The 57,045-nt window shown below is 70.1% G+C and carries 53 protein-coding genes and 1 tRNA gene (1 of these 54 cut by a window edge); 17 read left to right on the top strand and 37 right to left on the bottom strand.

The window, feature by feature from the left end; translation table 11 throughout:
* Positions 1–153 precede the first annotated feature (153 nt).
* The 5 genes from EDD27_RS09630 (at position 154) to EDD27_RS09610 (ending at position 4,611) form a co-directional block, all read left to right on the top strand.
* The gene (locus EDD27_RS09630; protein WP_241563942.1) at positions 154–1,440 is read left to right on the top strand and encodes a branched-chain amino acid ABC transporter permease; all 1,287 of its coding nucleotides are present in this window, start codon (positions 154–156) and stop codon (positions 1,438–1,440) included.
* 12 nt (positions 1,441–1,452) lie between these two features.
* On the top strand, positions 1,453–2,439 hold the full coding sequence (locus EDD27_RS09625; protein ID WP_127932084.1) for a branched-chain amino acid ABC transporter permease: 987 nt from the start codon (positions 1,453–1,455) through the stop codon (positions 2,437–2,439).
* A complete protein-coding gene (locus tag EDD27_RS09620; protein WP_127932083.1) occupies positions 2,429–3,367 on the top strand; it encodes an ABC transporter ATP-binding protein in 939 nt (312 codons plus the stop codon). The genes EDD27_RS09625 and EDD27_RS09620 overlap by 11 nt, the downstream gene beginning before the upstream one ends.
* Positions 3,364–4,146: an ABC transporter ATP-binding protein gene (locus EDD27_RS09615; RefSeq protein WP_127932082.1), complete on the top strand. Its 783-nt coding sequence runs from the start codon at positions 3,364–3,366 to the stop codon at positions 4,144–4,146. Before EDD27_RS09620 ends, EDD27_RS09615 begins: the two co-directional genes overlap by 4 nt.
* A 63-nt stretch (positions 4,147–4,209) precedes the next feature.
* A complete protein-coding gene (locus EDD27_RS09610; protein ID WP_127932081.1) occupies positions 4,210–4,611 on the top strand; it encodes a hypothetical protein in 402 nt (133 codons plus the stop codon).
* 48 nt (positions 4,612–4,659) lie between these two features.
* Here the strand turns inward: EDD27_RS09610 and EDD27_RS09605 are convergent, their stop codons facing one another.
* Positions 4,660–5,955 carry an ABC transporter substrate-binding protein gene (locus tag EDD27_RS09605; protein WP_127932080.1) on the bottom strand — a complete coding sequence of 432 codons (1,296 nt, stop codon included), beginning with the start codon at positions 5,953–5,955 and terminating at the stop codon, positions 4,660–4,662.
* Between the two features lie 188 nt (positions 5,956–6,143).
* Between EDD27_RS09605 and EDD27_RS09600 the strand changes: the two genes are divergently transcribed.
* Positions 6,144–6,989 (top strand): hypothetical protein, encoded by an 846-nt coding sequence (locus EDD27_RS09600; RefSeq protein WP_127932079.1) that lies wholly within the window; start codon positions 6,144–6,146, stop codon positions 6,987–6,989.
* Here EDD27_RS09600 and EDD27_RS09595 read toward each other — a convergent pair whose 3' ends face one another.
* From EDD27_RS09595 to EDD27_RS09585, 3 genes are all read right to left on the bottom strand, one after another.
* Positions 6,990–8,282, bottom strand: a complete 1,293-nt coding sequence (locus tag EDD27_RS09595) for an ABC transporter substrate-binding protein (RefSeq protein WP_127932078.1) — start codon at positions 8,280–8,282, stop codon at positions 6,990–6,992.
* A 203-nt stretch (positions 8,283–8,485) separates the two neighbouring features.
* Complete coding sequence (locus EDD27_RS09590) at positions 8,486–9,772, bottom strand: ABC transporter substrate-binding protein (protein ID WP_127932077.1); 1,287 nt, start codon at positions 9,770–9,772, stop codon at positions 8,486–8,488.
* A 153-nt stretch (positions 9,773–9,925) separates the two neighbouring features.
* Positions 9,926–10,510 carry an ANTAR domain-containing response regulator gene (locus tag EDD27_RS09585; protein ID WP_241563941.1) on the bottom strand — a complete coding sequence of 195 codons (585 nt, stop codon included), beginning with the start codon at positions 10,508–10,510 and terminating at the stop codon, positions 9,926–9,928.
* Positions 10,511–10,619: 109 nt separating this feature from the next.
* Between EDD27_RS09585 and EDD27_RS09580 the strand changes: the two genes are divergently transcribed.
* Positions 10,620–10,702, top strand: a tRNA-Leu gene (locus tag EDD27_RS09580).
* A gap of 68 nt (positions 10,703–10,770) precedes the next feature.
* Here EDD27_RS09580 and EDD27_RS09575 read toward each other — a convergent pair.
* On the bottom strand, positions 10,771–11,244 hold the full coding sequence (locus EDD27_RS09575) for an SDR family NAD(P)-dependent oxidoreductase (protein ID WP_127932076.1): 474 nt from the start codon (positions 11,242–11,244) through the stop codon (positions 10,771–10,773).
* Between the two features lie 107 nt (positions 11,245–11,351).
* On the opposite strand from EDD27_RS09575, the gene EDD27_RS09570 reads away from it, so the two are divergent.
* A complete protein-coding gene (locus EDD27_RS09570) occupies positions 11,352–11,774 on the top strand; it encodes a pyridoxamine 5'-phosphate oxidase family protein (RefSeq protein ID WP_127932075.1) in 423 nt (140 codons plus the stop codon).
* 53 nt (positions 11,775–11,827) lie between these two features.
* Complete coding sequence (gene dapD, locus EDD27_RS09565) at positions 11,828–12,793, top strand: 2,3,4,5-tetrahydropyridine-2,6-dicarboxylate N-succinyltransferase (RefSeq protein WP_127932074.1); 966 nt, start codon at positions 11,828–11,830, stop codon at positions 12,791–12,793.
* A 376-nt stretch (positions 12,794–13,169) separates the two neighbouring features.
* On the opposite strand, the gene pyk is transcribed toward dapD, so the two are convergent.
* The 5 genes from pyk to gltB form a co-directional block, all read right to left on the bottom strand.
* Positions 13,170–14,600 (bottom strand): pyruvate kinase, encoded by a 1,431-nt coding sequence (gene pyk, locus EDD27_RS09560; protein WP_127932073.1) that lies wholly within the window; start codon positions 14,598–14,600, stop codon positions 13,170–13,172.
* A gap of 35 nt (positions 14,601–14,635) precedes the next feature.
* Positions 14,636–14,986 carry a DUF2784 domain-containing protein gene (locus tag EDD27_RS09555; protein ID WP_127932072.1) on the bottom strand — a complete coding sequence of 117 codons (351 nt, stop codon included), beginning with the start codon at positions 14,984–14,986 and terminating at the stop codon, positions 14,636–14,638.
* The gene (locus EDD27_RS09550) at positions 14,983–16,644 is read right to left on the bottom strand and encodes a S8 family peptidase (protein ID WP_127932071.1); all 1,662 of its coding nucleotides are present in this window, start codon (positions 16,642–16,644) and stop codon (positions 14,983–14,985) included. The genes EDD27_RS09555 and EDD27_RS09550 overlap by 4 nt, the downstream gene beginning before the upstream one ends.
* 282 nt (positions 16,645–16,926) lie before the next feature.
* Positions 16,927–18,405 (bottom strand): glutamate synthase subunit beta, encoded by a 1,479-nt coding sequence (locus EDD27_RS09545; protein ID WP_127932070.1) that lies wholly within the window; start codon positions 18,403–18,405, stop codon positions 16,927–16,929.
* A 15-nt stretch (positions 18,406–18,420) separates the two neighbouring features.
* Positions 18,421–22,926 (bottom strand): glutamate synthase large subunit, encoded by a 4,506-nt coding sequence (gene gltB, locus EDD27_RS09540; protein WP_206641325.1) that lies wholly within the window; start codon positions 22,924–22,926, stop codon positions 18,421–18,423.
* 585 nt (positions 22,927–23,511) lie between these two features.
* Between gltB and EDD27_RS09535 the strand changes: the two genes are divergently transcribed.
* Positions 23,512–25,137 carry a bis-aminopropyl spermidine synthase family protein gene (locus tag EDD27_RS09535; protein ID WP_241563940.1) on the top strand — a complete coding sequence of 542 codons (1,626 nt, stop codon included), beginning with the start codon at positions 23,512–23,514 and terminating at the stop codon, positions 25,135–25,137.
* A 37-nt stretch (positions 25,138–25,174) separates the two neighbouring features.
* On the opposite strand, the gene EDD27_RS09530 is transcribed toward EDD27_RS09535, so the two are convergent.
* The 16 genes from EDD27_RS09530 to EDD27_RS09450 form a co-directional block, all read right to left on the bottom strand.
* A complete protein-coding gene (locus EDD27_RS09530) occupies positions 25,175–25,762 on the bottom strand; it encodes a hypothetical protein (protein ID WP_127932069.1) in 588 nt (195 codons plus the stop codon).
* Between the two features lie 103 nt (positions 25,763–25,865).
* Entirely contained in the window at positions 25,866–26,672 is an 807-nt protein-coding gene (locus tag EDD27_RS09525) for a hypothetical protein (RefSeq protein WP_127932068.1), read from the bottom strand.
* A gap of 1,280 nt (positions 26,673–27,952) precedes the next feature.
* Positions 27,953–28,657: a VIT1/CCC1 transporter family protein gene (locus EDD27_RS09515; RefSeq protein WP_127932067.1), complete on the bottom strand. Its 705-nt coding sequence runs from the start codon at positions 28,655–28,657 to the stop codon at positions 27,953–27,955.
* Positions 28,654–29,865 (bottom strand): prolipoprotein diacylglyceryl transferase, encoded by a 1,212-nt coding sequence (gene lgt / locus EDD27_RS09510; protein WP_241563939.1) that lies wholly within the window; start codon positions 29,863–29,865, stop codon positions 28,654–28,656. The genes EDD27_RS09515 and lgt overlap by 4 nt, the downstream gene beginning before the upstream one ends.
* 110 nt (positions 29,866–29,975) lie before the next feature.
* Positions 29,976–30,734 carry a DsbA family protein gene (locus EDD27_RS09505; protein WP_127932065.1) on the bottom strand — a complete coding sequence of 253 codons (759 nt, stop codon included), beginning with the start codon at positions 30,732–30,734 and terminating at the stop codon, positions 29,976–29,978.
* Entirely contained in the window at positions 30,731–31,207 is a 477-nt protein-coding gene (locus EDD27_RS09500) for a MauE/DoxX family redox-associated membrane protein (RefSeq protein ID WP_127932064.1), read from the bottom strand. The genes EDD27_RS09505 and EDD27_RS09500 overlap by 4 nt, the downstream gene beginning before the upstream one ends.
* A gap of 178 nt (positions 31,208–31,385) precedes the next feature.
* Positions 31,386–35,267, bottom strand: a complete 3,882-nt coding sequence (locus EDD27_RS09495; protein ID WP_206641324.1) for an endo-alpha-N-acetylgalactosaminidase family protein — start codon at positions 35,265–35,267, stop codon at positions 31,386–31,388.
* Positions 35,268–35,428: 161 nt separating this feature from the next.
* Positions 35,429–36,223 (bottom strand): tryptophan synthase subunit alpha, encoded by a 795-nt coding sequence (gene trpA / locus EDD27_RS09490; RefSeq protein WP_127932063.1) that lies wholly within the window; start codon positions 36,221–36,223, stop codon positions 35,429–35,431.
* A 180-nt stretch (positions 36,224–36,403) separates the two neighbouring features.
* The gene (gene trpB / locus EDD27_RS09485; protein WP_127940582.1) at positions 36,404–37,609 is read right to left on the bottom strand and encodes a tryptophan synthase subunit beta; all 1,206 of its coding nucleotides are present in this window, start codon (positions 37,607–37,609) and stop codon (positions 36,404–36,406) included.
* A gap of 38 nt (positions 37,610–37,647) precedes the next feature.
* Positions 37,648–38,487, bottom strand: coding sequence for an indole-3-glycerol phosphate synthase TrpC (gene trpC, locus EDD27_RS09480; RefSeq protein ID WP_127932062.1), 840 nt, complete (start codon positions 38,485–38,487; stop codon positions 37,648–37,650).
* A 117-nt stretch (positions 38,488–38,604) separates the two neighbouring features.
* A complete protein-coding gene (locus tag EDD27_RS09475; protein WP_127932061.1) occupies positions 38,605–39,036 on the bottom strand; it encodes a DUF2752 domain-containing protein in 432 nt (143 codons plus the stop codon).
* A gap of 48 nt (positions 39,037–39,084) precedes the next feature.
* Positions 39,085–39,633 (bottom strand): CD225/dispanin family protein, encoded by a 549-nt coding sequence (locus EDD27_RS09470; RefSeq protein ID WP_127932060.1) that lies wholly within the window; start codon positions 39,631–39,633, stop codon positions 39,085–39,087.
* 154 nt (positions 39,634–39,787) lie between these two features.
* On the bottom strand, positions 39,788–40,402 hold the full coding sequence (locus EDD27_RS54055) for a DUF4190 domain-containing protein (RefSeq protein WP_164903549.1): 615 nt from the start codon (positions 40,400–40,402) through the stop codon (positions 39,788–39,790).
* Positions 40,403–40,517: 115 nt separating this feature from the next.
* Positions 40,518–41,120 (bottom strand): Trp biosynthesis-associated membrane protein, encoded by a 603-nt coding sequence (locus EDD27_RS09460; protein ID WP_241564788.1) that lies wholly within the window; start codon positions 41,118–41,120, stop codon positions 40,518–40,520.
* A complete protein-coding gene (gene hisI, locus EDD27_RS09455) occupies positions 41,120–41,482 on the bottom strand; it encodes a phosphoribosyl-AMP cyclohydrolase (RefSeq protein WP_127932058.1) in 363 nt (120 codons plus the stop codon). The genes EDD27_RS09460 and hisI overlap by 1 nt, the downstream gene beginning before the upstream one ends.
* A 22-nt stretch (positions 41,483–41,504) precedes the next feature.
* Entirely contained in the window at positions 41,505–41,840 is a 336-nt protein-coding gene (locus tag EDD27_RS09450; RefSeq protein WP_164903548.1) for an STAS domain-containing protein, read from the bottom strand.
* Between the two features lie 276 nt (positions 41,841–42,116).
* Here EDD27_RS09450 and EDD27_RS09445 point away from each other — a divergent pair, with 276 nt between their 5' ends.
* The gene (locus EDD27_RS09445) at positions 42,117–42,506 is read left to right on the top strand and encodes an ATP-binding protein (RefSeq protein WP_127932056.1); all 390 of its coding nucleotides are present in this window, start codon (positions 42,117–42,119) and stop codon (positions 42,504–42,506) included.
* Between the two features lie 3 nt (positions 42,507–42,509).
* Here the strand turns inward: EDD27_RS09445 and EDD27_RS09440 are convergent, their stop codons facing one another.
* Entirely contained in the window at positions 42,510–44,291 is a 1,782-nt protein-coding gene (locus EDD27_RS09440; protein WP_127932055.1) for an ABC transporter ATP-binding protein, read from the bottom strand.
* Positions 44,288–46,096, bottom strand: coding sequence for an ABC transporter ATP-binding protein (locus EDD27_RS09435; RefSeq protein ID WP_164904192.1), 1,809 nt, complete (start codon positions 46,094–46,096; stop codon positions 44,288–44,290). The genes EDD27_RS09440 and EDD27_RS09435 overlap by 4 nt, the downstream gene beginning before the upstream one ends.
* A 119-nt stretch (positions 46,097–46,215) precedes the next feature.
* Here EDD27_RS09435 and EDD27_RS09430 point away from each other — a divergent pair, with 119 nt between their 5' ends.
* The 3 genes from EDD27_RS09430 to EDD27_RS09425 all read left to right on the top strand — a co-directional run bounded on the left by EDD27_RS09430 (position 46,216) and on the right by EDD27_RS09425 (position 48,658).
* Positions 46,216–46,845, top strand: a complete 630-nt coding sequence (locus EDD27_RS09430) for a TIGR03085 family metal-binding protein (protein WP_127932053.1) — start codon at positions 46,216–46,218, stop codon at positions 46,843–46,845.
* A gap of 229 nt (positions 46,846–47,074) precedes the next feature.
* Positions 47,075–47,236, top strand: coding sequence for a cytochrome c family protein (locus tag EDD27_RS54050; RefSeq protein WP_164903547.1), 162 nt, complete (start codon positions 47,075–47,077; stop codon positions 47,234–47,236).
* A gap of 60 nt (positions 47,237–47,296) precedes the next feature.
* Positions 47,297–48,658 (top strand): glutamine synthetase family protein, encoded by a 1,362-nt coding sequence (locus tag EDD27_RS09425; protein WP_127932052.1) that lies wholly within the window; start codon positions 47,297–47,299, stop codon positions 48,656–48,658.
* Between the two features lie 34 nt (positions 48,659–48,692).
* Here EDD27_RS09425 and hisF read toward each other — a convergent pair whose 3' ends face one another.
* From hisF to hisD, 9 genes are all read right to left on the bottom strand, one after another.
* The gene (hisF, locus tag EDD27_RS09420; RefSeq protein ID WP_127932051.1) at positions 48,693–49,457 is read right to left on the bottom strand and encodes an imidazole glycerol phosphate synthase subunit HisF; all 765 of its coding nucleotides are present in this window, start codon (positions 49,455–49,457) and stop codon (positions 48,693–48,695) included.
* Positions 49,454–49,864 (bottom strand): Rid family hydrolase, encoded by a 411-nt coding sequence (locus EDD27_RS09415; protein ID WP_127932050.1) that lies wholly within the window; start codon positions 49,862–49,864, stop codon positions 49,454–49,456. The genes hisF and EDD27_RS09415 overlap by 4 nt, the downstream gene beginning before the upstream one ends.
* A 20-nt stretch (positions 49,865–49,884) precedes the next feature.
* Positions 49,885–50,607 carry a bifunctional 1-(5-phosphoribosyl)-5-((5-phosphoribosylamino)methylideneamino)imidazole-4-carboxamide isomerase/phosphoribosylanthranilate isomerase PriA gene (priA, locus tag EDD27_RS09410; protein WP_127932049.1) on the bottom strand — a complete coding sequence of 241 codons (723 nt, stop codon included), beginning with the start codon at positions 50,605–50,607 and terminating at the stop codon, positions 49,885–49,887.
* Complete coding sequence (locus tag EDD27_RS09405; protein WP_127932048.1) at positions 50,608–50,937, bottom strand: hypothetical protein; 330 nt, start codon at positions 50,935–50,937, stop codon at positions 50,608–50,610.
* A gap of 89 nt (positions 50,938–51,026) precedes the next feature.
* The gene (gene hisH, locus EDD27_RS09400; protein ID WP_206641323.1) at positions 51,027–51,668 is read right to left on the bottom strand and encodes an imidazole glycerol phosphate synthase subunit HisH; all 642 of its coding nucleotides are present in this window, start codon (positions 51,666–51,668) and stop codon (positions 51,027–51,029) included.
* The gene (locus EDD27_RS54045; protein ID WP_164903546.1) at positions 51,662–51,817 is read right to left on the bottom strand and encodes a hypothetical protein; all 156 of its coding nucleotides are present in this window, start codon (positions 51,815–51,817) and stop codon (positions 51,662–51,664) included. Before EDD27_RS54045 ends, hisH begins: the two co-directional genes overlap by 7 nt.
* Positions 51,814–52,407: an imidazoleglycerol-phosphate dehydratase HisB gene (gene hisB / locus EDD27_RS09395; protein ID WP_127932046.1), complete on the bottom strand. Its 594-nt coding sequence runs from the start codon at positions 52,405–52,407 to the stop codon at positions 51,814–51,816. Before hisB ends, EDD27_RS54045 begins: the two co-directional genes overlap by 4 nt.
* Positions 52,404–53,501, bottom strand: a complete 1,098-nt coding sequence (locus EDD27_RS09390) for a histidinol-phosphate transaminase (RefSeq protein WP_421917263.1) — start codon at positions 53,499–53,501, stop codon at positions 52,404–52,406. The genes hisB and EDD27_RS09390 overlap by 4 nt, the downstream gene beginning before the upstream one ends.
* On the bottom strand, positions 53,471–54,790 hold the full coding sequence (gene hisD, locus EDD27_RS09385) for a histidinol dehydrogenase (protein ID WP_127932044.1): 1,320 nt from the start codon (positions 54,788–54,790) through the stop codon (positions 53,471–53,473). The genes EDD27_RS09390 and hisD overlap by 31 nt, the downstream gene beginning before the upstream one ends.
* Positions 54,791–55,118: 328 nt before the next feature.
* On the opposite strand from hisD, the gene EDD27_RS09380 reads away from it, so the two are divergent.
* The 3 genes from EDD27_RS09380 to EDD27_RS09370 form a co-directional block, all read left to right on the top strand.
* Positions 55,119–55,313 carry a hypothetical protein gene (locus EDD27_RS09380; protein WP_127932043.1) on the top strand — a complete coding sequence of 65 codons (195 nt, stop codon included), beginning with the start codon at positions 55,119–55,121 and terminating at the stop codon, positions 55,311–55,313.
* Positions 55,314–55,361: 48 nt separating this feature from the next.
* Positions 55,362–56,372, top strand: a complete 1,011-nt coding sequence (gene ligD / locus EDD27_RS09375) for a non-homologous end-joining DNA ligase (RefSeq protein ID WP_127932042.1) — start codon at positions 55,362–55,364, stop codon at positions 56,370–56,372.
* Between the two features lie 107 nt (positions 56,373–56,479).
* Positions 56,480–57,045, top strand: the 5' portion of a protein-coding gene (locus EDD27_RS09370; RefSeq protein WP_127932041.1) for a trypsin-like serine peptidase. Its footprint extends 862 nt past the window's final position; the window shows 566 of its 1,428 coding nt (coding positions 1–566); the start codon lies at positions 56,480–56,482; the stop codon falls past the right edge of the window.

Here is a 57,045-nt window from a genome sequence, read left to right as displayed (position 1 = left end):
CACGCAGTTGTCACTAATTGGTGACGAACGATACTGAACCGGGCGTCGTCGGCATAAGCTCCCGCCATTGCATCCCAGTTGTGCCTGCGATGCGCGCGTGTCGAGTTGGAGGGGCACAACCCCGCCTTGACCTAACTTTTTGAGGGAGCACCATTGCGCAGAGCCGTGATCGCGTTCACGGCCTTCCTGGGTGGACTCGTCTTCCTGCTGGCCGGACCCGCCCACGCGGGTCCCGCCGATTGCCAGGGACTGAGGGGAACACTCAAACTCCAAGGCCAGCCAGTGAACGGCGCCAAAATTGCGGTGACCACCGAAAGCGGACAACCCGTCAAGGAAGTCACCACCAACGCTCAAGGCACCTGGGACGTTCAGGTTGAGGATCCGGGCAAGTACAAGGTCACCTTGGATGTCGCCAGCCTGCCGCAGAACGCCGAGGTGCGCGGCGGCAACAACGTCCGTACGCCGACGGTCTACGAGGACAACTGCTCCACCGTCCTGTTCGCGCTGCAGCCGAAGGCGGCCCCGGGGCAGCAGCAGGAGAGCACCGGCGGCAGCACGTTCTGGCAGCAGGCCGCGCAGCTGACGTTCGAGGGCCTCAACCTCGGCCTGATCATCGCCCTGGGCGCGCTCGGTCTGTCGCTCATCTACGGCACGACCGGCCTGACCAACTTCGCTCACGGCGAGCTGATCACGCTCGGCGCGGTCCTCGCCTATGCCTTCAACATCGGCTTCAGCATTCAGCTGATCCCCGCCGCGGTGATCGCCGTCATTGCCGCCGGCGCCCTGGGTTACGGCCAGGACCGCCTGTTCTGGGGCCAGCTGCGCAAGCGCGGCACCGGCACCATCGCCATGATGATCATCTCGATCGGTGTGGCGATCCTGCTGCGGAACCTCATCCAGTTCTTCTTCGGCCCCCAGACCGAGAACTTCAACGACTACGTCTCGCAGGCCGGCATCTCGGTCGGCCCGATCACCGCCGCCCCGAAGAACTTCTGGGCCATGGGCATCGAGCTCGCGGTCCTCGTCGTCGTGGGCATCGCCCTGATGAAGACCCGCACCGGCAAGGCGGCGCGCGCCGTGGCCGACAACCCGGCCCTGGCCGCCTCCTCCGGCATCAACGTCGACCGGGTCATCCGCATCATCTGGACCGCGGGCGCCGCCATCGCCGCGCTGGCCGGCATCATGCTCGGCCTGTCGCAGTCGCTGAAGTTCACGATGGGCCAGGACATCCTGCTGCTCATCTTCGCCGGCGTCACGCTCGGCGGGCTCGGCACGGCCTTCGGCGCCCTGGTCGGCTCGCTCGTGGTCGGCGTGTTCATCCAGGTGTCCACGCTGTGGGTGCCGCCGGAGCTGAAGTCCGTCGGAGCGCTCGCCGTGCTCATCATCGTGCTTCTCTTCCGGCCGCAGGGCATCCTGGGCCGCCGCGAGCGGATCGGCTGACGGGGGTAACACATGGACTGGCTCACAATTCTCACCACCACCGTCCACGCCGCCATCGGCTGGGAGACCGTGGTGTACGGCCTGGCCGCCATCGGCGTCAACATCCACTTCGGTTACACCGGCCTGCTCAACTTCGGACAGGCGGCGTTCATGGCCGTGGCCGGATACGGCCTGGCCGTCACGGTCGTCGTACTCGGCCTGCCCTTCTGGATCGGCATCTTCGTCGGTCTGGGGGCCGCGGCGCTCCTGGCGCTCCTGATGGGTATCCCGACGCTGCAGTTGCGCGCCGACTACCTGGCGATCGTGACCATCGCCGCGGCCGAGATCATCCGGCTCGTCTTCCGCTCGGTGTACTTCAAGGGCATCTTCGGTGGCTCCGACGGCCGGCGCGGCTTCAACGACGGCTTCTACGCGATGAACATCTACCCGGAAGGCCGCTACGGCATCGGCCCGATCGTCTTCGACGAGCGCTCGATGTGGCTGCTCACGGTCGGCTGGATCGTCGTGCTGCTCAGCTGCCTGATGGTCTACCTGCTCATGAAGAGCCCGTGGGGCCGCGTGCTCAAGGCGATCCGGGAGGACGAGGACGCCGTGCGCGCCCTCGGCAAGAACGTCTTCTCCTACAAGATGCAGTCGCTGCTCCTGGGCGGCCTCATCGGCTGCTTCGGCGGCTTCTTCTACGGCCTGTACCACGGGTCGGTGCAGCCCGACGTGTTCGGCACCGAGATGACGTTCTTCGCCTACACCATCGTCATCCTCGGCGGCGCCGCCCGCGTCTTCGGCCCGGTCGTCGGCGCGATGATCTTCTGGGTCCTGTTCGTCTTCGTGGGCAACACGCTGGCGGAGCTGGTGGCCAACGGGTACATCCCGTTCATGACCAACATCCAGGTCGGCCCCATCCGTTACGCCCTGGTTGGTCTAGGCTTCATCCTGTTGCTGGTACTCCGGCCGCAGGGCATCTTCGGTGACAAGAGGGAGATCGCCATCGATGCGCGATGACACGATGACCACCAGCCCGAAGGCCTCGGCGTTGGCGGCGTTCAAGGACATGCAGCGCGAGCCCGGGGTGCCCAAGCCGGACCCGATCCTCGTGGTCGACAAGGTCGTGCGCCGCTTCGGCGGTCTGACCGCCGTCGACGTGGACCACGTCGAGATCCAGCGCGGCTCCATCACGGCGCTGATCGGCCCCAACGGAGCCGGCAAGACCACGTTCTTCAACCAGCTCACCGGCTTCGACACGGCCGACGCGGGCGCATGGACGTTCAACGGCCGCGCCATGAACGGCGTCCCTGCGCACAAGGTCGCCAGGAACGGCATGGTGCGCACCTTCCAGCTCACCAAGGCCCTGTCCAGGCTCACGGTCATGGAGAACATGCGCCTGGGCGCCCAGCAACAGGTGGGCGAGAACTTCTGGCGGGCCCTCCTGCCGCCCCTCTGGCGCAAGCAGGAGGACGAGATCACCGAGCGGGCCGAGGAGCTGCTGGTCCGCTTCAAGCTCGACGCCAAGCGCGACGACTTCGCCGGGTCGCTGTCCGGCGGCCAGCGCAAGCTGCTGGAGATGGCGCGCGCGCTGATGGTCCGGCCCGAGCTGGTCATGCTCGACGAGCCGATGGCGGGCGTGAACCCGGCGCTGACCCAGTCGCTGCTCGGCCACGTCAAGGACCTGCGCGAGCAGGGCATGACGGTGCTGTTCGTCGAGCACGACATGGACATGGTCCGCGACATCAGCGACTGGGTGATCGTCATGGCGCAGGGCACGGTGATCGCCGAGGGCCCGCCGTCGACGATCATGTCCGACCAGCGCGTGATCGACGCCTACCTGGGCGCCCACCACGACGCGCCGCTCTCGGAGAGCGAGCTGGAGGCGCAGCTGCACGAGGCTGAGGCGGCGCTTGAGGCCGAGATCGAAGAGGAGACGCAGAAGTGACCGTCCCCGAGTCCCAGGCGGCCATCACCGACCGCAGCGCTCACCTGGAGGGCGCTGAGGACGCCGTCCTGCGGTGCGACGAGCTGATCGCCGGCTACCTGCCGGGCGTCAACATCCTCAACGGCTCCGACCTCTACGTCAAAGAGGGCGAGCTGATCGGCATCATCGGCCCCAACGGCGCCGGGAAGTCGACCCTGCTCAAGGCCATCTTCGGACTGGTCAACATCCGCAGCGGCTCGGTGCTGCTCAAGGGTGAGAACATCACGAACATGAAGGCGCACTCGCTGGTCTCCCGCGGCGTCGGCTACGTGCCGCAGACCAACAACGTCTTCCCCAGCCTCACCATCGAGGAGAACCTCGAGATGGGCGCCTTCCAGGCGCCGGGGAAGTTCAAGGAGCGCTTCGAGTTCGTGGCCGAGCTGTTCCCCGCGCTCAAGGAGCGGCGCAAGCAGCGCGCCGGCTCCCTGTCCGGCGGTGAGCGGCAGATGGTGGCGATGGCCAGGGCCCTGATGACCGAGCCGTCGGTGCTGCTGCTGGACGAGCCCTCCGCGGGCCTGTCGCCCAAGCTGCAGGACCTGGTGTTCATCCAGGCCCAGCAGATCAACAAGGCCGGCGTCACCATCATCATGGTGGAGCAGAACGCCCGCCGCTGCCTGCAGATCTGCCACCGCGGCTACGTCCTCGACCAGGGTCGCAACGCCTACACCGGCACCGGTCGGGAGCTGGCCAACGACCCGAAGGTCATCGAGCTCTACCTGGGCACGCTGGCCAAGGCGTAAATCACGACGAAGAACGGCGAAGGGGCTCCCTCGGGACCCCTTCGCCGTTCTTTAATGTGCGCTGTGAAACGTTTTGCGACAGCAGCGCTCATCCTGCCGGTCCTGCTCGCCGGCTGCCAGAAGGACGCCTCGCCGGCGCAGAAGTACAGCACCGGCGGCGACCCCGCCGACAGCCCCTGCGCCCGCGTGGTCTCCGCCATCGGGTACGCCGACCTCATGCTGGAGCCCAAAGGCAGCGAGGAGCGACAGCATTTCGAGGACGCCGTGATCGGCCGCCTGGCAGAAGCCCGGGGGATCACGCTGCAGTTCGGCGACCGGCTGCCCGCCTCGCTGAAGGGCGCCGTGGAGACCGTCAAGACGACGACCGCGGGACTGTCCAGGAACGACGTGCCGCGCGAGCGGCAGGTGGCGCTGCTGAAGCAGTACCGGGCCGCGGCCGACCAGATCGTGGCGGGCTGCACATAGAGAAAGGCCCGGCCGTGGGGGCCGGGCCTTTCTTATGGCGTGTTATCGTCAGCCGGCGATGTTGCCGGTGCGGTACTCGAGCGCCTTGGTGCCGTACTTGTTGTCGTCGCCGTACTGGTAGATACCGATGGTGGCGACGGCCGGGTCACCGGCCTCGTTGAACTCGACCGGGCCGCTGACGCCCTCGTAGTCGATGTCCTTGCCGGCCTTCAGCAGGTCGACGCACTCCTTGAAGCTCTTGCACTTCTCGCCGCCCTTGCTGACCTCGGCCAGCTTGGCCGCGATGTCCACGCCCGCGTCGCTCTTGGCGGCCTCGGCGGCCAGCGCGATGAGGTTCGCCGCGTCGTACGACTCGGGGGCGTAGCTGAAGTCCTCCAGGTCCTTGTTGACCTCGAGCAGCTTCTTCTGGAAGTCCTCCGGAGCGGCCGCGCCGGGGATGGTGCCCTTGACGCCCTTGAGCGTGCCCTTGGGCATCTTCACGTAGTTCGTGTTGGACGTGTTGCCGTCCACCATGTACCACTTGTGCTTGGTCGCCGGCAGGCCCTGCTTGACGAGCTCCTGGATGACCTTGGAGGTCTCCTCGAAGCCGATGAGGACGATGCCCTTCGGGTTCTTCGCCTTGATCTTGGACACGTCGGCCGAGAAGTCGGCGGCCTTCGGGTCGTAGTCGACGCGCTCGACCACTTCGCCGCCGCCGTCGGTGACGGTCTTCTGCACCTGGTCGGCCAGGCCCGTGCCGTAGGAGTCCTGCATCGCCATGATGGCGACCGTGTCGTTGCCGTCGGCCACGATCAGGTCACCGAGCACGCGGCCCTGCAGCTTGTCCGGCGGGGACGTACGGAAGTAGAGGCCCCTGTCGTTGATCGTGGTGAACACGTCAGAGGTGTTCGCCGGCGAGAAGTGCACCACGCCCGCACCGGTGATCTTGTCGATCACCGACTCCGACACCGACGACGACGCGGCGCCGATGATGGCGTCGGCCTTCTGCGCCAGCAGCTTGTCCACCGACTGCGAGGCGATGTTGGTCGTCGTGTCACCCGAGTCGGTGTCCATCTTGGCGACCGGCTTGCCGAGCACGCCGCCGGCCTCGTTGATCTCCTTGAGAGCCAGGTCGACACCGGCGAACTCGGGCGGGCCGAGGAAGGCGAGCGAACCGGTCTGAGGGAGCAACGTGCCGAGAGTAAGAGTGCCGTCGCCCTTCGTGGCGGGTGCCGCCGAGGATGCCGGCGCCGATGGCGAGGTCTGCGTGGCGGTGTTGCTACCGCCACCGCCGCAGGCTGTCAGGGCCAGGCTGGTGGCAGCCACGACAGCCAGCGCCCGCCCCACGGGAGCAATGCGGATCATGAAGTGTCTCCTTCATTCCAGGCCGGGATCCGTCAGCACCGCCGAGCGTTCCCGATCGAATGACCGAAAGGTATAAAACCGCAGCGTGCTGGCACTAGTGGCAGGCAGGAACTGTCGGCACTTGGATGCGGAGTCGTAATCAGTCCTCAACTTACGGGACGTGCGCAAGCAGCCCTAATGTGCAGCAGGTGAAGCGCATAACGCTCCCCCTCGTGGTCGCGATCCTCGTCGCCGGGTGCAGCACCTCCGCACCGGCTGCGCCGCCTCCGGCAGATCCTCCCGCCGGTGTGTCGGTCACTCTCGCGCAGTGGCGTTCGGACGAGCCCATGCACACGCTGCAGGTGGCGGTCCGCAACACCACCGACACGCCCGTGTACTTCGCCGACGTGCAGCTCGTCACGCCGTCCTTCACCACGCTCCCCCCGCACAGGACTGACGCCACCATCAAGCGGACCGAGCGCACAGACCTGCGCATCCCGTACGGCGCCGCCAACTGCTCCCCGCAGGGCCTGCCCGACGTGCAGCGCGCGACGGTCGTGGCGCACGTCGGCACCGGCTCCGGGCAGCAGCCGCGCAAGGTGGTCTTCCCGGTGCCGCACCCCGACCCGCTGCTGGCCAGGCTGCTGCGGGACGAGTGCTCGGCGTTCCTGATCAAGCAGGCGGTGACCATCGAGTTCGGCCCGGAGTGGAAGGAGTCGGGCAAGGCCATGCGCGGCGAGCTCATCGTCACGCGCCGCGGCCCCGGCGCGGTCACGCTCAACGACATGGGCGGCACCACCCACTACATCGTCACGCCGGAGCGCAGGCCCCTGGGCACGCTCGACGCGGCCGCGCAGCGGCTGGAGGCGCCGATCGCGCTCACTCCAGGCCGCTGCGACGGGCACGCGTTCGCCGAGGCCAAGAAGGCGTTCCTGTTCCCCGTTCGGGCCGTCATCGACGGGGGCGAGGAACGCGTGGTCATCGTGGTGCCGCCCAAGCCGCTGCAGGACCGCCTCATCGCGTACGCGCTGAAGGCGTGCGGCTTCGGGCGGTGATCAGCCGGCGATGTTGCCGGTGCGGTACTCCAGGGCCTTGCCGGAGTACTTGTTGTCGTCCCCGTACTGGTAGACGCCGATCGTGGCCACGGACGGGTCACCGGCGGCGTCGAACTCGACCGGTCCGCTCACGCCGTCGTAGTCGATGTCCTTGCCGCTCTTGAGCAGGTCCGCGCAGTCCTTGAAGGTCTTGCACTTCTCGCCGCCCTTGCTGACCTCGGGCAGCTTGGCCGCGATGGACTTGCCGCTGTCGTCCTTGGCCGCCTCCGCGGCCAGGGCGATGAGGACGGCGGCGTCGTACGACTCCGCGGCGTAGGTGAAGTCCTCCAGGTCCTTGTTGTCCTCGAGCAGCTTGTTCCTGAACTCCTCGGGGGCTTCGGCGCCGGGGATGGTGCCCTTGACGCCCTTGAGCGTGCCCTTGGGCATCTTCAGGTAGTTGGTGTTCGACATGTTGCCGTCCACCATGTACCACTTCACCTTGTCGGCGGTCAGGCCCTGCTTGACCAGCTCCTGGATGACCTTGGCGCCCTCCTCGAAGCCGATCAGCACGACCGCCTTCGGGTTCTTCGCCTTGATCTTGGACACGTCGGCCGAGAACTCGGCGGCCTTCGGGTCGTAGTCCACCCGCTCCACGATGCTGGCGCCGGCCTCCTCGGCCGTCTTGGTGATCTGGTCGGCCAGGCCGGAGCCGTAGGAGTCCTGCATGGCCAGGATGCCCACCGTGTCGTTGCCGTCGGCCACGATCAGGTCACCCAGCACGCGTCCCTGCAGCTTGTCGGGCGGGGCGGTGCGGAAGTACAGCCCGCGGTCGTTGATCGTGGTGAACTTGTCGGAGGTGTTGGCGGGCGAGAACTGCACCACGCCCGCGCCGGTGACCTTGTCGATGATCGACTCCGACACCGACGACGAAGCCGCGCCGATGATGGCGTCCACGTTCTGGCCCAGCAGCTTGTCCACCGACTGCGAGGCGATGTTCGTGGTCGTGTCGCCCGAGTCCGTGTGGATCGTCGCGACCTGCTTGCCGAGCACGCCCCCGGCCTCGTTGATCTCCTTGACGGCCTGGTCGACCCCGGCGAACTCGGGCGGGCCCAGGAAGGCCAGCGAGCCGGTCTGCGGCAGCACCGTGCCGAGCGTCAGCGTGCCGTCGCCCTTCGCGGCGGCGGCAGGGGCCGACGAGGCCGGCGAGGACTGCTGGGCGGCCGTGTCGCCGCCGCCCCCGCCACAGGCCGTCAGTGCCAGGCTCGTCGCGGCCGCGACGGCCAGCACACGTCCCGCTGGAGCAATGCGGATCATAAAAGAGACTCCCCCTATCTCAACGAAGGAACGATCTCCTCCGCCGTGTTTTCCGAGCTCAGCATGCCTGGCCCGGGAGAGTGCCCAGGTTTTTTGACCCGCATTTATGCAGATTTGTAATATTTCACCAGAGTTACGGTCACCCCTAAAACAGGCCCGTGACCCCGACCCGAAGCCCGCGGATCGGGGTCACGAGCGGCACGTCAGCCGGCGATGTTGCCCTTGCGGTACTCCAGCGCCTTCGCCGCGTTGAACGTGTTGTTCTTCCCGTACTGGTAGACGCCGATCGTCGCGACCGAGGGATCCCCCACCTCGTTGAAGTCGACCGGCCCGCTGACGCCCTCGTAGTCGATGTCCTTGCCGGCCCGCAGCAGATCGGCGCACTCCTTGAAGCCCGCGCACTTCTCGCCGCCCTTGCTCACGTCGATCAGGCTCCCGGCGATGGCCGCCCCCGAGTCGTCCTTGGCCGTCTCCGCGGCCAGAGCGATCAAGGTCACCGCGTCGTACGACTCGGCCGCGTACGTGAACTCGCTCAGCTTCGCGTCGACCCCCAGCAGCCTCTTCTGGAACGCCTCCGGCGCCGCCGCTCCAGGAAGCGTGCCCTTGACGCCGTCCAGCATGCCCCGCGGCGCCTTCACGAAGTTGGTGTTCGACATGTTGCCGTCCACCATGTACCACTTGTGCCTGTCGGCCGTCAGACCCTGCTTGACAAGCTCGTTCACGACCTTGGACGTCTCCTCGAACCCGATCAGCACGATGCCTTTCGGGTTCTTCGCCTTGATCTTGGCCACATCGGCGGAGAAGTCGGCCGCCTTCGGGTCGTAGTCCACCCGCTCCACCACCGTGGCGCCCGCGGCCTGCGCCGTCTCGACCACCTGGTCGGCCAGGCCGGAGCCGTAGGAGTCCTGCATGGCCAGGATGCCGACGGTGTCGTTGCCGTCCTGCGCGACCAGGTCGCCCAGGACCCGGCCCTGCAGCTTGTCCGGTGGAGCCGTGCGGAAGTACAACCCCTTGTCATTGATCGTCGTGAACGTGTCGGAGGTGTTGGCCGGCGAGAACTGCACCACACCAGCACCCGTGATCTTGTCGATGATCGACTCCGACACCGACGACGAAGCCGCGCCGACGATGGCGTCCACGTTCTGGGCCAGCAGCTTGTCCACCGACTGCGAGGCGATGTTCGTGGTGGTGTCGCCTGAGTCCGTGTCCACCTTGCCGACCGGCTTGCCGAGCACCCCGCCGGCCTCGTTGATCTCCTTGAGCGCCAGGTCGACGCCCGTGAACATGGGAGGCCCCAAGTACGCGAGGTTGCCCGTCTGCGGCAGCACCGTGCCGATCTTCAGCGTGCCGTCGCCCCTGGCGGCCGGCGAGGACGGGGCGGGAGCGGTGCCTGAGGCCTCCGGCACGGCGGTCGTGCCACCGCCCGAGCACGCCGCCAGTGCCAGGCAGGCCGCGGTGGCGACGAGCGACATGCGGGAAATGCGGATCATCGAAAGCGTCTCCGTTCGAAGATGAGCGGACCTTCCGTCCGCCCATCAGTTACGCGCCGGGACGCCTCGGGTGAAAGCACTCGAAGCCGGTTGGATGCCCAGTCGTGACCGCGTCACAACCCATCAGGCGAAATCACCTGATAAAGGGCAGCCTCACGACTGCTTGGCCGCGTCGTCTATAACGATCTGGGCAACCTCACGCATGCTCAGCCGCCGGTCCATGGACGCCTTCTGGATCCACCGGAACGCCTGCGGCTCCGTCCAGCCGTGCTGCGTCATCAGCTGACCCTTGGCCCGCTCGACCAGCTTCCTGGTCTCGAGCCGCTCCGACAGGCTCGACACCTCGGCCGCCAGCGCGACCATCTCCTCGTGCCTGCTGACCGCCATCTCGATGGCCGGCACCAGATCCGCCTTCGTGAACGGCTTCACCAAATAGGCCATCGCCCCCGCGTCCCGTGCCCGTTCCACCAGGTCACGCTGGGAAAATGCGGTCAGGATCAGGCACGGGGCGATCCGCTCCGCCACGATCCGCTCCGCCGCGGAGATGCCGTCGAGCACGGGCATCTTGACGTCCAGGATGACGAGGTCGGGCCTCAGCTCGGCGGCCAGCCGGATCGCCTGCTCACCGTCCCCGGCCTCGCCCACGACGACGTAGCCGTCCTCCTGGAGCATCTCCTTGAGGTCGAGGCGGATCAGGGCCTCGTCTTCCGCGATCACTACTCGCCGCTGCGTACTCACGAGCAGAAGAGTACCGACGTCCGGTACATTGGAGCCACGCTGGCGCCCTGCAGCTGATCAACATTGGCGGTAGGGTGTGTCATCGATCCGGACATGTCCGGATTTTTCAGCCGGAATGATGGAATGGCAGACATGGACGCCTCAAAAGCGTCTGCTCGAAAGGGCGTGCGGGTTCGAATCCCGCTTCCGGCACCGTAACGACACGGGCAGCCCGGCGCGAGGCCGTCGAGCTCGACCTCTGCGTCGGCCCAAAGCATCGACTACCAGGGCACCATCCCCGCATCGTCGAAGAAGCCGCCCGTCGGCCCGTCCGGCGGCAGGGTGGCGAGCGCGACGATGATGGCGGCGCCCTCGGCGGCCGTGCGGCTGATCGGGAACGGCAGGTCCTTGGTGAAGTCGGTGGCGCAGGCCCCGGGTGCGGCGGCGTCGACCAGGATGCCGTCCTTGCGGAGCTCCTTGGCGTACTGCACCGTCAGCTGGTTGAGCGCGGTCTTGGACACCGGATACGTCGCCGAGGCCGGCAGCCCGGACATGTAGTGGCCGGGATCGGTGTGGTGGGCGAGGGAGCCGACGCCGCTGGAGACGTTGACGATGCGGGCCGCGGGTGAACGTCTGAGCAGGGGTAACAGGGCGTTGGTGACCATGAGGACGCCGATGACGTTCGTCTCGAGCACCTCCCGCACGGCGTGGCCGGAGCAGACGCGGTCACGGGCGCTGGCGGCCTTCGTACGCACGGCTGCGGCGCTCGCCGAACGCGCTGACGACGAGCGGGCGGCTTTTCGGGACCGCTCCCACCGGGAATAGCCGTCTCGAGATCGACGCGTACGGGGGGTGGGGTGGGATGCCGTTGAGCGTGGCGGAGCGGGAGGCGTTCCTGGCGGAGCCGCACATCGGGGGTCTGGCGGTGGAGGCGGGCGACGGCCGGGCGCCGCTGGCGGTGCCCGTCTGGTACGACTACAGCCCCGGCGGGGACATCCGGTTCCTGACGGACGGCGACTCGGTCAAGGCGAGGCTGATCGCGAAGGCGGGCCGGTTCTCGCTGTTGGTGCAGCGGGTCAGCCCGACTTATCGGTACGTGTCCGTGGAAGGTCCCGTCGTACGCACCGATCCCACGACGCTGGACGACCTGACCCGCATCTCCGCCCGCTACCTGCCGCCCGACGCGGTGTCCGGCTATGTGCAGGGCTCGGACCTGCACGTGCTCGTGACGTTCCGGATGCGCCCGGAACGCTGGCTCTCGGCGGACCTGGGCGCCCTCGGCTGACACGCCCGCGACCTGATGCTCTGGGCTGAGCCGCGGACCGGTATTTTGGGCCCGTGACGACTGCTATCGATCCCACCTCGACCGGCGCTTTCGGCGTCGGCCTCGCGACCATCGCCGCCGACGGCACCGTGCTCGACACCTGGTTCCCCGCTCCCGAGCTGGGCGAGGCGCCCCTCTCGGGCACCGAGCGGCTGTCCGCCGCCGAGGCCGGTGAGCTGGACTCGCTGACGGGCCCCGACACGGCGCGGGGCGTGGAGGTGGTGGCGGTGCGCACCGGCATCGCCAAGCTGTCGGAGGCGCCCGTGGACGCGCACGACGTCTACCTGCGCCTGCACCTGCTGTCCGCGCGCCTGATCCAGCCGCACGGGGCCAACCTGGACGGCGTCTTCGGCCTGCTGGCCAACGTGGCGTGGACCAACTTCGGGCCGTGCCCGGTGCCGGACTTCGAGCAGACCCGCCTGCGGCTGCGGGCGAGGGGCGCCGTGACCGTGTACGGGGTGGACAAGTTCCCGCGGATGGTGGACTACGTGCTGCCGTCGGGCGTGCGGATCGCCGACGCCGACCGGGTACGCCTGGGCGCGCACCTGGCCAGCGGCACGACCGTCATGCACGAGGGTTTCGTGAACTTCAACGCCGGCACGCTGGGCTCGTCGATGGTCGAGGGCCGGATCTCGGCGGGCGTCGTGGTCGGCGACGGCTCCGACGTGGGCGGCGGCGCCTCGATCATGGGGACGCTCTCGGGCGGCGGCAAGCAGGTCATCTCGATCGGCCGGCGCTGCCTGCTGGGGGCGAACGCCGGCATCGGCATCTCCCTGGGCGACGACTGCGTGGTGGAGGCCGGCCTGTACGTGACGGCGGGCACGAAGGTCGCACTCCCCGACGGCAAGGTGGTCAAGGCGGCCGAACTGTCGGGCGCCAACGGCATCCTCCTGCGACGGAACTCCCAGTCCGGCGCCGTCGAGGCAGTCCCCCGCACAGGCACCGGCATCGAACTCAACGCCGCCCTCCACGCCAACTGAGCCAGCTCATCATCATGTCGTGACGGGGCCGGGGCCCATGCCTCCGGCCCGTCGGCATTTCCAGTCCGGCCTGCGTCAAGGGCGGTTCGGTCCTGCGCTCAGGGCTCAGCTGTGGGGCGCCACCTCGCCGGTCCGGCGCATGAGGCCGCGAGACAGCACACGAGCGTGCAGCCCGCGCCGGGGCCAGCGCACAGGTATGCGCGGCCCGTCGTACATCACCGTCCGCACGCCACACGCCTCAGCGGCAGGCCACGGCTTCGGTCAAAGATGCGCCGTTACGGCGGCGCGCCCGTGAAGCTGGTAACCGTCCCCCTGGAGGGCCGGTCACCAGCGTCGGCGGGTGGAGCCAAGGTGGCTTGCCGTAAAGGATGAGAATTTAACTAGCATGTGAGACGGCGGAGCCGATGGTGTGGACGCGGAGGGCGTTGGTGGAGCCCGGGGTGCCGGGAGGCGAGCCGGCCACGATGACGACCTTGTCGCCCTTCTCCAGCCGCCCCAGCGACAACAACGACGCCTCCACCTGCCGCACCATGTCATCGGTGTGATGCACGAACGGCACGTGGAACGTCTCCACCCCCCACGTCAGCGACAGCTGCCCCCGCACGTGCGGCGCCGACGTGAAGGCCAGCAGCGGGATCGGCGAGCGGTAGCGGGCCAGCCGCCGCGCCGTCTCGCCCGACATCGTGAAGGCCACCAGCGCCTTCGCGCCGACGATGGCGCCCACCTCGGCCGCGGCCCGTGCGATGGCGCCGCCCGTGGTCTCGGGCATGCGCTCCAGCGTGTGGGTGGCCCGCAGGGAGGAGGCCTCCGCGGCGCAGGCGATGCGGTCCATCGTGGAGACGGATTCGATCGGGTAGTTGCCGACCGACGTCTCGCCCGACAGCATGACCGCGTCGGCGCCGTCCATGACGGCGTAGGCGACGTCGGAGGCCTCGGCGCGGGTCGGGCGCGGGGCGTTCATCATCGAGTCGAGCATCTGCGTCGCGACGATGACCGGGCGGGCCTTCTCCCGGCACAGCTCGATGATGCGCCGCTGCACGATCGGCACCTGCTCCAGGGGCAGCTCGACGCCGAGGTCGCCGCGGGCGACCATGATGCCGTCGAAGGCCTCGATGATGTCGGGGAGGCGGTCGACGGCCTGCGGCTTCTCGATCTTGGCGAGCAGCGGCAGGCGCACGGCCTCCTGCTCCATGATGTTGCGCACCACGTCGGCGTCGGACGGGCGGCGGACGAAGGACAGGGCGATCATGTCGAAGCCGGTGCGCAGCGCCCAGCGCAGGTCGGCCTCGTCCTTGTCGGTCAGCGCGGGCGCGCTGACGTTGACGCCGGGGAGGTTGAGCCCCTTGTTGTCGGAGATCATGCCGCCGATGACCACGCGGGTGATGATGCGCTCGCCGTCGACCCGGGTCACCTCGAGCACGAGGCGGCCGTCGTCGACGAGGATCGTGTCACCGGACCGCACGTCGTTGGGCAGGCCCTTGTAGGTGGTGGAGACCTGCTCGCGGTCGCCCGGCACGTCTTCGGTGGTGATGGCGAAGACGTCGCCGAAGCCGAGCCTGACGGGGCCCTCTTCGAAGGTGCCCACCCGGATCTTGGGGCCCTGCAGGTCGGCGAGCACGCCTACGCCGCGGCCGAGGTCGGCCGCCACTCTCCTCACCCGGTCGAGGACCTCTCGGTGCATGTCATGGTTGCCATGGCTGAGGTTGAAGCGCGCCACGTCCATGCCTGCGGCGATCAGCTCGCGGAGGCGTTCTTCGGACGATGTGGCGGGGCCTAGGGTGCAGACGATTTTCGCGCGACGAGTCACGAGTCCTACCTTAATTGGTACAGACCACTTGGCAGTCACTGACGCCGGAGAACGTACCCGACGTAAGAGAACAGCACGAGAACGGCTACCCCCAGGCGTGCCAAGTTCGTGTACGCCTCAGGGTAGACCACACCCTCGATGTAGTGGTCGATGAAGCCGGACGCCGGCAGCCCTTCCATCCCGGCCTGCCGCCGCCCCCAGTCCTCGGCCAGGGTCAGCGGGCACTCTACCCCAGTGACGATCGACAACACGCCCCAGGCGGCCACGGCGAGGTGGACCCAGATCGTGCGCCGCCACCGCCAGGCTAAGAACCCGCCCACCGCCATGTAGACGAGGAATAAGAAGTGCACCACCATCGCGGCGTCCGCGACGAGGCGATACATCATGGATTGAAAGTAGCCGCCTTCCAGGCGTCCACGATGCCGTGGCCGTAGAAACCGTTACGGGATTGGTCCCCTTCGCACAGGTGCGTGTCGGTCTGGCCGTACGACTTGTACACGTACTCGCGGGGCGTCGGGCACGCCTTCTGCATGGCGCTCTTGTAGAGCAGGTCCTCGACGGTGGCGGGGGCGAGGGTAAGACCGCCGGGGCCTGGCTTGCCGAAGCGGCTGATGAGGATGGCCGCGACGCCGGTGGCATGCGGGGCGGCCATGGAGGTCCCGTCCAGGTACTGGTAGTAGGAGCACGGGCGGTGCGTGCAGTCGCGTACGACGTCCGCGCCCTTCGGATTGCCCGAGGCGTCGATCCGGCCGGCGGCACGCAGCACCCGTTCGGGCGCGGCGCCCAGGATCGACCGGGTGGCCTTGGCGTCCTTGCCGTCGAGCACGTCGCCGCCCGGGGCCGCCACGTCGGTCTGCTCGAGGCCGTAGTCGCTGTAGATGGCCTTGCGCCCGGACGGTCCGACCGCGGAGACGGAGATGACGCCCTTGGACTCGGCGGGCACGTTGAGGCAGGAATTGTCGACCCTGCGGACCTTCTGGTCGCCTTCCGGGTAGCCGGGGCTCTTGTCGTCGACCTCGGGGTGGCCGAGGTCGGTAGAACCGTTGCCGAGCGCGGAGACGAGCGTGACGCCCTTGCCGCGGGCGTAGTCGATGGCCCGCTGCATGCCGGTGATGATGGCCTGCTGCTCCAGCTGCTGCTTCTTGGTGTCGGACCTGTTGTTCGTGCAGTTGAACAGCCAGGGGTCGACGAAGTAGCTCATGTTGGCGACGTCCACGCCGATGTCGGCGGCGTAGGTGAGCGCGTCGAGGCTGGCCTTGAGGAAGAAGAACCCGGAGTCCTGCCCGGCTCGGATGTTCACCAGCCGCACGCCGGGGGCGACGCCGGCGACACCGATGTCGTTGATCGGGGAGGCGATGGTGCTGGCCACGTGGGTGCCGTGGCCGTCGTCGTCCTCGTCGACCGGGTCCTTGCAGTCCTTGGCCTCGCACGGGCCGTCGAGCGTCTCGCCCTTCTCGTCCTTGGGCTTGTCGGTGACGAAGTTGCGGCTGAGCTCGCGGTCGAAGTTGGGGGCGATGTCGGGGTGCTTGCCGTCGATGCCGGTGTCGATGACCCCGACCAGCACCTGCTTGCTGCCGGGCACTTTGGCGTGCGCCCGGTCGGCGCCGATCATCCGCATGTCCCATTGGCGGCCGGCGAGCGGCTCACCCGCGCTGCTTGCGGTCAACGACGAAGCGCCGGGGAAGGCCCTGGATCCGGTACGGCGGGCGGTGGCGAATCCGATGGCCCGGTCCGGGGAGACGCCGACGATGGCCGGGTCGTCTCCCAGGCCCTCCACGAACCTGTCGCCGCGGCCCTTGGCCAGGACGTAGCCGAGCCTGGCATCCCCGCCCACGGTGGCGCCGCCTGCGTGCGCCACGGCGTCCACCGCCTGGCTCTGCCGCCCGGCGGCGTAGAAGACAATGTAGTCGGCCTGCTTGGCGGCCGGCGTGGCCGACTTGCTCTGCGCTCCACCATCCCCACGGTCCATGGAGGACGGGGGCGAGCAGGAAGCGAGCGCGACGACGGCGGCCAGCGCCGTGAAGCCCGAGGCGACTCGCCGCATTCTTCCCCCATCCGCCGACTTGCCGCAGAAACTGCATCTTCCCGACAGTGACCTGCTGATGCAACTTAGTAGAGAAATTTCGGTCGATGCCTGGCGAAACCGCACCGGCTCGCCCTGCCTGCGGGCGTGATGCTCCCAGCCCTGCGCCGTGAGGAGGTCGCCGAGCCGGCCGGCATGCGCATCGACTACGTCATCCGCCTGCAGCAGAACGGCTCGTGAGCGCCGAAGCCCCGGCGGCCGGACGCGCCTGATGGCGGCACGCCCGGCGGCCGGGGCGGGACGTCAGACCAGCGGCCGCGCCGTCGGCAGGATCGGGTACGGCAGCGCCGTCTCCCCGGTCAGGTAGCGGTCCACGCCGGAGGCGGCGGCGCGCCCCTCGGCGATGGCCCACACGATGAGCGACTGCCCGCGCCCCATGTCACCGGCCACGAACACGCCGTCCACCTTGGACATGTACGTCTTGTCGCGCGAGACGTTGCCCCGCTTGTCGTAGAAGCCCTCGCCGCCGTCCTCGGCCAGGTCCTGAAGCAGCGCGCCCTTCTCGGGACCGACGAACCCCATGGACAGGGTCACCAGCTCCGCCGGGATCTCCCGCTCGGAGCCCGGGATGGGCTTGAAGCCGCTCTGCGGCCCCTCGACCTCGACCAGGCGCAACGCCCGCACGTTGCCGTCGGCGTCGCCGGCGAACTCGGTGGTGGACACCGCGTACACCCGCTGCCCGCCGCCGTCGGCCAGCTCCTCGTGAGCGCTCTCCATCTTGAACAGCATGGGGAACGTCGGCCACGGCTGGTTGGCCGGCCGCGAGGCGGGCGGCTGCGGCATGATCTCCAGCTGGGTGACGGACTTGGCGCCCTGCCTGATCGCCGTGCCGATGCAGTCGGCGCCGGTGTCGCCGCCGCCGATCACCACGACGTGCTTGCCCTCGGCCGAGATGGGCGCGACCGCGTAGTCGCCCTCCTGGACCTTGTTGGACAGCGGCAGGTACTCCATGGCCTGGTAGATGCCCTTGAGCTCGCGCCCGGCCACCGGCAGGTCACGCCACTGGGTGGCGCCGCCGGCCAGCACGACCGCGTCGAACTCGGCACGCAGCTCGGCCGCGGTGACGTCCACACCGACGTTGACGCTGGTGCGGAACTCGGTGCCCTCGGCCCGCATCTGCTCCAGGCGGCGCTCGATGTGCCGCTTCTCCATCTTGAACTCGGGGATGCCGTAGCGCAGCAGGCCACCGATGCGGTCGGCCCGTTCGAACACCACAACGTCGTGCCCGGCCCTGGTGAGCTGCTGGGCAGCGGCCAGGCCCGCCGGGCCCGAGCCGACGACCGCGACCTTCTTGCCGGTCTTGACGGCCGGGGGCTGCGGGGTCACCCAGCCCTCGGCGAACGCCCGGTCGATGATCTCGACCTCGACCCGCTTGATCGCCACCGGGTCGGAGTTGATGCCCAGCACGCACGCCGCCTCGCACGGAGCCGGGCAGAGCCTGCCGGTGAACTCCGGGAAGTTGTTCGTGGCGTGCAGCCGCTCGATCGCCTCGCGCCAGTCGGTGCGGTAGACGAGGTCGTTCCACTCGGGGATGAGGTTCCCGAGCGGGCAGCCGTTGTGGCAGAACGGGATGCCGCAGTCCATGCAGCGGGCCGCCTGCTTGGTCAGCTTCTCCTGCGAGAAGTCCTGGTAGACCTCACGCCAGTCGCTGATCCGCACATCGACGGGGCGGCGCGCCGGCAGCTCCCGGTCGTGCGTGAGAAAACCCTTGGGGTCAGCCATTCGGTTACGCCTCCCTTAACCCTGAACCGCGGCGGCCATGACCGCCTCGTCGATGTCCCGGCCTTCGATGCGGGCGGCCTCGGCGGCGGCCAGCACCCTCTTGTAGTCCGTCGGCATGATCTTGCTGAACCTGCCGACCGCCTCGTCCCACTCCGCCAGCAGCTGCTTGGCCACCGGCGAGGCGGTCTCCGCGAAGTGCTTCTCGACGGTCTCCTTGAGGAACTCGGCGTCCTCTTCGGTGAGCGCCTCGATGGCGACCATCTCGCGGTTGACCCGCTCGGACTTGAGGTCCAGCAGATAAGCGATGCCACCGGACATGCCCGCCGCGAAGTTGCGCCCGGTCGCGCCGAGCACGATGGCCCGGCCGCCGGTCATGTACTCGCAGCCGTGGTCGCCCACGCCCTCGACGACCGCCGTGGCGCCGGAGTTGCGCACGCAGAACCGCTCGCCCACGACGCCGCGGATGAACACCTCTCCGGACGTGGCCCCGTACAGGGCGACGTTGCCGGAGATGATGTGCCCGTCCAACGGGGCCTCCTCGTGCGGGCGGACGGTGAGCCGGCCGCCGGACAGGCCCTTGCCGAGGTAGTCGTTGGCGTCGCCGGTCAGCCGCAGCGTGATCCCGCGCGGCAGGAACGCGCCGAACGAGTTGCCCGCCGAGCCGGTGAAGGAGATGTCGATGGTGTTGTCGGGCAGGCCCTTGCCGCCGTACCGCTTCGTGACCTGGTAGCCGAGCATGGTGCCGACCGTGCGGTTCACGTTGCGGATGGGCAGCTCCAGCGTGACCGGGGTGCCGTCGTTGAGCGCGCCCTCGGCGAGCTGGATGAGCGTGTTGTCCAGCGCGTGCTCCAGCCCGTGGTCCTGCTCGATGACCCTGTGCAGCGCGGTGCCCGCGGGCAGCTCGGGCTGGTGCAGGATCGGCGACAGGTTGAGGCCGCTCGCCTTCCAGTGCTCCTCGGCCGCCGTCGTGTCGAGCATCTCGACGTGCCCGATCGCCTCGTCGAGCGAGCGGAAGCCCAGCTCGGCCAGGTATTCGCGGATCTCCTCCGCGATGAACTCGAAGAAGTTGACCACGAACTCGGGCTTGCCGGTGAAGCGCTTGCGCAGCTCGGGGTTCTGCGTGGCGACGCCCACGGGGCAGGTGTCGAGGTGGCAGACCCGCATCATCACGCAGCCGGAGACGACGAGGGGCGCGGTGGCGAAGCCGTACTCCTCGGCGCCGAGCAGCGCGGCGATGACGACGTCGCGGCCGGTCTTGAGCTGGCCGTCGACCTGGACGACGATGCGGTCGCGCAGGTCGTTGAGCAGCAGCGTCTGCTGGGTCTCGGCCAGGCCGAGCTCCCACGGCGCGCCCGCGTGCTTGAGCGAGGTGAGCGGCGAGGCGCCGGTGCCGCCGTCGTGGCCGGAGATGAGCACCACGTCGGCGTGCGCCTTCGACACGCCCGCGGCGACCGTGCCGACGCCGACCTCGGCGACCAGCTTCACGTGGACCCTGGCCTCCGGGTTGGAGTTCTTCAGGTCGTGGATGAGCTGAGCCAGGTCCTCGATCGAGTAGATGTCGTGGTGCGGCGGCGGCGAGATGAGGCCGACGCCGGGCGTGGAGTGCCGGGTCTTGGCGATCCACGGGTAGACCTTGTGGCCGGGCAGCTGGCCGCCCTCGCCGGGCTTGGCGCCCTGGGCCATCTTGATCTGCAGGTCGTCGGCGTTGACCAGGTATTCGCTGGTGACGCCGAAGCGGCCGGAGGCCACCTGCTTGATCGCGGACCTGCGGGCGGGGTCGTAGAGCCGCTCGGGGTCCTCGCCGCCTTCGCCGGTGTTGGACTTGCCGCCGAGCTGGTTCATCGCGATGGCGAGCGTCTCGTGCGCCTCCATCGAGATGGAGCCGTACGACATCGCGCCGGTGGAGAACCTCTTGACGATGCTCTCGACGGGCTCGACCTTTTCGATGGGGATCGGGCTGCCCTTGCGCAGCTTGAACAGGCCACGCAGGGTCATGAGCCGCTCCGCCTGGGAGTCCACGAGGTTCGTGTACTCCTTGAAGATCTCGTAGCGGCGGGTCCTGGTGGCGTGCTGCAGCTTGAAGACGGTCTCGGGGTTGAACAGGTGCGGCTCGCCCTCGCGCCGCCACTGGTATTCGCCGCCGACCTGGAGCCTGCGGTGGGCGTTCTCCACCCGCGGGTAGGCGTGGCGGTGCCGCTGCGCGACCTCCTCGGCCAGCACGTCGAAGCCGACGCCGCCGAGGCGCGAGGTGGTGCCGGTGAAGCAGGAGTCGATGACCTCCTGGCTCAGGCCGAGCGCCTCGAAGATCTGCGCGCCGGTGTAGGAGGCCACCGTCGACACGCCCATCTTGGACATGACCTTGATGACGCCCTTGCCGTACGCCTTGATCAGGTTGCGCACGGCCTTGTGCTTGTCGAGCTGCAGGACGCCGGTGTCGACCAGGTCCTCGACCGTCTCGATCGCCAGGTACGGGTTGATCGCGCCGGCGCCGTACCCGATGAGCAGCGCCATGTGGTGGCACTCGCGGGCCTCGGCGGTCTCCACGACCAGGCCGATCTTGGTGCGGGTCTTCTCCTGGATCAGGTGGTGGTGCACCGCGCCGGTCAGCAGCAGCGACGGGATCGGCGCGAGGGTCTCGGACGAGCCGCGGTCGCTGAGCACGATGATGCGCGCGCCGTCGGCGATCGCCTGGGACGCCTCGGCCCTGATCTCCGCCAGGCGGCGCAGCAGCGCCTCGCCGCCGCCGGCGACCTCGTACAGGCCGCTGATGACGTGCGGGTGGAAGCCGGGCAGGTCGTGCTCGTCGTTGATGTGGATGATCTTGGCGAGCTCTTCGTTGTCCAGCACCGGGTACGGCAGCACCAGCTGGCGGCACGAGCTCGGCCCCGGGTCGAGCAGGTTGCCCTCGGGCCCGATGGTGCTGGCCAGGGAGGTGACCAGCTCCTCCCGGATGGCGTCCAGCGGCGGGTTGGTGACCTGCGCGAACAGCTGGGAGAAGTAGTCGAACAGCAACCGCGGCTTCTCGCTCAGCACGGCGACGGGCGTGTCGGTGCCCATGGAGCCGATCGGCTCGATGCCGGTCTTGGCCATCGGCGACAGGATGATGCGCAGCTCTTCCTCGGTGTAGCCGAAGGTCTGCTGCCGCTTGACGAGCGCCTCGTGCGTGGGGATCTCGCGCTGGCGGGCCGGCAGCTCCTCGAAGCGGACGAGGCCCGCGTGCAGCCACTCCTCGTAAGGGAGCTCGGCGGCCAGCTCGGCCTTGATCTCGTCGTCCTCGATGATCTTGCCGCGCGCGGTGTCGATGAGGAACATCTTGCCGGGCTGCAGGCGGCCCTTGCGGACGACGTCCTCGGGCTTGATGTCCAGCACGCCGGCCTCGGAGGCCAGCACGACCAGGCCGTCGGCGGTCACCCAGAAGCGTCCGGGGCGCAGGCCGTTGCGGTCGAGGACGGCGCCGGCGAGGGTGCCGTCGGTGAAGGTGATCGAGGCGGGACCGTCCCAGGCCTCCATCATCGAGGAGTGGAACTCGTAGAAGGCCCTGCGGGCAGGGTCCATCTCGGTGTGGTTCTCCCACGCCTCGGGGATCATCATGAGCACGGCGTGCGGGAGGCTGCGGCCACCGATGTGGAGCAGCTCCAGGGCCTCGTCGAAGCTGGCGGTGTCGCTGCCATCCGGGTCACAGATGGGGAAAAGTCGCGAAATATCGCCCGGGATGTGGGGGGAGGCCAGCATCGCCTCGCGGGCCCGCATCCAGTTGCGGTTGCCCTTGACCGTGTTGATCTCGCCGTTGTGGGCGACGTAGCGGTAAGGGTGCGCCAGCGGCCAGCTGGGGAAGGTGTTGGTGGAGAAACGCGAGTGGACGAGCGCGATCGCCGTCTCGTAACGCTCGTCGCTCAGGTCGGGGAAGAACGGCTCGACCTGGTCGGGGGTGAGCATGCCCTTGTAGACGATCGTGCGCGCCGACAGCGAGGGGAAGTAGACGTCCGCCTCGTGCTCGGCCCGCTTGCGCAGGCAGAACGCCAGCCGGTCCAGCTCCAGCCCCTCGCGCCCGTCGGGGCTCGACACGAACAGCTGGGCGAAATGCGGCATGACGGCCCGGGCGCTCGGCCCCGGCAGCTCGCGGTCGACCGGCACCTCACGCCAGCCGAGCACGGTGAGACCTTCCTCGGCCGCGATCTCCTCGATCAGGCCCGTCGCGACGCTCCTGGCCTGCTCGTCGAACGGCAGGAAGGCGATGCCGGTCGCGTAGGCGCCGGCGGCGGGCAGCGTGAACGGCACGACCGCCCGGTAGAACGCATCGGGGATCTGCGTCAGGATCCCGGCCCCGTCACCGGTGTCCGGCTCGCTACCCTTGGCTCCCCGATGATCAAGGTTGCACAGCGCCGTCAGCGCCTTGACCACGATCCCATGCCCCCGGCGTCCCGCGACGTCGGCGACCATGGCGACACCGCAGGCATCGTGCTCGTTGGCGGGGTGGTACAGGCCCTGGGGCTCGGGGAACCCGAGGTGGGCAGCAGGCATTGAATCCCTCCCGTCGTCATCGTCTGTCTCAAAACCGGCTACAGGCGGGGACGACGTTGGCCCTGCTGCATATCGTGGGTAGAGATTACCGCACCCTGCCGGAATGGTGCCCGCCACGTCCGCATTGCGAACATTCGAGCCCGTCCCAGCATCCGAACTCCCTATCCCAAACCTCGGGCGTGGGCGGCGAAATTCCCGATCCGAGCAGCGATTTACGCCACAGAGAGCGATTTTCCTCCCACCCTCCGCCGCCCACCCCAGCCCGGACCAGCCGGCGCCTCCCCCGCCTCGTAGCACTCCTCTCTCCCACAGGCCCCTCTTACGTCAAACGCCGCGCTGACCCCAATACGCTGCTGGCACTCATCGGCCACCTCTAGACCATGACTCCCAATGGCCCTCCAACCCAGCGCTCCCGAGATCCGTTCGACTCACCGCTCCATGATCGCTCTCGGCCCTCCATGTCTCGGGCGGAGTCGGTCTCCCTCGCCGCCTCCTACACTCCGGCCCCCACCTTCTCGGGGCCGTCCCGTCGGCGGAGGGGCGGCAGCGGCAGGATGGGCGGAGGGCGCTCGATAGGGTTGCACCATGGAGCGGGTCGATGCGGGGCGTGACGGCGTAGGGCAGGTCCGGATGGAACGGGACGGCCTGGAACGCCTGCTCGGCGCCGCAGGCGCGGAGAGCAGACGGCTGCGGCATGCGCTGGCGCTCCTGTGCGACGGCAAGTGGTGGACGCTCGCGAGCCTGGTCCGGTCCACCGCCACGTCAAGGCGCACGATCGAGGCCCTGCTTCGCGAGTTGCCCCTGGAGCGGGCCGGGGACCGCTTCCGGGTGCCGCTCACCCACACACCCGACTATCAGGACCTCCTCGCCGTAGCCCCGCCTCCCGAGGACCCGGTGGCCCACCTGGTCCCGCACTACGCTCACGTCCTGGAACGCCTCACCGAGCTGATCGCCGGGGCCCCACGTTCCCGTCATGTGCTGGACCACGTGTCCGCCACGCCGGACACCGTGCTGCGGCGCGCACTCCTGCTCGGCGCCCGCTACTGGCTGCCCGGCACGCGCCTGCTGTGCGTCGGCGACCACGACCTCACGTCGCTGGCCGTCAAGCTCGTCCACCCGGAGACCGACGTGACCGTGGTCGACATCGACGAGCGCATCCTGGCCTACATCGACGACCAGGAGCTGGGCGTCCGCACACGCTGGGCCGACCTGCGCCTCGGCCTGCCCGCCTCCGCCAGGGACCATGACCTGGCGCTCACCGATCCCCCGTACACGCCGGAGGGCACCGGCCTGTTCGTGGCGCGCGCCGTTGAGGGCTTGACGGACGAGGGACGGGTGCTGCTGGCCTACGGGGCGAGCGAGCGCACACCGATGCTGGCCTTCAAGGTGCAGCAGGCCCTGTCGGAGCTCAACCTCACGTACGAGGCGATCTACCCCGACTTCAACCGCTATTTCGGCGCGGAGGCCATCGGCTCCGCCGCTGACCTGTACATCCTCCGCCCCACGACCAAGTCACGGCCGGCCGTGACGTCCCGTCTGAGCCGCCTGACGACCGCCATCTATACTCAGGGCCCACAATCGGTCGAATCGGCTCAAAACACCCTCTCAGCCCCGCACAGGGGCCATCCAGGCGCCCCCTCACCCGCCCCCGGCCTGCCGCCGGACTTCCACGCAGACCTGCTGGTGGGCGACTGGCCGAAGGACCTTCCCCAGCCCCGGGTCAAGCTGGCGACCTGGCCGGCCAAGCCCTATGCGGCCGCTGTGGACCGCGTGGCCATCGCCGTGCCTCCCGGACTGGAGGCCGCACTCCCCCGCCTGCTGCTGGCCACCCGCGCCGCGCACGTCCGCGTGATCGGGACCGGCCTCCAGCCGCTCCCTGACGTGCTGGCCACTGTCTACACGTCGAGCACCGACGACGCAGGCACGCTCGACGCCGTACGCCTCCCCCAGCCCGACGGCGAGGCCGCGACCGTCCTGCGCAGGATCCTGGACAACGGCCACGCCAAGCTGGCCAACACGTGGCGGGAGGGGCTCATCGCGGTGGCCCACGCCCAGGGCACGACGCTCACCAAGAACGAGGCCCGCGCTCTCATCCGCGAGGCCGCCCCGTGGTCGGATGACCTCACCCCGCTGGAGGCGCCGCTCCACCGCCTGAGCGCCCTTCCGCAGGCGGTGGCGGCGACGGTCTCGGCCCTCACGACGACCACCTGAGAGCTCTCACCGAGATCCCGGCCGAGAGCCACCGTCGTCAGGTCGCGGCGACGATCCGCCCTTGGACCACACGTCCGAGGCCGTCGAGCGCGACCAGGGCGGCGATCAGTTCCTGGGCGGGCGCCTGGCCGCCGACCCAGCTCACCGTCACGTAGTGGCCCATGGCACGGGCCTGAGCTCGGCTGCCGGCCGCGTCGAACAGGATGCCCTGCCGAACGAAGCCGTCCTTGCCCAGCGCGGCCACCAACGCGTCGGCCGCACGGCCGTCGCTCAGGTTGAAGATGACGAACTGGCCCGCGACCGCGCTCCCCTTGTACGTGCCCTGCAGCGCCTGCGTGCACCCCGTGGCGGAGACACCCCAGAGTGCGTCGTCACAATCGGTGAACTCCTCCGTGGACTCCAGGCGCATGGTGCCCAGGGTCTGGGTCGCGGGGGTGAAGATCTCCTGCGTGGTCAGCGGCTTGGTGTCGTTCTGACGGGTGTCGATGGCGGTGTAGAAGGCGGACGTGGACTCGCCGTGGAAATTGGTGGGCCGGGGATCGTCCCGCCGCAACCACAGCCACCCGGCCACGGCGATGATCACCACGCTGGCGACCACGACGGAGATGACGACACGTCGGGACATCAGCCGGCCGCTCCCCTGAAGCTGACGACATGACGGATCACCACGGCCCGGCCGGGCACGGGGGCAACGCGATGACCGTCGCAGACGCTTGGCTGCGCACGCATCAGGAGGACGCCCCCGTGATGGAGACGACACGGCGGTAAACGGCCTTCTCGGCCCCGCGCAGGGCGAGCGCGAGCGAGACGAAGTCGTCCTTGGCGCCGGGCTCCGTGCCGTCGATCCTGCCGAGCCAGACGAGGCCGACATAGTGGCCGAGGGCGTAGCCGCCCGCCTCCGAGTGCCCGCCCGCGGGGAAGGTGCCCTTGGACGAGGTCAGGGGACGTGCCCAGCCGCCTCGGTAAAGGGTCTTCAACGACTCGACCAGCTCGGCCGCCGACTGGCCGTCTTTCAGGTTGAGCAGCGTGTACTGGCCGACGTACCTGCCGTCGGAGCTGGCGTAGAGGCCGCGCGCGACCTGGGTGCATTCGGCGTCCGACACCCGTTCGAGGAGGGTCTGGCCCCACAGCGCGGCTGAGCAGTCGGTGTCCAGTTGCTTGGCGACGAGCTTGAGTTTGAGCTTCTTGCTCACCGCCAGCTCGGTCTGTGCGAACACCTCCTTCTCCGTGAGCGCACGGCTGTCCTTGCTCCTGTCGGCGACGGGGTCGAACAGCTTGGGTGAGCCCCACCCGCGGAACACCTGCGGCAACGTCGTGTCGGCACCCAGCACGGCGGCGCTGGCCTGCCGTTCGGACGAGTAATCGCCGATCGAGCCGACGACGGCCACCAGGCCGGCCGCGCTCGCCAGGACGCCTACGACCGTGGCGATGATGACGATCAACCGCTGCTGCTCCGGCCGGAGGCCCAAGTCGGTGAGCAGCGGGAACTGCCAGTCCGAGCGCGGGGTACGCCGCCGCTTACGGGACGCGGCCACGCCACGGCCTTCCCCCTCATCGGCTCCCTCCGCCGACCGCCCACCGCCACCGATACCGACACCGGCACCAGCAATCAACGAGCCGTCATCGTCATCGGCCTCCACCGCCCGCCGGCCACCTCGTGATCGCCGCCCGCGGCCGACCCCGTCGGCAACCTGACGCCCTTCACCCGCCGGCGACCGGCCATCCTCCCCGATGCCTGCGGGCAAACGGCCGTCCTCACGGAAACCCGCAGTCGACCGCCCCTCGTCACGGACACCGGCAGACGAGCGGCCCTCCTCACGGACACCGGCAAAGGATCGTCCGCCCTCACGGACACCCGCAGACGAGCCGCCGTCACCCGGAACCGACCGGCCATCCCCACCGGCACCCGCAAGCGACCGGCCATCCCCACCGGCACCCGCAAGGGACCGGCTGTCCTCACCGATGCCCGCCGGCGATCGGCGGCGCCTGCCGAGGCGGGAGGCCGACCGGCGACCTTCTCCCACATCCCCCGGCGAGGCACCGCTGTCACTCGCGGCGGGAACCGGGAAGCCGCCGCGATCGGCAGGTGTCGCCGGCCCAGCGCCGGCAGCCATGGCTCGTTCACCGCGGTGGGCGCCGGTCATCGAATCGCGGCCATCGTCAGCGCCTGGCGTGTACCAGCTCTCTCCACTCGTGACGCCCGGCGCCTGGCCGCCACCGTGCGCGCCCGTCGCGGATCGACCGCCGGAACGTCTGCCTTCCGATGTGCGGCCACGGCCCCGCGAGCGCGCCGACCGGCCACCACCGTCCAAGCCGTCCGCCGCACGGTGATCAATGGGCGACCCGTCAGCCGAGTGAGCGCCAGTGGCCGGCTGAGGACCGGTGCCCGCACCGTAGCCATACCCGCCTACCGGCTGAGGCCCGGCGGCCGCAGTGTTGCCGTACCCGCTTGCCGCCGGCTGAGGACCAGGAGCAGGAGCAAGGTCGTACCCGCTTGCCGCCGGCTGAGGACCAGGAGCAGGAGCATGGTCGTACCCGCCCGCCGCCGGCTGAGGACCTCCGGCGGCACCGCCGCCATACGCGCCCGCCGACCAGCCGCCGTAATCGCCACCCGGAAGGCCGCCACCAGCCTGGCCGCGGACCTCGGTGCCCGGGACACCGCCGCCCAAGCCACCCATGCCAGGGACACCGCCGCCCAAGCCCGGAACGTCACCGCCCGTGAACCCGCCACCCGGTACGTCGCCGCCGTTCAGGCCTGCGTGATCCGTCCCCGGGCTGCCGCTCTTGGGACGGGATCCGGCTCGTCTGCGGGCCATCACAGCCCCGTCGACCCGATCAGGCTGCCGACGCCGAACGTGACCCCGGCCGCCAGCGCGCCCACCACGAGCTGACGCAGCCCGGAATACCACCAGCTGCGTGCCGTCACAGCCGACACGATCGCGCCCGCCCCGAACAGCGCCACGCAGGACACCACCGCAGACTCCACCAGCCCTTCGGCCGCGAACACGTACGGCAGCAGCGGCAGCACCGCCCCCACCGCAAAGGACAGAAACGATGACACCGCGGCCAGCATCGGCGACGGCAGCTCACCGGGGACGACGCCCAGCTCGGTACGGGCGTGGACCTCCAGCGCCCGGTCCGGGTTCTGGGAGATCTGCCTGGCCACCTCGGCGGCCAGGCCCGGCTCCACGCCCTTGTCGACGAACGACTGAGCCAGCTCGGCCCGCTCGTCGTCGGGATGGCGGTCGAGCTCACGCCGCTCGACGGCGATCTCGGCCTGGGCGAGCTCGCGCTGGCTGGCCACCGACACGTATTCGCCGCCCGCCATGGACAGGGCACCGGCGGCCAGGCCGGCGACGCCGCCGAGGGCGATGACCTTGGTGTTCGTGGTGCCGCCGGCGACACCCGCGATGAGCGCGAAGTTCGACACCAAACCGTCCATCGCGCCGAACACCGAGGGTCGCAACCAACCCCCTGTGACGTCGCGGTGCTGGTGGTGGGCCTCCGCGCGGCCGCTCATCGCGAGTTCTTCTCCTTCGTCACGCCTTCGGACCGGTCCCCGGCCACGGCTTCGGCGCGCTCGGCTTCGGCCTCGCCGGCTTCGGCGCGCTCAGCCTCGGCTCCGTCGGCGTCGGCGTCGGCGTCGGCGTCGGCGTCGGCAGCGTCGGCGCGGTCGGCGGTGTCCGCGTCCGTGTCCGTGGAGGCGGCCGCGTCCGTGGAGGCGACCGTGTCCGCGTCGGACCTGTCGTCCGCGTCGGGGGACTCAGCCGGGCCATCGTCGGTCCCGCTGCCCTCGGCCCTCTCGGTCTCGGCCGTGTCGTCGCCGGCCTCGCCACCCCTGGCCTCGCCGGTCGTATCCGCGTCGTCACCGGTCCGCTCGGCCGCCTCCGCGGCAGCCGGGCCGCTGTCCTCGGTGGTCGTGTCCGGGGAGTCGGCGTCGGCCTGGTCTGCCGGGTGTGCCGGGTCCGCCCCGTCGGCGGACGCCGGCACGACGACCTCCACGCCCTGCTTGTTCCTGGTCATCCAGAGGTAGACCAGCGCCCCGACGAACAGCACGATCGACGTCCACTGGTTGATCCGCATCCCGAGGAACGTCACCGCGTGGTCGACCCCGCCGACCGGGTCGATGCGCAGCCCCTCGATCCAGAAGCGGCCCAACGTGTAACCGGCGACGTAGAGGGCGAACAGCCGCCCGTGGTGCAGCGCGAACCGCCGGCCCGCGAAAATGAGCGCGAAGCCGAGTGCCACGTCCCAGATCGACTCGTACAGGAAGGTCGGGTGGTAGAGCACGCCGGGCTCTCCCCCGTGGTCGGCGTCGATCTCCAGGCCCCACGGCAGCGTGGTCGGCGAGCCGTAGAGCTCCTGGTTGAACCAGTTGCCCCACCGGCCGATGCCTTGGGCGAAGGCGATGCCGGGCGCGACCGTGTCGGCCATGGCGCTGAAGGAGATGCCGCGGTTGCGCACGGCCCACCAGACGCCGAGGGCGCCGAGGGCGATCGCGCCCCAGATGCCGAGGCCGCCCTCCCAGATGAACAGCGCCTGGTAAGGCTCCTTGATCGCCCGGCTGCCGAAGTAGGTCTGCCAGTCGGTGATGACGTGGTAGAGGCGTCCGCCGATGAGGCCGAAGATGACCGCGGGGACGGCGATGTCGACGATCGTCCCCTTGTGGCCACCGCGGGCGCGCCAACGCCGCTCGCTCAGCCAGACGGCGACGATGACGCCGAGCACGATGCAGAGTGCATAAGCCCGGATCGGGATGATTCCGAGATACCAGACCCCCTCTGAGGGGCTGGGAATCGAGGCAAGGGGCATGTCAGGTGAGGGTAGCGGAAGCGCGCCTACTTAGCCGCCTTCGTAATCGCATCGCGCAGTTGCTGGGGACTGAAGACTACCTGATTGTCTATTTCTGTTCCGTTCAACTTCACGGTCGGCGTACTGTTCAACTTCTGCTCCGTCATGATCTTTTCACTGTACGACAGCTGCGCCTGAGCGTTCTTGCCCGAGGTGACGCACTGCTGGAAGTCCGGCGCGGTCACCCCGGCCTGCTTGCCCCACTCCACGAGCTGGTCGTTGGTGAAGCCCTCGACGGTCTCGGCCGGCTGGTTCTTGAAGAGCAGGTCGTGGAAGGCCATCCACTGCTTGCCGTCGGCGATGCACCGGGCGGCGCTGCCCGCACGCACGGAGTTGGACTTGGTGGGCTCCTGGGAGAAGATCGTGATGGGGTGGTAGACGACCTTGGCCTTGCCCTCGGCGGCGAGGTTCTTGAACGTCTGCCCGCTGACCCGCTCGGCCTCCTTGCAGGCCGGGCACTGGAAGTCCTCATAGATGTCGACGACGGGCTTCGTGACGCCGTTCTGGGCCATCACGACACTGCCGTCGGGCTGCACGGTGATCGGTGCGAGCCCTGCCGAGGCCTCCTCCGGGCTCGAGGTGGTGGCCGCGTACAACCAGCCGAGCCCGACCGCGGCCACCGCGACCACGCCGGCGGTCACGTACGTCACCAGTCGCCGGCGCTTGTCGCGCGCCCGTGCGGCGGCCTGCTGCTCCTTGATCTTCTCGCGGGCGGACTTGGTCTTCGTACGATCGCCCTTGCTCATTGGTCGTCCTCCTCGTCGTCTGCACTGTCGCCCCCCAGGCCGAGGGCTCCGTCGAGCGCGAAGCGGCCCGGCGGGAAACGGACGGTCCAGGCGCCGAGCAGTACGAGGCCGAAGTCACGCAGGATGTCGAGCAGGTAGGTGGGCTCCTGCCCCTTCCCCAGCTGGCCGCCGCCGCCGAAACAGCCGCAGTCGATCCGCAGGCCGTTCGCCCACGCCCAGGCGATGCCGAACACGAACGCGAACATGAGCAGCCCCGCGATCACGGCGGCCACCCTGGTCAGCAGACCGACGACCAGCAGCACGCCGACGACGATCTCCAGAATCGGCAGGACGTAGCCCACCGGGACGGCTATCGACTCGGGCAGCAGCTGGTAAGCCTTGACCGCCACGACGGAGTCCGACGGGTTGCCGATCTTGAGCGCGCCCGCAACGATCAGCACTCCGCCCAGAACGAGCCGCGCGACGGTCGTCACCCAGGGTATCGCCCTCTTAGCGTTGTGTGATGGTTGCGACGCGGCCACGGGTCACTCTCCTCTGCCTCTGTGCCGGGAGGCGCACAGTACCGGGATCCATCCGACCACGCCCGAGATAAGCGTCAGCTAAGTGACATTTTCATGCTCTCACCTGGGCTTTTGCGAACAGATGCCGGGTTCAGCCGCAGATGAGCCTGGCCTCCCCCCAGTCGGCGTGGTCGTTGCCGTTGCCGTCGCCCGCGTCGTCGGCCACGAGGTCCACGTAGCGGGCGCCGGTCAGGTCGGCGACCAGCTCGTACGCCGGGTCGGCGGCGCGCAGCACCGGGCTGCGCGCCCGCTCCACGCCGTCGGCCACCACGCCGAACCGCACCGACCCCCGCGTGGCCTGCACGTCGTCCACCCCGACGAACGCGCGGAACTCCGTGCACCGCCCGTTCAGATAGAAGCGGATCTTGGCTGGGGCGTGCGTGCCGAGCCCCTTGGCGAAGGTCCGCCCGCCGATGACGATCGGCCCGCCGTCGGCCTCGCCGGTGTCGCCGTTGGACCGGTCGCGCTCGACGGGCCCCCAGCCGTTGTCGGCGCTGACCCACTCCAGGTCGCTGGCGTAGGCGTCGGCCTGGGGAGGCGGCGGCAGGGTCCGTACGCGTACCGAGGCCGTCAGCGTCTTCGCCACGCCGCCGACGGTGTAGGACACGGCGGCCTTCAGGTCGTAGACGTCGTAGGGGGCGTCGGCGGGCGGGGTGACCTTCCACGTCGTGGTGAGCCGGCCGCCGGGCTCGACGCTCCCGGTTCCGTCGCCGGCGACGGCCCAGCCTTCCGGCGCTTCCAGTGTCACCCGCACATCGGCCGCCGCCGCGTCCTCCCGGTTGGTGAACGTGGTGGTGACGTCGTTCGCGGCGCCCTGCTCGAACGCCGCCGAGGCGGGCGCCAGCTCCAGCGACCCGCAGGCCGGCGCGTCCTGCGCGGGCCCGAGGTCGGTGACGGAGAAGTCGTCCAGGATGAAGTCGGCTCCGGCCTGCTCGGGCCGGAGCGAGCGCAGCCCGACCCACACGTCACCGCACCCGCCGACCACCCGCTCGGTGAAGGTGGCGGTGGTGCGCCGCTCGGGGATGGGCGTGCGCCGCGTCTCCACACTCGCGCCGCCCGCGTCGTAGCCGGTCACCCACTGGTACGTGTCCGCCTGCGCGTTCTGATAGCTGAACGACACCTCGTACGCGCGCCCGGCCTCGAACCGCGCGGTCCACGGCAGCGTACGGTAGATCAGCCCCTGCCGCTCCTCGTGGGCCTTGAGCGACCAGTCGCCGTTCAGCACGTCGTCGACCGTCTTGCCGTTCCACCCGGCCTGCGTGTACGGCTCGTGCCGCTCGGCCAGGTGGGTGCGCGCGTCGAACGACCCGCCCGCGTCCCCCTTCACGAACGGCCCCCACCCGGGCTCGGCCGACTCGAACGTCTCGACCCGGCCCGGCGGCTCCCGCCGGAACACGCGCACGTCGTCCACCCGCACGTCCCCGGGCGCGCCGGCGGCCGTGATCCGCAACGTGACCGCGTCCCCGGGCGCGGTGAAGGTGACCTTGACCCGCTGGAAGTAGGTGTCGTGCTTCTCGTCGGAGGCGATGTAGTTCTTGGCCGTGGACCGCTCGATCGTCACCGCCTGGCCGCCTGCCTCCAGGGTGGTCGGACGCGTCTTGCCCGGCTCGACCTCGACGAACGCCGACGCGGTGTACGTACGCCCCGGCTCCAGGCCCGTCAGCCGCTGCTCGAGCCGTGCCTGGGCGCCGCCGGCCAGCCGGGCCACCCGGTGGCCCAGGTCGTTCCTCTCGACGCTCACAGGCCCGCTGACCCGCCATCCGTCGAGCCGGTCGCCGTTGAATCCGGGGTCACGCACCCCGCTGCCCTGCCCCCATCCGGGATCGGGCAGCTTGGGCGCCTTGCCGGGGTAGAGCACGTACGGCACGCCCGCCTCGGCCCGCAGCGTGATCTTCCCGCCGACGGGAGTGACCGTCCCCACGGGGACGCGGCCCTGGTCGGTGAGCCGGTAGACGGTCATCGGCCGGTCGGCGTCCCACGTGGTCTCGCCGCCCGCCGGGTTGTAGTGGTAGTGCCTGCCCTGCCACGGCAGCAGGTACGTGCCGCCGTCGAGCACCTTGCGCCCGCCCGCGAACCACTCACGCCGGCCGTTCCGGTTCGTGCCGCGCACGCCGCCGGTGAAGACGATCTCGTCGGCGTTCCAGTCGATGATCTTGTGGTGCTGCAGGAACTTGGCCGGCAGATTGTGCTCCCAGATGTTGCGGTAGAAGGCGGTGAAGTCGTTCTCCGCCGTCCAGCCCTCGAACTCGACGATGCGGGCGTTGCCGAGGATCGGGTGGGCGTTCCAGACGTCCTTCTCGTCGTTGCGGATGAATCGGATGATCTGCGAGTTCAGCCCCTTGTTGGTGACCCCGCCGTAGTTCAGGTCGTTGGCCCAGTGCGCCCACAGCGACGACCGTTCCAGCTTGTCCGACCATTCCGTGGTCACCTGCCAGCCCTGCGCGCGCAGCTCGGCCAGCGTGCGGTCGGCGACCCAGCCGAACGGCCGGAACACGTCCACGTACAACACCGCGAGGTTCCTGTCGGTCTCCCCGCGCAGCTGCGCGAACCTCCGGGCGAGCGTCCCCCTGGTCAGGTCGCCGCGCTGGTCGATCAGGTACGCCTGGTCGAGCCAGTTCCAGCCCTTGGCGTCCTTGTTGACGAGCTGCTCGCTGAAGTTCTTGGCCTCGGGGTAGGACTCGGTGGCGTTGACGTGCACGCCGAACGTGGCGTTCCAGCCCTTGCCGGCCTTGAGCAGCGTGTTGAGGTCCTTCAGACCGCCGGCGCGGCGGTTGTAGTTGCCGCCGTAGTCGGGGTGCGCAGCGTCGTGCCCTTCGGACTGGTAGCCCTTGAGCAGCGCCAGCTGGCCGAGACCGTCGGTGGCCAGCGAGATCCGCTTGACGTCGTCGAGCGTGCGCAGGAACGGGTGCGTGGCCTGGCTGGAGAAGTTGAACGGGATGTGGATCACCACCCGGTCCCTGGTCCGCTCCGCGCCCAGCGCCTTGACGCCGATGCCCCGGAACGCGACCGCGCCGTCCTGCCAGTCCACCGTCTCGTCACCGTTGGCGTCGGGGGTGACCACGACCTTGGCCCAGGGCGCCTCCTCGGTGAACGGCGAGCCCGCCGCCCGGTACGTCCACTGCCCGCTCCACACGCCCACGGTGACCGTCCCGGCCGGGTCCTTCCTGGCCTGGTGCCAGAACCTGGCGGCGTCCCGGTCGGTGACGCCCGAGGGGCGGTCATAGGTGGAGTTCGACTCGATCGCCGCCGCCAGCCGGTCGGTGTTCACGATCGCGTACGTCGCCCCGACCGGGGCCGCGTCGGGCGCGGTGTCCCCGGCGACCCGGGCGAACACGTCCGCGGTGCGGGTGGAGTTCGGATCGAGCCTGGTGAACGCGGTGGCGGCGCCCGGCTGCTCGCTCGAGACCGACACCAGGTCGTGGCCGGGCAGATCGATCGTGCCGACGCGGAACGCCTCGGTGTCGGACACCGAGTCGATCCTGAACGTCGTCACCCGGCCCTTGACCCCGATGCTCGCCCCCAGCGCGACGCCGGGCAGGCCGGGGAAGGTCAGCCGGTAGCGAGCGGTCGCGCCGTCGTTCCCGGACAGCGCGACGGTGGCGGTGTGCGGCCGGCCGTTCAGCACGACCGCGGGCTCGCCGGCGCTGCCGCCGAGCGTGGCGCCGCTCGCCAGGTGGGTGTACCGCAGGACGCGCGGGAACCCCGGGTCCAGCTCGACGCGTAAGTCCGCGGACGCGATCGCGATCGGTTCGGCCACCTGGGCGGGCGTGGGCGCCAGGTTCTGCACCGTGGGGCTGGGCGGCGGCGGGCCGCTCGGCGAGAAGTCGGGAGAAGGCAGCTCATATGTGGGCGACGGAGCCGGCGTGGGCGGCCGCGATCCGGCCTGCGCGCCGGGGTCGGCGAGGGCCGGGGCGGCCATGGCCGTGGCCGCGAGTGCGAGGGCTGCTGCTAAGACAACGGGACCTTGACGCATAGGTGTCCTTCCGGGTCATGCGTCACACCGCTCGGGAGCCCCGATCATCACCCGGCACGGCGCCGCCGCCAAGGACCTACGCGCCAGATCTTTGCTTCATCTGACAGAAACCGTAAAGCGCGGCCCCCCGGCGCCGGGGAACCGCGCTCTGCGAGAACACGTCAGCGGCGCACGCCCTGCGCCATGTCCCTGGCCAGCGTGGCGATCGACTCCCGCCCGGCCGCCTCGCCGGGCGCGTCCAGGATGCGCCGGATGAACGCCGACCCCACGATGACCCCGTCGGCGTAGGCCGCCACCTCCGCCGCCTGCGCGCCCGTGCCCACTCCGAGGCCCACGCAGACCGGCAGGTCCGTGTGCGCCCTCGTGCGCTTGACCAGGCCCTCGGCGGCCACGTTGACGGTCTCCCTGGCGCCCGTGACGCCCATCAGCGACGCCGCGTACACGAATCCGGTGCAGCAGTCGACGACGGCCTTGATGCGCTCCTCCGTCGAGCTGGGGGCCACCAGGAACACCGTGTCGATGCCGGCGTTCGCCGAGGCCGTGCGCCACGGCTCGGACTCCTCGGGCGTCAGGTCGGGCGTGATGGTCCCGACGCCGCCGGCGTTGGCGAGGTCGCGGGCGAACCGCTCGGCGCCGTATTTGTCGATCGGGTTCCAGTACGTCATGACGAGCGTGGCGGCGCCGGTGGCGGCCACCCCTTCGACCGTGCGCATGACGTCGGCGATGCGCGTGCCGTTGGTCAGCGACCTGTGCACCGCGTCCTGGATCGTCGGCCCGTCCATGAGCGGGTCGGAGTAGGGCAGGCCGATCTCGATGACGTCGCAGCCGGCTTCCACCAGGGCCGCGGCGGCGGCGACGTCGCCGCCCTTGGAGGGGAAGCCCGCGGGCAGGTAGCCGACGAGCGCGGCCCGGTTGTCCGCCTTCGCCTTGGCGAACGCCGTCTGAAGAGTCGTCATGTCTGTCCGTTTCCGATGGTCGAGTCTCACCATGATGCCCTGCCGCCGCACCCGCCCGCGCGACCTGCCGTGCTGGGCATCACCGCCTGTCGCGCCTCCTGCCCGCCTGCCGGGCGTGCAGGGGGCGGAGCGGCTGCCGTCGCCTGCGCCGGCGGCCAGGCCACGAGCCGGCCGGCCGGCCTACAGGTTGAAGTACTTCATGGCCGTGCCCATGTCCTTGTCACCGCGCCCGGAGAGGTTGACCAGGATGGTCGCCTCGGGGCCGAGCTCGCGGCCGAGCTGCAGCGCACCCGCCAGGGCGTGGGAGGACTCGATGGCGGGGATGATGCCCTCGGTCCTCGCCAGGAGCGAGAACGCGGCCATCGCCTCGTCGTCGGTGATGCCGTGGTAGGTCGCGCGTCCGGAGTCCTTGAGCCAGGCGTGCTCGGGGCCGACGCCCGGGTAGTCGAGCCCGGCCGAGATGGAGTGGGACTCGATGGTCTGCCCCTCGTCGTCCTGCAGCACGTAGGTGCGCGAACCGTGCAGGACGCCGACCGAGCCGGCGGTGAGCGTGAGCGCGTGCTCGCCGCTCTCCAGGCCGTGCCCGGCCGCCTCGTAGCCGTGCAACTGGACGGCCTCGTCGCCGATGAACGCGTGGAAGATGCCGATCGCGTTGCTGCCGCCGCCGACGGCCGCGCACACCGCGTCCGGCAGGCCGCCGGTCAGCTCCAGCATCTGGCGGCGGGCCTCGACGCCGATGATGCGGGCGAAGTCGCGGACGATCTCGGGGAACGGGTGCGGCCCGGCCACCGTGCCGAACAGGTAGTGGGTGGAGTCGACGTTGGTCACCCAGTCGCGGAACGCCTCGTTGATGGCGTCCTTCAACGTCTGGGAGCCGTTCGTCACCGGAACGACGGTGGCGCCGAGCAGCTTCATCCTGGCCACGTTGAGCGCCTGGCGCTCGCAGTCGACGGCGCCCATGTAGATGACGCACTCCAGGCCGAGCAGGGCCGCGGCGGTGGCGGTGGCCACGCCGTGCTGGCCGGCACCGGTCTCGGCGATCACCCGCTTCTTGCCCAGCCGCTTGGTCAGCAGGGCCTGGCCGAGCACATTGTTGATCTTGTGGGCGCCGGTGTGGGTGAGGTCCTCGCGCTTGAGGATGATCCGGGCGCCGCCTGCCTGCTCGCTGAAGCGCCGCACGTCGGTCAGCGTGGTGGGCCGGCCCGCGTAGGTCCGCAGCAGGTGGTCGAACTCGCGCAGGAACTCCGGGTCGCTCTTGGCCTTGTCGTAGACCGCGGCCACCTCGTCCAGCGCGGGGATGAGCGCCTCGGGCACGAACCTGCCGCCGAAGATGCCGAACTTGCCGTGCACGTCGGGGTCGTCCCCGTGCGCGCCGTTGCCCGCCAGGTCCGCGGCGGTCAGGATGGAGCCTTCGTTTGCCACTGCTATCCCTCTGCTGAGTGGTCGGGGCGCGTCGATGGATGGGCGCCGGCGGTCACCAGCGCCTCCACTGCCTTGCGCGGGTCCTTGCCGGTGACCAGGCTCTCCCCCACCAGGACGGCGTCGGCGCCGCCCCTGGCGTAGGCGAGCAGGTCGTGCGGGCCGCGCACGCCCGACTCGGCAATCTTGATCACATTATCGGGGATCTTCGGCGCCAGCTTCGCGAAGACCTCGCGGTCGACCTCGAGTGTCTTCAGATTGCGGGCGTTGACCCCGATGACCCGGGCCCCGGCGGCGACCGCCCGGTCGAGCTCCTCCTCGGTGTGCACCTCGACCAGCGGGGTGAGCCCGATCGACTCGGCCCGCTCGATCAGCGACACCAGGGCCTCCTGCTCCAGGCAGACGACCATCAGCAGCGCCAGGTCGGCCCCGTGGGCCCTGGCCTCCCACAGCTGGTAGGAGGTGAGGATGAAGTCCTTGCGCAGGATCGGGATGTCGACCCTGGCGCGGACCGCGGCCAGGTCGTCGAGGCTGCCGCCGAACTTGCGCCGCTCGGTCAGCACGCTGATGACGTGCGCGCCGCCGGCCTCGTAGTCGGCCGCCAGCGCGGCGGGGTCGGCGATCGCGGCCAGCGCGCCCTTGGACGGGCTCGAACGCTTGACCTCGGCGATCACCGAGATCCTGTCACCCCCGAGCGCGGCCATCGCGTCCCTGGGCGGATGTGCCCGCTCGGCCCGCTGCTTGAGCTCGTCCAAGGACACGGCCTGCTGACGTGCTGCGAGGTCGGCGCGCACCCCGTCGAGGATGTCGTCGAGGACACTCGGCCCTTCCGTCCGCTCACTCACGCGCTGGGGTCCCTCCGGTCGACTGTGGGGGTGGCTGAGAGTTCGCGTCGCGTACGCTCTCGGCCTGTCCTGCGATGGTATCGGCCCTGGCGGGGTCGCCTCACCACAGGCCCCCAACTAGGGAGCGAGGAACGCCCCGAACGGCAGGTTACGGACAACCCAGTACACCATGACGACCCCGAGGAAGGCCCACAGCCACGCCGGATGCGCGAGCGTCGTGCGCCTGGGCCTGCCCTTCCAGGCGCTTACGACCCATCTGCCCCACCAGAACAGCAGCAGCGGGATCATCGCCACCGCGAGCGGGTTGAGCCCGAGCGCCGCCACCGGGTCGAGGTGGGCCAGGGCGTGAATCGTGCGGAGCGTGCCGCAGCCCGGGCAGTAGAGGCCGGTCAGCCACAGGAACGGGCAGGTCGGGTAGTGGCCGGGCTCGTTGGGGTCCACCGCGCCCACGAACGCGAACACGGCGCCCGCCCCGGCCGCAACACCGAGCGGCGCCAGCAGGCCCTTGAGCCGGCCGGTGCCGTGCCGCTCGGTTGTTGCGATGCCCATGCTTTCAGTATCCGCCTTCCCTGGATGCCGATCGTCCCGCGCGGGGGCCTAGTAGGAGCCGGACGGCATGCTGGCGGCGGCGATGACGAACACCACGATGTAGAAGATGATGATCAGCACCCACCAGATGGCGCCGGCGATCAGGCTCCACTTCCACCATTTCTTGGCTTCCTCGGAGGCCTGCACGGCTCCCTGGTAGTCACCGGCCTGCCACTTCGAGTTGACCTGCGACGACTTGACGATCGACACGATGCCGAGCGGCAGACAGCAGAACAGCGTGGTGAGGATGGCAGGGACCAGGTGGTTGTCCGGCGGCTGCTGCCCGCCGTAACCGCCACCGCCGGGGGGCTGCTGCCCGTAGCCGCCACCACTCGGGGGCTGCTGGCCGTAACCGCCGCCGTAGCCACCGCCGCTCGGGGGCTGCTGGCCGTAGCCACCGCCGTACCCGCCGCCGCCGCTGGGCGGCTGCTGGCCATAGCCGCCACCGCCGCTCGGGGGCTGCTGCCCGTAGCCGCCACCACTCGGGGGCTGCTGGCCGTAGCCGCCGCCGGGCGGCTGCGAGCCGTAGCCGCCATCGCCCTGGTTACCGTAAGTCATCCTATGACTCCTCAATTCGTCATCTTTGTGGCGAGTGCGCGGCAGCCTAGCGAGAAACCATCCCCTACGTGGAGCAACATCCACTTTGCGGACAATTCGTAATCGGACCGCAAGGGGACCGTCACGGTCCGGCTACGCACGCGACAGGTACCCGTCAGTAGTCCACGGAGGACGTGGCGGCGGCGCTGAGCCCGAGAAGCGACAGCCACAGGCCGCCGAAGATGAGCCAGCAGAGGGCCCACAACACGATCGTGATGTACGACGTCACGAGGCCGGCCACGGCCATGCCCTGGCCTTCCTCGCCGGTGCGCTTGATCTTGTTCATCGCGACGTGGCCGAGGATCACGCCGGGGATGCTGGTCACTCCGCAAAAGATCAGGCCGATGATGCCCAGGACGAGCGAGGCCACCGCCATGCCGTTGGTCGACCTGGGCTGCTGGGGCGGGCCGTACTGGTTGTAGCCGTATCCCCCGGACGGCTGGCTGAACCCGCCGCTCGGCGGCATCTGGCCGTAGCCGAGCTGCTCCTGCGGATAGCTGGGCGGCTGCTGCCCGTAACCGCCGTAGCCCCCGCCGCTGGGCTGCTGCTGGCCGTAGCCGCCGCCACTCTGAGGCTGCTGACCGTACCCGCCGTACCCGCCACCGGTCGGCGGCTGCTGGCCGTAGCCGCCACTGCCGTAGCCCCCGCCGGCCGGCGGCTGCTGGCCGTATCCCCCGCCGGGCTGCTGTGCGCCATAACCGCCGTTTCCGCCCTGATCCCCGTAGCTCATGCCCCTGGCTCCTAGTGTTCGTGGCGAGTTGCAACGGCAGCTTATTGAGGAAACGCTTGCCAAGCCGACACAGGTTCAGAACAGTGGATAGTTCGTAACATTGGGAGTCGCCGAGCTATCGGGTGGGGTCGTCTCCCCGGTCGAGGGCGTCCCAGAGCGCCTTGTCATCCTGCGCGGGAGCGGCGTCCTTGCCCGCGGAAGCCCCGCCGCGCTCGTACCGCGAGGACATGCCCGCCCACCTGCCGCCGCGCACGATCGCGACGATGCCCCCGGCGATCAGCAGGGCCGCTCCGGCGCCCGCCACGACCGGCCAGAGCGGCGCGATCGCCCAGGGCAGGTCGCCGAGCGAGGTGCGCATCCAGTTCTGCTCGTGGACCCAGCCCGTCACCGTGGCGGCGTCGAGCGCCGTCCAGGTGCCCCAGGCCGCGCCGGCGCCGCAGAGGGCCAGCAGCACGCCGATGGCGCGGCGGCCCGCGCCTTTGGTCGCGAGCACGGCCACCACCCCGGCCAGCCCGGCCAGCGCCACAGGCGTCAGGACGGGGCTGAGGTCGCCGCCGGTGGGCGCCGTCGCCGCCGGATGGGCGATCCTGGCCCACTCCCGCCCGGCGGCCAGCAGCACCAGAAGGCAGCCCAGGACGGTCAGCGCCAGCCAGGCCCACAACTCCCTGTGCGCCGCCCGTGGTGCCGCCGCGCTCCCGCCGTCGCCGTGGGCCGCCATCACGCCTGGCCGAGTGCGATCTCGAGCCGGTCGGCGTCGAAGCAGGTGCGGTCGCCCGTGTGGCAGGCGGCGCCGACCTGGTCGACCTTGACGAGGACGGTGTCACCGTCGCAGTCGAGCGCCACCGACTTGACGTGCTGGACGTGGCCGGAGGTGTCACCCTTCACCCAGAACTCGCCGCGGCTGCGCGACCAGTAGGTGGCCCTGCCGGTCGTGAGCGTCCGATGCAGCGCCTCGTCGTTCATCCAGGCCAGCATGAGCACCTCGCCGGTGTCGTATTGCTGGGCGATGGCGGCGACGAGGCCGTCGGCGTTGCGCTTCAACCGGGCGGCGATCTTGGGGTCGAGGGACATGGCATCCATTCAACCAGCCTGCCCCCGTGCCTCAGGCCAGGGCCTGGGAGAGGGTGTCGTAGATCCGGAAGAGCGGGGCGAGGTTGGTCCTGCGCAGCCGCCGCAGCACCTGGCCGTCCGGCGCGACCAGCGCCATGCTGCCGTCACGCGCGCGCAGGTCGGCCAGCTGACGCACGAGGACCCCGAGTCCCGTCGTGTCGATGAACGTCAGCGCGGTGAGGTCCACCACCAGCCGAGGTCCGTGGGTCGCGACCGCCTCGTCGAGGCACCGCCGGACCTTGGACGCATTGTCCACGTCCACCTCTCCCGCCAGGCTGACCACCACGAGCTCGCCATGTCGGCGTCGCGTCATCTCCAGCACATCCACACTCTCGCTCCTCATGCCCCCTGCCCGCGCAGCCGTCTGCGGCGCGTGGGCTGCCCCGGCCGAAAAGGTACACCGATCACGTCGTATCACGGTGTGTTTTGCAGAGAATGCACTACGTGATGACGTGGCGCGGAGTATTTTCTTCGGCGACACGTGCTAGGGGAGGTGCGGTCATGCTTCACGCAAGCTCCGTTCTCGACCCCGATCTGGGCGATCACATCTGCCTGCCGTTCGAGGGGCAGCACGGCGGTCCGCCGGGTGGGCGATGTGCAGGCCATGTGTAGGCAGGTGTGGGAGGCGAGTTTCGCGCGCGGGCGCATCGCGTCCCTGCGCAGGGCGGTCGCCGAGCACGCCGCCGACGAGGGGCTGACGGGGCGGCGGCTGGAGGACTTCGTGCTCGTGGCGAACGAGCTCATCACCAACGCGGTGGTGCACGGCGGCGGGCACGGACGGTTGCGGTTGTGGGCGGACGGCGGCCGGTTGTGGTGCGAGGTGACCGACGAGGGGCCGGGGTTGCCGCCGGGCCGGCTGGGCGACATGCGCCCGCCCACGGGGTTCGAGGGCCGTGGGCGGGGGTTGTGGCTGACGCGTATGTTGTGCGATCACATCACGATCGTGTCGGGCCCTCACGGGACGACGGTGACGTTCGCCGCCGTGTGCGAGTGATCGTCACGAGCGGGCGGCGGAGACCCAGGAGGCGTGCAGGTCCGCGTACACGCCCGGCTCCTTCACCAGCTCGCCGTGCGGGCCGCGCTGCACCAGGCGGCCGGCGTCGAACACCAGGACCTCGTCGGCGTTCTCGGCCGTCGACAGCCGGTGGGCGATCGTGACGGCGGTGCGGCCGCGGGTGACGCCTTCGAGCGCGCGGGCCAGGCGTACCTCCGTGGCCGGGTCCACCGCCGAGGTGGCCTCGTCCAGCAGGAGCAGGTCGGGGTCGGCGAGGTAGGCGCGGGCCAGGGCGACGAGCTGGCGCTCGCCCGCCGACAGGGACTCGCCCCGCTGGCCGACGGGCGTGTCGAGGCCGGCCGGCAGTCCCTCCAGCCAGTCGGCGAGGCCCAGCTCGGTCAGCGCGAGCTCGATCTCCTCACGGGTGGCGTCCGGCTTGCCGTAGCGGATGTTGTCCTCCAGCGTCCCGTCGAACAGGAACCCGTCCTGCGGCACCATGACGATGCGCTCACGCAGCGAGGAGAAGCGCACGTGGCGCAGGTCGTGACCGTCGATGGTGACGCGCCCCGAGCCCGGGTCCATCAGCCTCGTGAGGAGCTTGGCGAATGTGGTCTTGCCCGAGCCGGTCTCCCCCACCACCGCGATGCGCGAGCGCGGCGGGATCTCGAGCGTGACCTCGCGCAGCACGGGCGGGCCGCCCGGGTAGGAGAAATGCACGTCGTCGAAGACCACGGAGATCGGGCCGCGCGGCAGCTCCACGCCCTTCTCGCCGGGATCGGCCACGTCGGGCGGCGTGTCGAGCACGCCGAGGACGCGCCGCCAGCCGGCGACGGCATTCTGGGCCTCATTGAGCACCTCGGTGGCGGTCTGCAGCGGCGAGACGAAGAGCGTGACCAGGAACAGGAACGCGACCAGCTCGCCCTGGGTGATGTCGCCCGACAGGCCCAGCCGCACGCCGAGCAGCACGATCCCGGCGATCGCGACCGCGGCCACGATCTCGGTCAGCGGGAACACGAAGCCGACGATGGTCTGCGCCCTGACCTGGGCGGACCTGTTGGCGTTCACCGTCTTGTCGATACGTTCGGAAGTGCGGCGCTCCGAGGCGTAGGCCCGGATGACGGCGGCGCCGACGACGGACTCGCTGACCGCGGCGAGCATGTCGCCGGTGCGCTCGCGCACCACCGTGTACGCCCGCGACAACAACCGCTGGAACCGCGGCAAGGCGATCATCAGCGGGATGAAGCACACCCAGACCAGCAGCGTCAGCTGCCAGGAGTAGACGAACATGAGCACGGTCGCCACGAACAGCTGCCCGAACGCCACGATGATCATCAGCCCGCCCCATTGCATGAAGGTGCTGATCTGATCGATGTCGTTGGTGACCCGGGAGACCAGGGCGCCCCGGCGCTCGGTGTTCTGGGTGAGCACCGACAGGTCGTGCACGTGCCGGAAACCGCGCACGCGCAACGTCGCCAGGGACGACTCGGTGGCCTTGTAGAGGCGGACGTTCATGACGTACGCGGCGAGTGCGGTGAGCACGACGGCCGCCGCGCACACCAGGACGGCACGGGTGATGTACGGGAGGTCCGGGACGCCGCTCTTGAGCCCGGTGTCGATCGTCTGCTGGACCGCGATCGGCACGATGATCTTGCCGACGGTGGCGACGACGGCCAGGGCCAGCGTGCCCGCCAGGCCCTTGCGGAACTCGGGCGTCAGCGACAGGCCCATGCGGATGGTGGCCAGCGCCGAACGGCCGGAGTCGCGCTGGATGCTCTGCGCCGTCATGCGCTGACCTCTTCTTCCTCGCCCGCCAGGGACTCTTCGTCTTCCGCCAGCACGTCGATGGCGGCGCGCTCGGCCTCCTCGCGCTCGTAGGCGGTCACCAGGTTGCGGTAGCCCGGGCAGCGGTCGAGCAGCTCCTCGTGCGTGCCGCGGTCCGCGACCCGGCCGTGGTCCAGGTAGACGACCTCGTCGGCGAGCGCGATCGTGGCCATGCGGTAGGCGACGACCACGACGGTGGAGGCCTCGGCGGCGTCGCGGAGCCCGTACAGGATCCTGGCCTCGACCTGTGGGTCCACGCTGGAGGTGGCGTCGTCGAGCACGAGCAGGCGCGGCCGGCGGACGATCGCGCGGGCCAGCGCGAGGCGCTGGCGCTGGCCGCCGGACAGGGTGGCGCCGCGCTCGCCCACGCGAGTGCCGAGGCCGTCGGCCAGCCTGGCGACGAAGCCGTCGGCCTGGGCCAGCCGCAGCGCGGCCCACACGTCCTCGTCGGCGGTTTCCAGGCCGAGCGCGATGTTGCCGCGCACCGTGTCGTCGAACAGGAACGTCTGCTGCGGCACCAAAGCGACCGACGCGGCGACGCCGCCGTAGGCCAGCTCCCGCAGGTCGACCCCGTCGAGCAGGACCTGGCCGGAGTCGGGGTCGACGAGCCGCACGAGCAGCTGCACCAGCGTGGACTTGCCGGCCCCGGTGGGCCCGACCAGGGCGACGGTGCGGCCGGCCGGCACGTCGAAGGTGACGTCGTGCAGCACCTCGGCCTCGCCGTAGCGGTACGACACCCCGCGCACCTCCAGGGCGGCCGGGCCGGAGGAGGTCGTGGCGGCGTCGCCGTACGCCATGGAGCCGGTGGCCTCCAGCACGGCCTGCACCCGCTCCCAGCCGACGACGCTGCGCGGCAGCTCGGCCAGCACCCAGCCGAGCGCCCTGATCGGGAAGGCCAGCAGCGTGAACAGGTAGGCGACCTGGACCAGGTCGCCGGAGTCGATGGAGCCGCCCGACAGGCGCAGCGCGCCGACGGCGAGCACCGCCAGCACGCCGATCGTGGGCAGTGCCTCCAGCATCGGGTCGAACAGCCCGCGCACCCGGCCGACGGCGATGTTGGCGTCGCGCAGCTCGTGGGCGCGGCGCTGGAAACGCTCGGTCTCCAGGTCCTCCCTGCCGAGGGTCTTGACGACGAGCGCGCCGTCGAAGCTCTCGTGCGCGATCTCGCTGACCTCGGCGCGCAGTTGCTGCGCGCGGGTGGCGAGCGGGCTCAGCCTGCGCTGGTAGACGAGGTTGAGCACAGCGATGGCCGGGAAGATCAGGAAACCCACGAGCGCGAGCACGAGGTCGGTGAACACCATCGCGATCGCCGCGGTGACCAGCATGACGACCACGCCCAGCGCCATCGGCAGCGGGGCGAGCGGCGCCCAGGCGGCCTCGGCGTCGGCGCTGGCGTTCGACAGCAGCTGCCCGGTGGGGTGGCGGTGATGCCAGGACAGGGGCAGCCGCAGGTACTGCTGGGTGACGTCCCTGCGTGATCTCGCCTGCATCCGGTATTGCATGACCCCGGCCAGGATGCGGCGGCCGGCCACGCCGAACGCCTTGAGCAGGGCCGTGCCGACGATGAGGAACACCCCGGTCCACAGCGCCCCCGAGGCCACCTCACCCTCGGCGAAGGCGGGCAGCAGCACGTGCTGCGTGGCCCAGCCCAGCGCCCAGGAGGAGGCGACGGTCATGCCGCCATAGACGGCGCTGGCCAGCACGGCCAGCGCGAAGACCGCCTTCTCGGTGCGAATGGCCACCCCAAGGACGCGTAGTCCTTGGCGCATCACGGCCGAGGTGACCTTGCTCGCCACTCGGTAGGCTCCCCTTCAGACGGACTTGTGCATATGCAAGTCACTACATCACTTCTGATCACCTCGTTATTCCCACAGGTAGGGTTGAGCACGTGACTCACGCTCGTGGCGAACGCGCCGCGCTCTGCGACCTGCTCGACCGGCTGGGGCCGGACGCGCCGACGCTCTGCGCGGGCTGGACCACCTACGACCTGGCCGCCCACCTGGTGCTGCGCGAGCGCCGACCCGACGCGATGGGCGGGATCGCGCTCAAGCCCCTGGCCGGCTACACCGCCTCGGTCCAGGACGGGCTCAAGGCCCGGCACCCCTATCCCGAGCTGGTCGACATGGTCCGCAAACCCGGCGGCGTCTACGGCCTGCTGCCCTTCCTCGACGAGGCCGTCAACACGCTCGAGATGTTCGTGCACCATGAGGACGTGCGCCGCGCCCAGCCGGCGTGGGAGCCGCGTGAGCTGCCTGCCGACCTCGACAGGCTCATCTGGAAGCGGGTGGCGAGCGGCGCCAGGCTGATGCTGCGCAAGTCGCCCGTGGGCGTGGTGCTGCACCGCCTCGGCGGTGGCGTCGCGCTCGGCGGGCCCCGCCAGGGTGCCCGGGTGGAGGTGACGGGCACGGCCTCCGAGCTGCTGATGTTCTGCTTCGGCCGCCAGAAGCACGCGCGGGTGGAGCTCACCGGCGAGCCCGACGCCATCGCCCGGCTGCGCGAGGCCCCGCTGGGCCTGTAGTCACGCCGGCGGCGCTCCGGCGCGGCCGCGGGAGGCCCCGGTGACGGTCGCATGCCCGTCTATTGCGGACATCCACGGCGCGGCAGGTGCTCGCGCACGAAGTCAAGCCTTTACCATGGCATAGGAAAGGAAGCCCCCCGGTTAGGATCATGAACATCTTCACAGAGGATGCCAGTGATCGCCCAGATCCGGGTATATACGGCTGGGAATGGACTGCAGGAGGCCCCCCATGCAGGTCAAGAAGGTGATCACCTACGTGGCTATCGCGTTCGTGGTCTTCTACCTGTTCACCCGGCCGGCCCAAGCCGCCGACGCGGTCAACGGTGTGTTCGACGGAATCCTCCAAGGAGCCAATCAGTTGGCGACATTCTTTTCCAGAGTTCTGACCTAACGACGGTTCTGCCTGCGGTAGATGCTTCCCCGCGCTGCCAGATCGTGCTACGCAGGCAGGATGAGAGATCGCCCCAGCGGCACCAAGATCAATCAGCTTGATCCGAATGTGCGGCGGATCCTCGAGCGAGCCGAGCTCGAGGGCATCGAGCTGATCCGTTTTCTGTACGCCGACCACGCTGGCGTCATTCGTGGTAAGGCGGCTTCCCGATCACGGTTGGCGGAGCGGCTCAGCACGGGCATCGGGCACACGGTGGCCATGATGGCGATGAACATGCTCGACCAGCTCCAGGACGTCGAGCACATGGGTCCGGTGGGCGAGGTGCGCATCGTTCCCGACCCCACCACCTACGTGGCGCTGCCCCAGGCGCCCGGCGCGGCGGCGATGTTGTCGGACCTGCGGCGGCCGGACGGCTCACCATGGGAGGCGTGCCCGCGGACATTTCTCAAGGACGCGATCGCCGAGCTGGCCACCGAGGGTTACACGCTGGTCGCGGCGTTCGAGCCGGAGTTCACACTGGGCCGCCGCCTGCCCGACCCGGCGGGTGGCCCGGACCGGCTGGTGCCACTCGACGACTCCCTGTGCTACGCCAACAGCGGGTTCGACACGGCGCACGACTACACCATCAAGCTCATCCGCGCCCTGGAGACGCAGGGCCTGCGCGTCGAGCACTACCACCCGGAGCTCGGGCCCGGCCAGCAGGAGTTGTCGATCAGGTACGCGCCCGCGCTGCGGGCCGCCGACAACCACGTCCTGTTCAGGGAGACCGTCCGCGGCGTGGCCCAGCGCATGCAGATGTGGGCCACGCTGGCCCCCAAGCCGCTCGCCGACCAGGCCGGCAACGGAGCCCACCTGCATCTGTCGCTGTGGAACGACAACCGGAACGTCTTCGCCGGTGACGGCGAGGTGCGTGACGGCTTCATCGGCGGCCTGCTCGCCCACCTGCCCGCCCTGACCGCGCTCACGTGCGGCAGCGTCAACAGCTTCCGCCGCCTGACGCCCCGCATGTGGTCCAGCGCTTACGCGGTGTACGGGCCCGACAACCGGGAGGCCGCCGTACGCGTGTGCTCGCCGCTCGGTGAGTCCGGCGAGCCGAACCTGGAGCTGAAGCCGTCGGACTCCTCCGCCAATCCCTACCTGTCGCTCGGCGCGGTGATCCACGCCGGGCTGGACGGGATCCGCCGCAAGCTCGACCCCGGCGAGCCCGTGGACGTGGATCCCGACACGCGGCCCGGCCGCTACCCGCGCCTGCCGTCGTCGCTGGACGAGGCGCTCGACGCGCTGGAGGCCGACGAGGTGCTCATGGAGGCGCTCGGGCCGCTGCGGCGCAGCGCGTACCTGGCCGTCAAACGGTCGGAGGCGGCGGCGTTCGGCGCGAAGGACGTGTCGTACGAGCTGTTCAACCACATGCGCGCGTTCTGAACACCGCCTCCGCGCCGCCCCACGACCGTGAAGGTCACTTCCTGACGGGATATCCCGCCGCGGCCAGCGCGCCCTTGATCTCCGGGATCTTCAGCGTCCCGAAATGCAGCACGCTGGCCGCCAGGACGGCGTCGGCCCCCGCCTCCACCGCGGGGGCGAAATCCTCCAGCCGCCCGGCCCCGCCGCTGGCGATGACCGGAACCCGCACCGCCGCCCGCACCGCGCGCAGCATCTCCAGGTCGTAACCGTCGAGCGTGCCGTCACCGTCCATCGAGTTGAGCAGGATCTCGCCGACGCCCAACTCCTCGCCACGTGCCGCCCACTCCACCGCGTCGATCCCGGTGCCGCGCCGCCCGCCGTGCGTGGTCACCTCGAAGCCGCTCGGGGTGCCCGGAGCGCGCCGGGCGTCCACGGACAGCACGACGCACTGGGCGCCGAAGCGCCGGGACGCCTCGGTGAGCAGCTCGGGCCGGGCGATCGCGGCCGTGTTGAGCGACACCTTGTCGGCGCCCGCCCGCAGCAGCCGGTTGATGTCCTCGACCGAGCGCACCCCGCCACCGACGGTGAGCGGGATGAACACCTGCTCGGCCGTCCGGCGGACGACGTCGAGCATGGTCTCCCGCTCACCGGACGAAGCGGTGATGTCGAGGAAGGTCAGCTCGTCGGCGCCCTCCTCGTCGTAACGCCTGGCCAGCTCGACGGGGTCGCCCGCGTCGCGCAGGTTCTCGAAGTTGACGCCCTTGACCACGCGTCCGGCGTCCACGTCGAGACAGGGAATGACTCTTACCGCTACGGTCATGCTCGCATTGCCTCGATCTCGATCTCGACCAGCATTCCCGGGTCGACCAGCCCGGCCACCCGAACTCCCGTGCAGGCGGGGCGCACCCCGCCGAACACCTTGGCGATGGCCCGCCCGACGAGGTCGAAGTGGTGCTGCTCCACCACGTAGTAGCGGACCATGACCACGTCCTCGCGGGTCAGCCCGCCCGTCACGACGGCCTCGAGCGCGATGTCGATCGCGGTCAGGCTCTGCTGATACGCGTCGCCGATGTGGCGCACCTCGCCTCCGACCGAGGCCGTGCAGCCGGAGACGATCACCCGATTTCCGACGACCACGGCGCGCGCGTAGCCGTACTTCTCCTCCCAGACACCGCCAGAGAACACCCTCGACCCGGTGCTGTGCATGCTGATGCTACCGACGCTCATCCCGCCCCCTCCCGGCGAAGCTACACGCGAACCGCGGCCAGCGCGTTTTCCAAAGTGAACGCGTGAGCGTACAGGGCACTGCCCACGATGGCGCCCTCCAGTCCGTCAGGAGCGAGACAAGCGAGTGCGACCAGGTCATCCAGGCTGGAGACACCCCCACTGGCGATCACCGGCTTGTCGGTGCGGGCGCAGATCCGGCGGTACAGATCCAGATTCGGGCCCTGGAGCATGCCGTCCTTGGTCACGTCGGTGACGACGTAGCGGGGACAGCCGTCGGCCTCCAGCCGATCGAGCACCTCCCACAGGTCGCCCCCCTCCTCGGTCCAGCCGCGAGCGGCCAGCGTCGTGCCGCGCACGTCCAGGCCGACCGCGATCTTGTCGCCGTACTCGGCGATGACCTTCCGGCACCAGCCGGGGTTCTCCAGCGCGGCGGTGCCGATGTTGACCCGGCGGCAGCCCGTGGCCAGCGCGGCGGCCAGTGACTCGTCGTCGCGGATGCCGCCCGACAGCTCCACGCTCACATCCAGCCGGCCGATCACCTCGGCGATCAACTCCCGGTTGCCGCCCCGGCCGAACGCGGCGTCCAAGTCCACCATGTGGATCCACTCGGCGCCCGCCTCCTGCCAGGCCAGCGCGGCGGCGAGCGGCTCGCCGTAGCCCTTCTCGGTCCCGGCCACACCCTGGACCAGTTGTACGGCCTGGCCGTCGACGACGTCCACGGCGGGCAACAATACGAACGACATTCAGATCCTCCGGTCGAAGGCGAGAGTCACGACAACGGGTACGAGCAACACGGACAGGACAAGAACGGCGAAGCTGGCGAAGAACGACCCCCACAGCAGCCAGGCGATCGCCTGCACGATCAGGAACCCGAGCGCCACCAGGACGTTCTGGGTCCGGTGACGGCGCGCCAGCAGGCCGCCCGGGCGGCGGACACGCACCGGGCGCGGCGTGAGCCGGCCGATCACAGCCCGCCGGCGGGCCAGGCGCGCCTGCCGGTCCTCATTGGCCTGGATCGCGCGCGCCCGCTCGGCCTCGCGCTCGGCCCGCCGCCGGGCCCGCTCCTTGCTCACAGCGCCCGCTCCTCGCCCGAGACCGCCCGCACCGCCTGCTCCTCATTCACCGCGCCTGCTCCTTCACCCGGGAAGGGCACGCCCGGTCCTCACTCAACGGTGTCCAGCCAGTTCTTCAGCAGTGCGGCCCCGGCGTCGCCGGACTTCTCGGGGTGGAACTGGGTCGCCATGAGGGGGCCGTTCTCCACGGCGGCCACGAACGGCACGCCGTGCTCGGCCCACGTCACGATCGGCTCGGCGAACCCGTCGCCGGTGCGCAGCTCCCACTCGCGCACGCCGTAGGAGTGCACGAAGTAGAAGCGGGTGGCGGCGTCCAGGCCGGCGAACAGGACGCTGCCCGCGGGGGCCTTGACGGTGTTCCACCCCATGTGGGGCAGCACGGGCGCGTCGAGCCGCTCGACGGTGCCCGGCCACTCGCCGCAGCCCTCGGTCTCGACGCCGTGCTCGACGCCCCGGGCGAAGAGGATCTGCATGCCGACGCAGATGCCCAGCACCGGGCGGCCGCCGGACAGGCGCCTGCCGATGATCTGCTCGCCGCGGACGCTCTTGAGGCCGCGCATGCACGCCTCGAACGCGCCGACGCCGGGCACGACCAGCCCGTCGGCGTTCAGCGCGGCGTCGAAGTCGGGCGTCACGGTCACCTCGGCGCCGACCCTGGCCAGCGCCCGCTCCGCGGAACGCAGGTTGCCCGACCCGTAGTCGAGGACGACGATGTCCTTCTTCGTCACCACCACAGCACCCCCGCCGAGATCGCCATCGCCGCGCCGACCGCGCAGATGACGGCACCGATCTTGAGTCCCTGCTTGGCCAGGGAGAACACGCCGCCGATCAGGAACAACCCGATGAACACCATGACGCCGGCGATGAGGTTGTCCGTCATAGGACACCCTTGGTGCTCGGCACCCCGGTCGCGCGCGGATCGAGCTCGGAGGCCTCGCGCAGCGCCCTGGCCAGCGCCTTGAACTGGGCCTCCACGATGTGATGCGCATTGCGCCCGTACGGGACGTGCACGTGCAGGCAGATCGCCGCCTGGGCGACGAGCGATTCCAGGATGTGGCGCGTCATCGTCGTGTCGTAGTCGGGGCCGATCATCGGCGCCATGCCCTCGGGCTCGGTGTGCACCAGGTAAGGCCGCCCGGACAGGTCGACGGTGACCTGGGCGAGCGACTCGTCCAGCGGGCACGACGCACTACCGAACCGCCTGATGCCCGACTTGTCGCCCAGCGCCTCGCGGAACGCCGTGCCCAGCGCGAGCGCGGTGTCCTCGATCGTGTGATGGGAGTCGATGTGCAGGTCGCCCTCGGTCTTGACGGTCAGGTCGAACAGCCCGTGCTTGCCGAGCTGGGCCAGCATGTGGTCGAAGAAGCCGACCCCGGTCGCCACCTCGACCCGGCCGGTGCCGTCGAGGCCGACCTCCACCAGGACCGAGGTCTCCTTCGTAACGCGCTCGACGCGGCCTACGCGACTCACAAGACTCCTTCCAGGGCGGCACGGAAGGCCGCCATCTCCTCGCCGGTGCCGATCGTGACACGCAGCCATTCGGGCGGGCCCACCTCGCGGATGAGCACGCCGCGCTCCAGCAAGCCCTCCCACACCTTGCGCCGGTCGGGGAAGCGCCCGAACAGCACGAAGTTGGCGTCCGAGTCGGCCACCGCCAGATCCTTGGACCGCAACCACGTCACCGTCGCGTCGCGCTCGCGCCGCAGCGCGTCCACGGTGCCGAGCAACTCCGCGCGGTGGCGCAGCGCCACGCGTGCCGCCGTCTGGGTGAGCGTCGACAGATGGTACGGCAGCCGCACCAGCAGCAGCGCCTCCACCACGGCCGGGTGCGCGGCCAGGTAGCCCAGCCGCGTGCCCGCCATGGCGAACGCCTTGGACATCGTCCTGGTGACGATCAGCCTCGGGTGGGCGGGCAGCAGCGTGAGCGCCGACGGCGTGCCCTCGCGGGCGAACTCGGCGTAGGCCTCGTCGACCACGACCATGCCCGGCGCGGCGGCCAGGATCGCCTCGATCGTGGCCAGCGGCTGCGCGGTGCCGGTCGGGTTGTTGGGCGAGGCCAGGAACACGATGTCGGGCCGGTGCTCCTCGATCGCCGCGACGGCCTTGCCGGGGTCGAGCGAGAAGTCCTCCTCGCGGCCCGCCTGGATCCACTCGGTGTTGGTGCCGCTGGTGATGATCGGGTGCATCGAGTAGGACGGCTCGAACCCGATGGCGGTGCGGCCGTGGCCGCCGAACGCCTGCAGGATCTGCTGGAGCACCTCATTGGAGCCGTTGGCCGCCCACACCTGCTCGGTGCGCAGCCCGTGCCCGAGGTAGTCGGCCAGGTCGGCACGGAGCGCGGTGGCGTCCCTGTCGGGGTAGCGGTTGAGCTCGCCCGCCTGGGCCCGGACCGCCTCGGCCAGGTCGGCGACCAGCTCCGGGGACGGCGGGTAGGGGTTTTCGTTGGTGTTGAGCCGGACCGGGACGTCGATCTGGGGCGCGCCGTACGGCGTCTTGCCCCTCAGGTCGTCGCGGATGGGCAGATCGTCCAGGTTCACTCGGGAGTCTCCGTGGGCACTCGCCAGTCGAAACGGGCGCGGATCGCGGCGCCGTGTGCGGGCAGGTCTTCGGCGTCGGCCAGGACCGACACATGGGCGGCGGCGCCTGCGAGCGCCTCACGCGTGTAGTCGACCACGTGGATGCCGCGCAGGAACGACTGCACCGACAGGCCGCTGGAGTGGCAGGCGCAGCCGCCCGTCGGGAGCACGTGGTTGGACCCGGCGAGGTAGTCGCCGAGCGAGACGGGCGCGTACGTGCCGACGAAGATCGCCCCCGCGTTGCGGACCCGCGCGGCGACGGCGGCGGCATCGGCGGTGTGGATCTCCAGGTGCTCGGCGGCGTAGGCGTCCACCACCTTGAGGCCGTCGTCGAGCGAGCCGACCAGCACGATGCCGGACTGCCGCCCGCCCAGCGCCTCGGCGATGCGTGCGGAGTGCTTGGTCGCCGAGACCTGTCCCGGCAACTGCTTCTCCACGGCGTCGGCCAGCTCGGGGCTGGTGGTGACCAGCACGGCGGCCGCGATCGTGTCGTGCTCGGCCTGGCTGATCAGGTCGGCCGCCACGTGCACCGGGTCGGCCGTCTCGTCGGCCAGGATCGCGATCTCGGTCGGCCCCGCCTCGGAGTCGATGCCGATGCGGCCCTTGAGCAGCCGCTTGGCCGCCGCCACCCAGATGTTGCCGGGGCCGGTGACCATGGTGGCGGGCGGGCACTCCTCGGTGCCGTAGGCGAACATCGCCACGGCCTGCGCCCCGCCGACGTTGTAGACCTCGTCCACGCCGAGCAGCGCGCACGCCGCCAGGATCGTCGGGTGCGGCAGCCCGCCGAACTCCTTCTGCGCCGGGCTGGTCACGGCCAGCGAGGCGACGCCGGCCTCCTGGGCGGGCACGACGTTCATGACCACGCTGGACGGATAGACGGCACGGCCGCCGGGGACGTAGAGGCCCACGCGGTCGACCGGCACCCACCGCTCGGTCACCGTGCCGCCGGGCACGACCTCGGTGGTGACGTCGGAGCGCCGCTGGTCGCGGTGGACCAGCCTGGTCCGCCTGATCGACTCCTCCAGCGCCGCCCGCACCCTGGGGTCGAGCTCGCGCAGCGCGCGCTCGATCTCCTCCGCGGGGACGCGGGTGGTGGCGATCTCCACGCCGTCGAACCTGGCCGTCAGCTCCCGTACCGCTGCCACGCCGCGATGGCGCACGTCGTCGCAGATCGGCCGCACCTTCTCCAGGGCGGCCTCGACGTCGAGCTCGGCGCGTGGCAGCACGTCGCGCAGGTTGTCCGGCAGGGAACCGCGCATGTCAATACGGGAAATCACCCCAACAGTCTACGGAGTCCGGCCCCTGAATCCCGTTCTGTCCACACTGCGGGACGGCTTCCCGACACGCTGCGGACACTCGACGGCCGCGGGAGCGGCGGTCGCTTTCCGCCGCTCCCGCGGCCGTCGTCACCCCGGACCGGGCCTGCCGGGGCGGATGCCGTGGCCGCCACGGGGGCGCGGCCACGGCCGTGAAGAGCTCCGACCCATCCCCTCTGCCACCGGGCGTGTCTCTCTAACGCCGGGCAAAGGAATACTTTATGCAGTCAAATCCTACGCTAAGTTATTTTTGCAGGTGAGCGGTCCGGCGCGCCCTTACCCTTACGCCATGACTCGCTGGCGTGGCCCGGACGGCATCCTGGTCGAGGCGATCGTCCTTGACGACCGCCCGGTGCTGCGGGTCTCCCACTACGTCAACGGCCGGACGTACCTGCGCGGCTACTGCGCCACCGTGGCCGAGCTCGGCGACCATGGCATCGACCTGGCGGAGTTGGTGGAAGACACACGGCTTGACCATCTGTAGACCCCCTTGCACCACTGTCGATCAAGCGGACGGGGTATGGCGTGCACCATGGTGCGGCTGCCCGCGTACGCGCCGATGCTGGCGCAGCTCGGCACCCTGCCCTCCGTGCAGGGCCCGGGCTGGGCGGTGGAGATGAAATGGGACGGCGTACGCGCGCTCGCCTACCTGGAGGACGGCGCCGTCCGCCTGATGTCACGCAACGGCAAGAACATCACCGCCGCCTACCCCGAGCTGCAGCTCATGGCCGGCGCCACCGGAGGCCGCCCAGCCGTCGTGGACGGCGAGATCGTGGCGTTCGACGAGGCCGGCCGACCCAGCTTCGAGGCGCTGCAGCCCCGCATGCACCAGCGCAACCCCGCCGCCGTGGCGCGGCTGGCCAGCGCGGTGCCGGTGACGTTCATGGCGTTCGACATCCTGCACCTGGACGCGGCCAGCTCGATCTCCCTGCCCTACACCGAGCGCAGGCACCTGCTGGAGAGCACGTTCACGCCCGGCTACCGGTGGCAGGTGCCCACCTGGTTCACCGACGACGCCACCCACGCCCTCGGCTCCTCGCGTCAGCTCGGGCTCGAAGGGGTCGTGTGCAAGCGGATGAGCTCGCCGTACCGGCCGGGCAAACGCAGCGGCGAATGGACCAAGGTCAAGAACGTCAGCGCCGTCGAGGTCGTGATCGGCGGCTGGCAACCCGGCGCCGGGCGGCGCTCGGGGACGATCGGGTCGCTGCTGCTCGGCGCGTACGACGAGCGCGGCCGGCTGCTGTACGTCGGCCACGTCGGCACCGGGTTCACCCAGGCCATGCTGCGTGACCTGGAGGAGCGACTGGCGCCGCTGGAGCGCCCCGGCCCGCCGTTCGACGAGCCGGTGCCGCGCGAGCACGCCCGCGACGCCCACTGGGTCGAGCCCCGCGTGGTCGGCGAAGTGCAGTACGCCGAGGTCACCGGCGACGGAATGTTGCGCCACCCGTCCTGGCGCGGACTCCGCCCCGACCGGGAACCGGCCGAGGCGAGCGCCGCCGAGATCCTCCGCCAGAGAGGCACCGGCGACGCCGCGGCAGGCTGACCGGCCGCCGTGAACTCATCACGACACGAGCAACTAAGCACTCTTCGTCAATAATCGGCGACTTAAAGTGACCAGAGCTCATTGATCCGATCCGCTCTGGGGGCACCGTGCCGAGAACTCTGGTCACGACACTGACCGCTCTGGCGGGCGTGGCGTTCGCGCTGCCCGCGGCGGCCGACCGGCCGCCCCACGCCACACCGGCACAGCCGCCCATCGTCCCGGGCCACGACCAGGGCTGGGGCGCCGAGTCCTCCCCGCTGATGCACCCGGGACAGGCCGTGCGTTACTGGACGCCGGACAAGCAGGCCAAGGCCAACGCCGCCGACCTGCCGGAGATCCTCCCGAGCCAGGCTGCGGCGGCCCAGCGGCGGCGCAGCGTGCCCGCGGCCCAACGGCTCACGCCCGGCGGGGACGCCAACGGGTACGCGCCCGCGCGCCGACCGTACACGGACGCCGAACGCAGCAGGATCACCGGCCGGCTGTTCTTCGTCAACGCCCGCGGGCGCGGCGACTCCTGCAGCGCCTCCGTCGTGCGCTCGGCCGTCGAATTGCTCGTCGTCACCGCCGCGCACTGCGTGTACAGCGCCCCCGCGGGCGCGGCGAGCGGCAGCTGGCACAGCAGCTTCGCGTTCGTGCCCGCCTACGACGGGCGGGCCGCCGGGGAGCGGCAGCG

It is taken from the genome of Nonomuraea polychroma (genome assembly GCF_004011505.1).
In the GTDB taxonomy this organism is placed as follows: Bacteria; Actinomycetota; Actinomycetes; order Streptosporangiales; family Streptosporangiaceae; genus Nonomuraea; species Nonomuraea polychroma.
This window is presented reverse-complemented; position numbering and strand designations above follow the sequence as displayed.

Excerpts from the sequence above, each read along its gene's own strand:
- EDD27_RS09435 (WP_164904192.1), bottom strand. The coding sequence starts at position 46,096 with ATGCGCCAAGGACTACGCGTCCTTGGGGTGGCCATTCGCACCGAGAAG.
- EDD27_RS09440 (WP_127932055.1), bottom strand. The coding sequence starts at position 44,291 with ATGACGGCGCAGAGCATCCAGCGCGACTCCGGCCGTTCGGCGCTGGCC.
- EDD27_RS09550 (WP_127932071.1), bottom strand. The coding sequence starts at position 16,644 with ATGCGGCGAGTCGCCTCGGGCTTCACGGCGCTGGCCGCCGTCGTCGCG.
- EDD27_RS09535 (WP_241563940.1), top strand. The coding sequence starts at position 23,512 with ATGGAGCGGGTCGATGCGGGGCGTGACGGCGTAGGGCAGGTCCGGATG.
- EDD27_RS09505 (WP_127932065.1), bottom strand. The coding sequence starts at position 30,734 with ATGAGCAAGGGCGATCGTACGAAGACCAAGTCCGCCCGCGAGAAGATC.
- EDD27_RS09545 (WP_127932070.1), bottom strand. The coding sequence starts at position 18,405 with ATGGCTGACCCCAAGGGTTTTCTCACGCACGACCGGGAGCTGCCGGCG.
- ligD (WP_127932042.1), top strand. The coding sequence starts at position 55,362 with ATGGTGCGGCTGCCCGCGTACGCGCCGATGCTGGCGCAGCTCGGCACC.
- priA (WP_127932049.1), bottom strand. The coding sequence starts at position 50,607 with ATGTCGTTCGTATTGTTGCCCGCCGTGGACGTCGTCGACGGCCAGGCC.
- EDD27_RS09475 (WP_127932061.1), bottom strand. The coding sequence starts at position 39,036 with ATGGGCATCGCAACAACCGAGCGGCACGGCACCGGCCGGCTCAAGGGC.
- EDD27_RS09605 (WP_127932080.1), bottom strand. The coding sequence starts at position 5,955 with ATGATCCGCATTGCTCCCGTGGGGCGGGCGCTGGCTGTCGTGGCTGCC.
- EDD27_RS09380 (WP_127932043.1), top strand. The coding sequence starts at position 55,119 with ATGACTCGCTGGCGTGGCCCGGACGGCATCCTGGTCGAGGCGATCGTC.
- EDD27_RS54055 (WP_164903549.1), bottom strand. The coding sequence starts at position 40,402 with ATGAGCTACGGGGATCAGGGCGGAAACGGCGGTTATGGCGCACAGCAG.
- EDD27_RS09495 (WP_206641324.1), bottom strand. The coding sequence starts at position 35,267 with ATGCGTCAAGGTCCCGTTGTCTTAGCAGCAGCCCTCGCACTCGCGGCC.
- EDD27_RS09470 (WP_127932060.1), bottom strand. The coding sequence starts at position 39,633 with ATGACTTACGGTAACCAGGGCGATGGCGGCTACGGCTCGCAGCCGCCC.
- hisI (WP_127932058.1), bottom strand. The coding sequence starts at position 41,482 with ATGGATGCCATGTCCCTCGACCCCAAGATCGCCGCCCGGTTGAAGCGC.
- gltB (WP_206641325.1), bottom strand. The coding sequence starts at position 22,926 with ATGCCTGCTGCCCACCTCGGGTTCCCCGAGCCCCAGGGCCTGTACCAC.
- EDD27_RS09590 (WP_127932077.1), bottom strand. The coding sequence starts at position 9,772 with ATGATCCGCATTTCCCGCATGTCGCTCGTCGCCACCGCGGCCTGCCTG.
- EDD27_RS09555 (WP_127932072.1), bottom strand. The coding sequence starts at position 14,986 with ATGATGTATCGCCTCGTCGCGGACGCCGCGATGGTGGTGCACTTCTTA.
- EDD27_RS09445 (WP_127932056.1), top strand. The coding sequence starts at position 42,117 with ATGTGTAGGCAGGTGTGGGAGGCGAGTTTCGCGCGCGGGCGCATCGCG.
- EDD27_RS09515 (WP_127932067.1), bottom strand. The coding sequence starts at position 28,657 with ATGAGCGGCCGCGCGGAGGCCCACCACCAGCACCGCGACGTCACAGGG.
- hisF (WP_127932051.1), bottom strand. The coding sequence starts at position 49,457 with ATGACCGTAGCGGTAAGAGTCATTCCCTGTCTCGACGTGGACGCCGGA.
- EDD27_RS54045 (WP_164903546.1), bottom strand. The coding sequence starts at position 51,817 with ATGACGGACAACCTCATCGCCGGCGTCATGGTGTTCATCGGGTTGTTC.
- EDD27_RS09460 (WP_241564788.1), bottom strand. The coding sequence starts at position 41,120 with ATGGCGGCCCACGGCGACGGCGGGAGCGCGGCGGCACCACGGGCGGCG.
- EDD27_RS09595 (WP_127932078.1), bottom strand. The coding sequence starts at position 8,282 with ATGATCCGCATTGCTCCAGCGGGACGTGTGCTGGCCGTCGCGGCCGCG.
- trpA (WP_127932063.1), bottom strand. The coding sequence starts at position 36,223 with ATGACGACTCTTCAGACGGCGTTCGCCAAGGCGAAGGCGGACAACCGG.
- EDD27_RS09625 (WP_127932084.1), top strand. The coding sequence starts at position 1,453 with ATGGACTGGCTCACAATTCTCACCACCACCGTCCACGCCGCCATCGGC.
- EDD27_RS09425 (WP_127932052.1), top strand. The coding sequence starts at position 47,297 with ATGAGAGATCGCCCCAGCGGCACCAAGATCAATCAGCTTGATCCGAAT.
- EDD27_RS09415 (WP_127932050.1), bottom strand. The coding sequence starts at position 49,864 with ATGAGCGTCGGTAGCATCAGCATGCACAGCACCGGGTCGAGGGTGTTC.
- EDD27_RS09620 (WP_127932083.1), top strand. The coding sequence starts at position 2,429 with ATGCGCGATGACACGATGACCACCAGCCCGAAGGCCTCGGCGTTGGCG.
- EDD27_RS54050 (WP_164903547.1), top strand. The coding sequence starts at position 47,075 with ATGCAGGTCAAGAAGGTGATCACCTACGTGGCTATCGCGTTCGTGGTC.
- EDD27_RS09530 (WP_127932069.1), bottom strand. The coding sequence starts at position 25,762 with ATGTCCCGACGTGTCGTCATCTCCGTCGTGGTCGCCAGCGTGGTGATC.
- EDD27_RS09570 (WP_127932075.1), top strand. The coding sequence starts at position 11,352 with ATGCCGTTGAGCGTGGCGGAGCGGGAGGCGTTCCTGGCGGAGCCGCAC.